Annotated in this window: 50 protein-coding genes, 2 tRNA genes and 2 pseudogenes; 21 read left to right on the top strand and 33 right to left on the bottom strand. The window is 31.6% G+C overall.

From position 1 onward, the window contains the following. Positions 1–311: 311 nt before the first annotated feature. The 8 genes and pseudogenes from B2X73_RS04465 to mce all read right to left on the bottom strand — a co-directional run bounded on the left by B2X73_RS04465 (position 312) and on the right by mce (position 4,347). A tRNA-Ile gene (locus B2X73_RS04465) sits at positions 312–385 on the bottom strand. A 179-nt stretch (positions 386–564) separates the two neighbouring features. Beyond that, positions 565–675 (bottom strand): annotated as a pseudogene (locus B2X73_RS15320) (hypothetical protein); the annotation flags it as partial. 420 nt (positions 676–1,095) lie between these two features. Then, positions 1,096–2,358 (bottom strand): type II toxin-antitoxin system HipA family toxin, encoded by a 1,263-nt coding sequence (locus B2X73_RS04460; RefSeq protein ID WP_125350088.1) that lies wholly within the window; start codon positions 2,356–2,358, stop codon positions 1,096–1,098. Between the two features lie 2 nt (positions 2,359–2,360). Next, the gene (locus B2X73_RS04455; protein WP_125350089.1) at positions 2,361–2,627 is read right to left on the bottom strand and encodes a helix-turn-helix transcriptional regulator; all 267 of its coding nucleotides are present in this window, start codon (positions 2,625–2,627) and stop codon (positions 2,361–2,363) included. An 89-nt stretch (positions 2,628–2,716) separates the two neighbouring features. Next, a complete protein-coding gene (locus B2X73_RS04450; RefSeq protein WP_185144183.1) occupies positions 2,717–3,118 on the bottom strand; it encodes a hypothetical protein in 402 nt (133 codons plus the stop codon). A 135-nt stretch (positions 3,119–3,253) separates the two neighbouring features. Beyond that, positions 3,254–3,628, bottom strand: a complete 375-nt coding sequence (locus tag B2X73_RS04445) for a hypothetical protein (RefSeq protein WP_125350090.1) — start codon at positions 3,626–3,628, stop codon at positions 3,254–3,256. Between the two features lie 170 nt (positions 3,629–3,798). Next, positions 3,799–3,872 (bottom strand) — tRNA-Ile (locus B2X73_RS04440). Between the two features lie 76 nt (positions 3,873–3,948). Continuing rightward, entirely contained in the window at positions 3,949–4,347 is a 399-nt protein-coding gene (gene mce, locus B2X73_RS04435; RefSeq protein ID WP_219034454.1) for a methylmalonyl-CoA epimerase, read from the bottom strand. Between the two features lie 78 nt (positions 4,348–4,425). Between mce and B2X73_RS04430 the strand changes: the two genes are divergently transcribed. Continuing rightward, positions 4,426–5,178 (top strand): tetratricopeptide repeat protein, encoded by a 753-nt coding sequence (locus B2X73_RS04430; RefSeq protein WP_038337013.1) that lies wholly within the window; start codon positions 4,426–4,428, stop codon positions 5,176–5,178. Between the two features lie 116 nt (positions 5,179–5,294). After that, positions 5,295–5,633, top strand: a complete 339-nt coding sequence (locus tag B2X73_RS04425; protein WP_286496389.1) for a hypothetical protein — start codon at positions 5,295–5,297, stop codon at positions 5,631–5,633. A gap of 49 nt (positions 5,634–5,682) precedes the next feature. On the opposite strand, the gene B2X73_RS04420 is transcribed toward B2X73_RS04425, so the two are convergent. From B2X73_RS04420 to B2X73_RS04400, 5 genes are all read right to left on the bottom strand, one after another. Beyond that, positions 5,683–6,063, bottom strand: coding sequence for a hypothetical protein (locus B2X73_RS04420; protein ID WP_280038239.1), 381 nt, complete (start codon positions 6,061–6,063; stop codon positions 5,683–5,685). A gap of 249 nt (positions 6,064–6,312) precedes the next feature. Then, complete coding sequence (locus tag B2X73_RS04415; RefSeq protein WP_286496390.1) at positions 6,313–7,185, bottom strand: tetratricopeptide repeat protein; 873 nt, start codon at positions 7,183–7,185, stop codon at positions 6,313–6,315. A gap of 78 nt (positions 7,186–7,263) precedes the next feature. Further along, positions 7,264–8,286, bottom strand: coding sequence for an AMP-binding protein (locus B2X73_RS04410; protein ID WP_286496391.1), 1,023 nt, complete (start codon positions 8,284–8,286; stop codon positions 7,264–7,266). A 1-nt stretch (position 8,287) separates the two neighbouring features. Next, a complete protein-coding gene (locus tag B2X73_RS04405) occupies positions 8,288–8,899 on the bottom strand; it encodes a DUF1684 domain-containing protein (RefSeq protein ID WP_221855293.1) in 612 nt (203 codons plus the stop codon). Beyond that, positions 8,896–9,936 carry an o-succinylbenzoate synthase gene (locus B2X73_RS04400; RefSeq protein ID WP_286496392.1) on the bottom strand — a complete coding sequence of 347 codons (1,041 nt, stop codon included), beginning with the start codon at positions 9,934–9,936 and terminating at the stop codon, positions 8,896–8,898. The genes B2X73_RS04405 and B2X73_RS04400 overlap by 4 nt, the downstream gene beginning before the upstream one ends. 596 nt (positions 9,937–10,532) lie before the next feature. Here B2X73_RS04400 and B2X73_RS04395 point away from each other — a divergent pair. The 6 genes from B2X73_RS04395 to B2X73_RS15315 all read left to right on the top strand — a co-directional run bounded on the left by B2X73_RS04395 (position 10,533) and on the right by B2X73_RS15315 (position 16,029). Beyond that, positions 10,533–10,985, top strand: a complete 453-nt coding sequence (locus B2X73_RS04395; RefSeq protein WP_038337008.1) for a hemerythrin domain-containing protein — start codon at positions 10,533–10,535, stop codon at positions 10,983–10,985. Between the two features lie 73 nt (positions 10,986–11,058). Next, complete coding sequence (locus tag B2X73_RS04390; protein WP_038337007.1) at positions 11,059–11,499, top strand: RrF2 family transcriptional regulator; 441 nt, start codon at positions 11,059–11,061, stop codon at positions 11,497–11,499. Positions 11,500–11,564: 65 nt separating this feature from the next. After that, entirely contained in the window at positions 11,565–12,341 is a 777-nt protein-coding gene (locus tag B2X73_RS04385; RefSeq protein WP_038337006.1) for a class I SAM-dependent methyltransferase, read from the top strand. Positions 12,342–12,398: 57 nt separating this feature from the next. Beyond that, positions 12,399–13,115 carry an iron-sulfur cluster repair di-iron protein gene (gene ric / locus B2X73_RS04380; protein ID WP_038337005.1) on the top strand — a complete coding sequence of 239 codons (717 nt, stop codon included), beginning with the start codon at positions 12,399–12,401 and terminating at the stop codon, positions 13,113–13,115. 132 nt (positions 13,116–13,247) lie between these two features. Then, the gene (locus B2X73_RS04375; RefSeq protein ID WP_291095822.1) at positions 13,248–15,656 is read left to right on the top strand and encodes a TonB-dependent receptor domain-containing protein; all 2,409 of its coding nucleotides are present in this window, start codon (positions 13,248–13,250) and stop codon (positions 15,654–15,656) included. A gap of 220 nt (positions 15,657–15,876) precedes the next feature. Beyond that, positions 15,877–16,029, top strand: a complete 153-nt coding sequence (locus tag B2X73_RS15315) for a RidA family protein (protein WP_084106958.1) — start codon at positions 15,877–15,879, stop codon at positions 16,027–16,029. An 86-nt stretch (positions 16,030–16,115) separates the two neighbouring features. On the opposite strand, the gene B2X73_RS04370 is transcribed toward B2X73_RS15315, so the two are convergent. The 7 genes from B2X73_RS04370 to B2X73_RS04340 form a co-directional block, all read right to left on the bottom strand. After that, positions 16,116–16,775: a YggS family pyridoxal phosphate-dependent enzyme gene (locus tag B2X73_RS04370; protein ID WP_114999389.1), complete on the bottom strand. Its 660-nt coding sequence runs from the start codon at positions 16,773–16,775 to the stop codon at positions 16,116–16,118. Between the two features lie 3 nt (positions 16,776–16,778). Then, a complete protein-coding gene (locus B2X73_RS04365) occupies positions 16,779–18,026 on the bottom strand; it encodes a DUF1015 domain-containing protein (protein ID WP_125350117.1) in 1,248 nt (415 codons plus the stop codon). Positions 18,027–18,059: 33 nt separating this feature from the next. Beyond that, a complete protein-coding gene (locus B2X73_RS04360; RefSeq protein WP_286496068.1) occupies positions 18,060–19,010 on the bottom strand; it encodes a D-2-hydroxyacid dehydrogenase in 951 nt (316 codons plus the stop codon). A gap of 87 nt (positions 19,011–19,097) precedes the next feature. After that, complete coding sequence (gene serC / locus B2X73_RS04355; protein WP_286496069.1) at positions 19,098–20,168, bottom strand: 3-phosphoserine/phosphohydroxythreonine transaminase; 1,071 nt, start codon at positions 20,166–20,168, stop codon at positions 19,098–19,100. Between the two features lie 162 nt (positions 20,169–20,330). Next, entirely contained in the window at positions 20,331–21,590 is a 1,260-nt protein-coding gene (locus tag B2X73_RS04350; protein ID WP_038336999.1) for an aminotransferase class I/II-fold pyridoxal phosphate-dependent enzyme, read from the bottom strand. A 93-nt stretch (positions 21,591–21,683) separates the two neighbouring features. Then, on the bottom strand, positions 21,684–22,721 hold the full coding sequence (locus tag B2X73_RS04345) for a PLP-dependent cysteine synthase family protein (protein WP_038336998.1): 1,038 nt from the start codon (positions 22,719–22,721) through the stop codon (positions 21,684–21,686). 129 nt (positions 22,722–22,850) lie between these two features. Further along, positions 22,851–24,005, bottom strand: coding sequence for a GlmU family protein (locus B2X73_RS04340; RefSeq protein ID WP_291095819.1), 1,155 nt, complete (start codon positions 24,003–24,005; stop codon positions 22,851–22,853). A 161-nt stretch (positions 24,006–24,166) separates the two neighbouring features. Between B2X73_RS04340 and aroB the strand changes: the two genes are divergently transcribed. Genes aroB through B2X73_RS04320 form a run of 4 tightly spaced genes read left to right on the top strand, consistent with a single transcriptional unit; the run spans position 24,167 to position 27,516 of the window. After that, positions 24,167–25,219: a 3-dehydroquinate synthase gene (gene aroB / locus B2X73_RS04335; protein WP_114999381.1), complete on the top strand. Its 1,053-nt coding sequence runs from the start codon at positions 24,167–24,169 to the stop codon at positions 25,217–25,219. Further along, positions 25,207–25,743 carry a peptide-methionine (R)-S-oxide reductase MsrB gene (gene msrB, locus B2X73_RS04330; RefSeq protein ID WP_125350119.1) on the top strand — a complete coding sequence of 179 codons (537 nt, stop codon included), beginning with the start codon at positions 25,207–25,209 and terminating at the stop codon, positions 25,741–25,743. The genes aroB and msrB overlap by 13 nt, the downstream gene beginning before the upstream one ends. Before the next feature lie 45 nt (positions 25,744–25,788). Next, positions 25,789–26,175 (top strand): hypothetical protein, encoded by a 387-nt coding sequence (locus B2X73_RS04325; protein WP_147279964.1) that lies wholly within the window; start codon positions 25,789–25,791, stop codon positions 26,173–26,175. A gap of 9 nt (positions 26,176–26,184) precedes the next feature. Further along, positions 26,185–27,516, top strand: coding sequence for an MATE family efflux transporter (locus tag B2X73_RS04320; protein WP_291047454.1), 1,332 nt, complete (start codon positions 26,185–26,187; stop codon positions 27,514–27,516). 128 nt (positions 27,517–27,644) lie between these two features. Here the strand turns inward: B2X73_RS04320 and B2X73_RS04315 are convergent, their stop codons facing one another. From B2X73_RS04315 to B2X73_RS04300, 4 genes are all read right to left on the bottom strand, one after another. Then, positions 27,645–28,466, bottom strand: coding sequence for a GLPGLI family protein (locus tag B2X73_RS04315; RefSeq protein ID WP_291047451.1), 822 nt, complete (start codon positions 28,464–28,466; stop codon positions 27,645–27,647). Between the two features lie 77 nt (positions 28,467–28,543). After that, a complete protein-coding gene (locus tag B2X73_RS04310; protein ID WP_291047449.1) occupies positions 28,544–29,233 on the bottom strand; it encodes an SDR family NAD(P)-dependent oxidoreductase in 690 nt (229 codons plus the stop codon). Beyond that, positions 29,202–30,191, bottom strand: a complete 990-nt coding sequence (locus B2X73_RS04305) for an ABC transporter ATP-binding protein (RefSeq protein WP_291047447.1) — start codon at positions 30,189–30,191, stop codon at positions 29,202–29,204. The genes B2X73_RS04310 and B2X73_RS04305 overlap by 32 nt, the downstream gene beginning before the upstream one ends. After that, entirely contained in the window at positions 30,188–31,192 is a 1,005-nt protein-coding gene (locus B2X73_RS04300) for a FecCD family ABC transporter permease (RefSeq protein WP_291047445.1), read from the bottom strand. The genes B2X73_RS04305 and B2X73_RS04300 overlap by 4 nt, the downstream gene beginning before the upstream one ends. Positions 31,193–31,277: 85 nt before the next feature. Here B2X73_RS04300 and B2X73_RS04295 point away from each other — a divergent pair, with 85 nt between their 5' ends. Genes B2X73_RS04295 through B2X73_RS04285 form a run of 3 tightly spaced genes read left to right on the top strand, consistent with a single transcriptional unit; the run spans position 31,278 to position 33,247 of the window. Continuing rightward, on the top strand, positions 31,278–31,640 hold the full coding sequence (locus tag B2X73_RS04295) for a hypothetical protein (protein ID WP_180906144.1): 363 nt from the start codon (positions 31,278–31,280) through the stop codon (positions 31,638–31,640). Positions 31,641–31,691: 51 nt separating this feature from the next. Then, entirely contained in the window at positions 31,692–32,666 is a 975-nt protein-coding gene (locus B2X73_RS04290; RefSeq protein WP_291095817.1) for a TQO small subunit DoxD, read from the top strand. A gap of 2 nt (positions 32,667–32,668) precedes the next feature. After that, on the top strand, positions 32,669–33,247 hold the full coding sequence (locus tag B2X73_RS04285; RefSeq protein WP_291051097.1) for a TlpA family protein disulfide reductase: 579 nt from the start codon (positions 32,669–32,671) through the stop codon (positions 33,245–33,247). A gap of 76 nt (positions 33,248–33,323) precedes the next feature. Here the strand turns inward: B2X73_RS04285 and B2X73_RS04280 are convergent, their stop codons facing one another. Genes B2X73_RS04280 through B2X73_RS04265 form a run of 4 tightly spaced genes read right to left on the bottom strand, consistent with a single transcriptional unit; the run spans position 33,324 to position 37,443 of the window. After that, positions 33,324–35,573, bottom strand: coding sequence for a multicopper oxidase domain-containing protein (locus B2X73_RS04280; protein ID WP_286496078.1), 2,250 nt, complete (start codon positions 35,571–35,573; stop codon positions 33,324–33,326). A gap of 12 nt (positions 35,574–35,585) precedes the next feature. After that, positions 35,586–36,014 carry a hypothetical protein gene (locus B2X73_RS04275; protein ID WP_371875732.1) on the bottom strand — a complete coding sequence of 143 codons (429 nt, stop codon included), beginning with the start codon at positions 36,012–36,014 and terminating at the stop codon, positions 35,586–35,588. A 21-nt stretch (positions 36,015–36,035) separates the two neighbouring features. After that, complete coding sequence (locus B2X73_RS04270) at positions 36,036–36,860, bottom strand: DUF3347 domain-containing protein (protein WP_286496079.1); 825 nt, start codon at positions 36,858–36,860, stop codon at positions 36,036–36,038. 10 nt (positions 36,861–36,870) lie between these two features. Beyond that, on the bottom strand, positions 36,871–37,443 hold the full coding sequence (locus B2X73_RS04265; protein ID WP_180906139.1) for a helix-turn-helix domain-containing protein: 573 nt from the start codon (positions 37,441–37,443) through the stop codon (positions 36,871–36,873). Positions 37,444–37,658: 215 nt separating this feature from the next. Between B2X73_RS04265 and B2X73_RS04260 the strand changes: the two genes are divergently transcribed. The 6 genes and pseudogenes from B2X73_RS04260 to B2X73_RS04235 all read left to right on the top strand — a co-directional run bounded on the left by B2X73_RS04260 (position 37,659) and on the right by B2X73_RS04235 (position 42,854). Beyond that, positions 37,659–38,285, top strand: a complete 627-nt coding sequence (locus B2X73_RS04260; protein ID WP_219034431.1) for a hypothetical protein — start codon at positions 37,659–37,661, stop codon at positions 38,283–38,285. Further along, a complete protein-coding gene (locus tag B2X73_RS04255; RefSeq protein ID WP_219034430.1) occupies positions 38,286–38,846 on the top strand; it encodes a DUF4256 domain-containing protein in 561 nt (186 codons plus the stop codon). It begins immediately after the preceding gene. Between the two features lie 267 nt (positions 38,847–39,113). Beyond that, entirely contained in the window at positions 39,114–39,983 is an 870-nt protein-coding gene (locus tag B2X73_RS04250) for a heme/hemin ABC transporter substrate-binding protein (protein WP_219034429.1), read from the top strand. A 16-nt stretch (positions 39,984–39,999) separates the two neighbouring features. Continuing rightward, positions 40,000–41,031, top strand: a complete 1,032-nt coding sequence (locus tag B2X73_RS04245; protein ID WP_286496080.1) for a FecCD family ABC transporter permease — start codon at positions 40,000–40,002, stop codon at positions 41,029–41,031. Next, a pseudogene (locus B2X73_RS04240) lies at positions 41,031–41,735 on the top strand (ATP-binding cassette domain-containing protein); the annotation flags it as partial. The gene B2X73_RS04245 and the pseudogene B2X73_RS04240, both read left to right, overlap by 1 nt. Positions 41,736–41,816: 81 nt before the next feature. Next, positions 41,817–42,854 (top strand): hemin-degrading factor, encoded by a 1,038-nt coding sequence (locus B2X73_RS04235; RefSeq protein WP_286496085.1) that lies wholly within the window; start codon positions 41,817–41,819, stop codon positions 42,852–42,854. A 599-nt stretch (positions 42,855–43,453) separates the two neighbouring features. On the opposite strand, the gene B2X73_RS04230 is transcribed toward B2X73_RS04235, so the two are convergent. From B2X73_RS04230 to B2X73_RS04210, 5 genes are all read right to left on the bottom strand, one after another. Then, on the bottom strand, positions 43,454–44,701 hold the full coding sequence (locus B2X73_RS04230) for a T9SS type A sorting domain-containing protein (protein WP_286496081.1): 1,248 nt from the start codon (positions 44,699–44,701) through the stop codon (positions 43,454–43,456). A gap of 123 nt (positions 44,702–44,824) precedes the next feature. Continuing rightward, positions 44,825–46,219 carry an HmuY family protein gene (locus B2X73_RS04225; RefSeq protein WP_291095814.1) on the bottom strand — a complete coding sequence of 465 codons (1,395 nt, stop codon included), beginning with the start codon at positions 46,217–46,219 and terminating at the stop codon, positions 44,825–44,827. A 10-nt stretch (positions 46,220–46,229) separates the two neighbouring features. Then, entirely contained in the window at positions 46,230–48,371 is a 2,142-nt protein-coding gene (locus tag B2X73_RS04220) for a TonB-dependent receptor plug domain-containing protein (RefSeq protein WP_219034425.1), read from the bottom strand. Positions 48,372–48,600: 229 nt separating this feature from the next. After that, positions 48,601–48,816 carry a helix-turn-helix domain-containing protein gene (locus tag B2X73_RS04215; RefSeq protein ID WP_286496083.1) on the bottom strand — a complete coding sequence of 72 codons (216 nt, stop codon included), beginning with the start codon at positions 48,814–48,816 and terminating at the stop codon, positions 48,601–48,603. Positions 48,817–48,839: 23 nt separating this feature from the next. Beyond that, positions 48,840–49,380: AraC family ligand binding domain-containing protein (locus B2X73_RS04210; RefSeq protein WP_291095812.1), on the bottom strand; the 541-nt coding region annotated here is incomplete at its 5' end.

The following is a 49,380-nucleotide window of genomic DNA, read 5'->3' as shown; positions in this document are numbered from 1 at the left end:
ATTTTCAAATCTAAAGGAACTCGTTTCAGAACCGCATACTTAGTCTTAGTCTTAGTCTCATTCACATCGTAAAATACATATATCTGAAACCTCAAAAACTACTAATCGGCTCATAATTCACACTTTTTTGAACCAATTAATCAAAATAATCGGCTCATCGTTAAATGAAATAAAAAAATAAATTGGGATTACCTTATTGAAGAAAATCTTTCAAGCTTACTTAAAAAACATAAAAACTTTATTTACAATAAATTATAAATAAAATTAAAAATTATAGACATAAAAAAAGCACCTTTTTAAAGGTGCTTTTGTGGTCCCACTTGGGCTCGAACCAAGGACTTGCTGATTATGAGTCAGCTACTCTAACCAACTGAGTTATAGGACCCAGAGTAAAAGATCAATTTCTTTTCTCGTGGGTGCAAATATATAAAATCTAAAACATAAAAAACAAGTTAAAAATAAAAGAATTTTGATATTTTTTACAACAAATTCAATTACAATATAATAATAGTGTAAATTTTTATATAATATTTACAATCCTTAATTTGATTAAAATGAAATAAATTATGGTTTATTAACATTATACTTTATTAAACATAATTGACCTATCGAAAAATATGTTCTCTTTCCATTCTGATAACAGCAAATCTGAATTAATGATTCTTCATTTTTATTGAGTTTATTCTTTCAATTATAAACCAACAAAATCTGTATTTGACTCATAATTATACGTTTTAAAAGTCAAATCTATTTTATAAGATTGTTGATTTTTCTTAATTAGAATTGGGCTAAGAAAAATGGTGAAAAATAGTGAATTTAAAATGTATTATTGATATTAATAAACTTTTTGCTGACGATTTACATATATTTCTGATCTAAAATCTAAAGAAAATATCGATTTATTCACTTACAATTTTGAGTTTAATCAATTATAAAAATTGACCGCTTTGAATATTTATATTTAACGACAAAATGCACCTTACAGAAGGATTTTTAGAATTAATTTATTTAAAACGGTAATTATTAAAAATCAACCAATTTAACCTAAAAATAATTGACATAACATATTGATTATTTTTAGCAGAAGTTTTTTGATTAAAACTTTAAAAACTCAGATTCAATTTTATCAATTACTTTTTCAGGAATATCTTGTTCTTTAGATAGAATTCTGAATTGATTTGTAGAGTTTATAACTTCATCAATAATTCCGTTAGCGTCTTTAATTGTAAATAATTCAGCTATTTTCATTAAATCATCTCGATTAATCTCAGTCCTTTTTCCATTAATAGACATCGCTCTTGAAATTCTTAGGTAGTTTTTTAAAGCGTCTAATGGATAAGTTAAATCATAGGCGGGAGCTAAATTCCAACGATCTTTATCAGCATCATAAATGAATGAGAAATTCTTTAAATGGTCATCGATATTGAAAAAGACAAGATTAAAAACCAGTCGTTTAAACAATTGCTGAATGTTTTTGTGCGAAAGTTTTAAATCAAAAGCAAGTTTAAAAAGATTTTCATAAGTTGAGTTTTCAGGCTTTTTAAAATCCCATCCTGTCATTCCAGATGCAGTTAAAATATGCTGTTTTTTTCCATTTTGACGATCAAATCTTGATGTTGCAAAATGTTTATCATCAATCAACTTAGAAGGCATCATTTCAATTCCTATAGAAGTTGCAATTTGATAATAGATGTACTCTATTTTTTCTTTTGAATAGCCTTGATCTTCGTCTACAGAAAGTTTAATTAAATAATGATTGTATTTGTCTGATGTTTCTAAATCACCAGGAATTAGACGTCCTGTTTTTTTATGTTCTGAAACTAAAATTTTAGGGCGTGCGCCACCCGCTGAAGTTCCAATTTTAAAGATGTTCAGTAAAGCGATATCACTTAATCCTTTTTCTTCTGTTGAAGTTTTTAAATCGAGCACTTTCTTTACTACTTCCGTTATTTCTTCTACATCAATACTCTGATTTGATTTAATTTCTTTCGCAGGTGAAAATTCTAAAGCTCCCATTCCTCTTTTCCCAACATATGTTAGTTGTTCTAAAGGAGTAATAGCATTCATTTCTTTTTGAGTTGCTTCTAACCATTCTTTAAAGACAATATTACCGAAAAAATCAGGTAAAGAATCAGCAATCATAGGAGGTAAACCACGAAATGTTTCTCCCTCAAATTCAGAAAATACTTGTACGTTAGGCGTTCTGCGGATAACGTAAGGAAATATCTTTTTGTAGTTATTACTTTCCAAAAAATCAGGATTGTATTGGAATGATGATTTTCTTTGGTTTTCGTCGTAACCTATTTTACCGATTTCAATTTCTTGAAAATTTATCGAAATGATTTGATTCTTTGCCATAGTTAATACATGGATTGATTATTTTCTAAACTTTCAATTTTATCAGAAATAAATTGATTGATCGATTTCATTTCATCAAAATACTGTAACACTTTCAAAAGAGTTTCTAGTGTAGGATTATCTCCATTTTCAAGTTTAGCAATTGTTAAGCGAGAAAGAGCTAGTTCATCAGCTAATTCTTGTTGTGTTAAATTTTCTGCTTTGCGCATTTTTTTACACCACTCACCAATTGTGTTTTTTACATCTTTTATTGTCGTGAAATCTAACATATAATGTATATTATAATAATCAAATATACTAAAATATAAACTTAATATATATTTTAGTAAACATTATTTACTAAATGGTAAACTTAATTTTATAACTCTATCATCAACTCTTTTATAAAACCATTATCTTTTTCATCAATATATTCATGAGGATTACAGATAATTTCAGTATCACCAATCTTGTATCTGCAAGGTGTATGAATATGTCCATGAATCCAATACATTGGTTGATATTCTATAATAAAATCTTCTAAATTTGAAGCATAAGCAGACGTAACAGGATCAGAAATATACTCTTTTGGAACTGATTTTATACTCGGTGCATGATGTGTAATAACAATGTTTTTCAGACCAATTGAATCTTTTAGACTTTGCTCAAGCCATGCAATAGACTTATTATGAATTTGATAAACATCAATGGTTCTCATTTTTGAATAAGACGGATCACGTTTAATATATTTGTAATCATTCATTTGACTTTGACAAATCATCCCATATTTCATTGGATCTCCAAAAATTGAAAAATCAGTCCATAATGTACATCCATGAAAACGAATCCCTTCGATATCAATAAAATCATTTTCTAAAACTGTAATATTAGTACCTAATGTAGTGTGTAATCTTCCCTAAAAAACGGAACGTTTAAAAATAAATGTATTATCAATATCATTAGTTTTCCAAGGCTTAAAATCAATTCTATTAGCAGTAGATAAATTATCAACTCCTTTTTCAAATTGAAAACTTTTAATATTAGAATTAAAATTTCTATAAAAAAAGAATGTAAAATAATATATAGATGGTATAATTAAAATAAAAGAGAATATTACTAAAGTTAAAATTACTAATGGAGAAAGATTTGGTTGAGTAAGTATTAAAGATGATATTATTAAAGGAAAATATAACAACATTAAGAAACGTTGAATATTATTTTTGGACAATATTCTTATTCTATATAAATCTTCTGCTACAGTAAAATATTTATCAATTATTCCTAAGATCATTTTAGATTAGTTTTGAATTATTTTTATAAATATACTAAAAATGCAATCAAATGAAAATTATAACTATCTTTGAATCAGATAATTTGTTGTACAAATGTTGTACTTATAGATTAAAATGAAGTCAAAAAAAAGACGCTTACACAACTGTAAACGTCTGATTTTCAATAAAGTGGTCCCACTTGGGCTCGAACCAAGGACTTGCTGATTATGAGTCAGCTACTCTAACCAACTGAGTTATAGGACCAGAGAATTAAGCAATAAAAAGGAAGCTATCACCTAATTCGTTTGCAATATTAAAGCTATTTTTTTGAACTTCAAAATTATTTTACATCTTCGCAAAGCTCTACCAATACGCCATTTGTTGTTTTAGGGTGTAAAAAAACAATACGTTTATTATCTGCTCCCAATTTTGGCGTTTCGTTAATAAAAGTAAACCCTTGATTTTTAAGACGCTCTATTTCGAGTTCGATATCATCTACTCCAAAAGCAATATGGTGAATTCCTTCGCGATTTTTTTCTAAATATTTTTCAATAGCACTATCATTTTTTTCAGAACCGACCAATTCGATCTTCGATTCGCCTACTTCAAAAAAAGAGGTTCTCACACCTTCCGACTCCACTGCTTCTTCTTTGTACGGTGCTTTTCCTAATAATTTTTCGAACAATTCATTCGATAATCCCAAATCTTTTACGGCAATCCCTAAATGTTCTATTTTCATGTGTGTTGTTTTGCGTAAAGATAAACTTTTCTAAAATTTTTTATTTAAAATTTAAAGAGTTTGTTGTAATATTGAACTATGAGTTTTTATGAAGATGGGAGTCAATATCTCCGCAAAGGTCAGTATAGAAAAGCGATTGATTATTTTACATTATCGATTAAGCGTCAAATAGAAGTGGCAAATTCATATTTCGGTCGTGGATTGAGCCAATATTATATGAAACAAAATACAGATGCAATCAAGGATTTTGATAAAGCAATTGAATTAGATGATAAAAATCCAAACTTCTATTTCTACAGAGGAATGGCAAATTTCAATCAATATAATCCAACAAAAGCAGCTGAGAATTTTGATAAAGTGATCGAGATTGATCCGGCAAGTTTTGTAGCTTATCATCAAAAAGGTTATGTATTGATGAATTTGAACAAATACGATGAGGCGATCGAATGTTTCAATAAAGCTTTAGAAATTAATCCAGATTACGAATCATGTTACCACAATCGTGCATTTTGTTACGATCAATTACAACAATTGGATAAAGCAATCGAAGATTATTCGAAAGTAATCGAAATGAAACCACATTTCTTGTCGTATTACAACAGAGGAAATACTTATTTTGTTTTGAACGATTTAGAAAATGCATTGAACGATTTTAATCAATCAATCGAGTTAAATCCAAATCATTTCTTATCATACTACAACAAAGGCGCAATCTTAGAAAAATTTGAGAAACAAGCCGAAGCTGTAGAGGAATACAAAAAAGCATTGCAGTTGAATCCTGAATTTTATTTAGCTGCCGAAAGATTAGCACAATTAGAAAATCAACAATAAAACATAGAAATCGTTTCGAATTGGAACGATTTTTTTTTTATGTCTTTTTATTTCTTATCGTAAATCAATGTTAGACCATGCGTTGTGTTGTTACTTTGCCTTAAAATTAATCTAATATGCAAGTACAAATCGCCGTTTATGGTAAAAACAAAGAAATTGTAGACACGTTAAAACGCGTGATCAACAAAAATGAAAACTGGAAAGCATTTTGTACCTGCTCACAAGAAGAATTGAAAGGATACGTATCAACAAACAACGTCCAAATAATATTATACAGTAGTGGAATTGGTGCTTCGGAGGTAGAGAAAATGGAGGAATGGATAAGCACTTATTTCCCTACGATAAAGCAAATCCATCATTATGGTGGCGGAAGTGGTTTGTTGAAGTGCGAAATTGATGGCGCTTTGGCTGGAATAAAACCTATTAGCAAAGCAAAAATCAATGTTATCCTTTAACATTTTAAGAGAAAAAAGCTTTTCAGTTGTAGATGAAAAGCTCTTTTTTTTACATATCTTTTATAATCCAATAATCTCGGGAAATCCCAACATCATTGCGATTAACTTCTATTTCGTCGCAAAAATCTAAAAATAATTCGTCCAAAGTTTTATCAATTTTTGGTGTAGAACCGAACAATTTCGTTAGAATGGGATTGGTTTCATGCTCTAATAACTTCCCTGTAAACTGCTGAATGTTATTTTCTTTAATTCCAATAAATGTACTTGGCGCAAAAACCATCACCTCATCCGCATCAATCACCAAAAATGTTTTTGATTTTTTGATTAACTGAATCGATTTCTTTTTTTCTTCATCCGTTCCAACTTCTAGACTTTCTAAAAACAACTCGACGTTATCAAAAACTTCTTCCTTATCTTGAACAAATTCCATCTTATAAATTTTAGCAAAATTAAAGTTTTTTTTCTGATTGTCCACTTTTATTCATGTTTCCTATTTTCATTTCAATAGAAAAGTCTTCATCTATTTATGCAAAACTGAAATAAACTCAACTTGACATTATTGTCATTCTAAACCTGTCGAAGAATCTCAGATTATTCTAAACTACTTCAGTCATCTTCAACTCGATTCAAGATCACAACAAAAATATTTCCTTGAGAAAAATGTAGTTGAGTAAAAAAACTAATCTTCTTTCAATAGAATTTCGACTTCTAAATATTCGTGGTAATTTTTGACAAAATCATGGTCAAAATCAATGTCTTCTAAGCGCATTTGAATCCCTTTTTTATCAACATCAATATAATCTAAAATCGTTTGAACATTATAAATTTCAAGATTATGAAACGTCGGATACAACGTAATTTGCTTCAAGGTAAGTGCCATAATAAAGCAATTGATTCCATTAAAATTAACCCCGATATCAGCGAAATTCTTATAAAAAGCAATCAAATTTGTTTTGAGCTGAAGATTATAATTAAAACTTCTCAATTTGAAGTTTTTCAAGACCAATCGATTTGTCGTTTTCAAGACAATTTCTTCAGTAATCTGAAGGTTTTTACTCAATAATTCTAAAAGTTGTTTATCCTCAACCAATTGATACAAAATATTCAAATATCGTTTAGCTTCTTCAAAATCAAACAATTCTAAACTCACTAAAATCGATAAGAAAAGAAAACGTTGATTGGTAGGATACACAATTTCAATTTCTTTCAAATACTTTTGCGCTTCATCAAATTTCAATTTATGAATATAATATTCGGCAATGTAGAAATTCGCAGCATACAAGTAATAATCTTCCTTTTTTGCTTCTAAAAGATACAAAATCGATTCTTCGTTGAAGTTTAAATTGCGCTGAACAACTCCTTTCAGAAAAAGTGCTTTTTTATCTTTTGGATATTCGTGTAGCAACTGATTTAATAAATCTTGTGCCTTAATTAATTGCTGAATTGGATTGTGAATAAACGAAAAACTTTTCCAAATAGGATATTGATTCTCATCCATTTCATCATCAAAAATCAAGAAAAAAATATCATTAAAAAGTTTATTGTAATCCACAGTATAAGTTTTTTAGTAGTGCTAAAATTAAGCTATTTTTAGGTAAAATACACGAACAAAATAAAAAATAGGTCGGTTCTAAAACTGTTGTCTTTTTACTTTTCCACTTTCAGTTCGAGAAAATGTAGGAATGAAAATAATTTCTTTTGGAACTTGATATTTGGTTAAATCTGCCAAAGAAAAATCCAAGCTCCTCTGCTCTCCTTCCACAACTAAAATTAATTTCTGACCTAATAATTCATCCGTTTTTGAAGTGATATAAAAATCAGAATCAATGAACGGTTTCAGCTTATTTTCTATTTGTTCTGGAAATAATTTTATTCCACCCGAATTAATCACATTATCCGCTCTACCAATCCAGTTAAATTTTCGTGTATCAATCAATTCAACCACATCATTCGTTACAACTTGCAATCCATCATAAGGCGTATCAATCACCAAACAACCTCGCTCATCTTGTGAAATCGTTACCTCATCAAACGCTTCAAAAACTTGTTCTGCATTAGGATATTTTTGATTCGCAACTTGTTTAAACGCAATATGTGTAATCGTCTCCGTCATTGCATATGTTTCGTAGACTTCGTTCTCAAAAGCAAACAATTCTTGTTTCACTTTCTCCGAAAGAGGCGCTCCTCCGATAATTAACTTTTGACATCTTGAAACAAAATCTAACGAATTTTCAACTTGCATAGGCGTTAACGCAACAAAATCAATAGAGGTAAAATTTTGTGAAATTCCACTATTAATTTCATTCAAAGAAATATGAGAAGTTGGTTGCATACAAATCAATTTCAATCCGATTTCTACTGCACGAACCAACATCAATTTTCCAGCAATATAAGTAACAGGCATCACCAATAAAGCCGAATTTCCTTTCTCTAAATGCAAATATTTTCCCGTCATATTCGCACTTTTTCGCATATTTTTTTTGGTTAAAATAATCTCTTTCGGAGTTCCAGTAGACCCCGAAGTATGCGCAATCATCACCTCAGAATCAGAAAACCATTCAACCAAAAAATCTTTTACGGATTGTTCAAATTCGTTGGTAACTTCAATAGCGTTGACATCAAAATTAGGTTGAGAAAAATCTAAATACAACATTCTATTTATGATAACTTACACCTGCATTAATTTCGATATCCAACACATTATTCGCTGGCGGAATGGGACAATTGTAATGTTTGCTATATGCACAATATGGATTATACACTTGATTAAAATCCAACGTAATTTCATTGGCTGTTGTACCTAAATCCTTTGTACTCAAATCCAAATAACGTCCACCTCCATAAGACGTCACGCCGTTTGTTTCGTCCATAAAAGGTAAAAACAAACTGTCTGCATATTTCTCCATAATTGGTGAAGATTGATAAACCGTCAGCGTTTGTTCAACATTATCCAACATGAACGTTACCGTTCCGTATTCTTTGTAATTTTTGATTTTTTTCGCAGAAGTAGGAAACGGAATCACCTTTCCATCTTTGATTGGCGTAAATTTCGCTTTCACTATATATTTTTCGCTGATCGGAAAAAATGTAATGCCTTTGAAATTCGTTTTTTCTTCGTCTACCAATGGCGTCGTTTTAAGATCAGTATAAAAAGTCGCCAATTCGGTTTGATATTTTTGAATTGCAACTAAATCAATTGTTTTTTTTGTCGTTTGACAACTCATTAAAACGATTGTTGCAAAAAATGCGATAATTACTTTATTCATGCTAATTTGTTTCGAAATAAATATTCTCCTCTTAATTCTAATCGACTTGGGAAATTGTTTGTAAACAAACCTCCTGTGCCCAATCCTTGTGGCATTTCTGGATATAAAATCGCTGTCCATTGTGCAATAGCATTTAAGCCTATATTACTTTCCAATGCTGATGTTATCCAAAACGGAATTTCGTATGTATCTGCTGCATTAATCCATTCCAACGAACCTCTAATTCCCCCAACCAAACTTGGTTTTAGAATAATATATTGCGGTTTGATTTTTTCTAACAATTCGAATTTATCCTCTTGATGAACAATTCCAATTAATTCTTCGTCCAACGCAATTGGTGTCGGTGTTGTAGCACACAATTCCGTCATCAAATCGATTTGTCCAGCTTTGATAGGTTGTTCAATCGAATGTATTTTTAAATCAGCCAATTGTTGCAAGACCACTTTTGCTTCTTCAAACGTAAAACCTCCATTCGCATCTACTCTTAATTCTAATTGATCCGCAGAAAAATCTTGTCTTAATTGTTGAATAATCTTATGCTCATTTTCCCAATCAACACCGATTTTCAACTTGATACAGTTGAAACCAATCGCTAATTTTTCTTTGATTTGTTCGCGCATAAAATCAATCGAACCCATCCAAATTAAACCATTAGTTTGAATACCTTTATCACCTGTCGAAAAAGCTGATTCATACAAATCAGGATTCAATTTATCTGTATAATTTTCGTTGTAACGATTCGCAAACATACTCTGAAAAGCCTGCTCTACTCCAAACTGAATCGAAGGCCATTCGCGCAATTCACGCCACAATTCATCAACTCCTAAGTCAATATTGTCACAAACCCATTGCAATTTTTCTTCATAATCAGGGCGGTCATCAAAACTCAACCCTTTAAACAATCCACATTCACCAACATATTCTTTTCCATCTTCTTCTAATGTAAAAAGATACGTCAATTTCTCTGTCAAAACGCCGCGCGAAGTACCGCTTGGATTTTTGAATTTCAAAAAATAAGGTTCAAAACTTGCTTTCATACTTCAAATTTAAACAATGCTTTTTAGAAAAATATTGATTTAAATTAATTTTTCATTAAATCGAAACTCAATCGTTCACAATTTATCAATTAAACTATTTTTTTTTAATCTCATTTTTATTTTATTACTTTATTTCTCAAAGTGATTTCAATAAATAGTTAGTTATGAATACAAAAATGCACCTTAAATAATCTTTAATTTTTGGAATAATTGGTCTAATAATAACAATTCCACTAATTGCTATGCAATTTACAAATGAAGTCAACTGGAGTTTATTTGATTTTATTATTGCATTTATTTTACTTTCGGTTATTGGATTAACGATAAACTACATTCTACAACTGACTAACCGTTTACAAAATAAAATCTTTTTCTGCATAATGGTTTTACTCATTGGTTTATTAATATGGACTGAATTAGCTGTCGGAGTTTTCGGTAGTCCAATAGCAGGAAATTAGAATGATTTTTTTATTGAATACTTTTCCATATATGTCAACCTAAAAAAGATCTGAAATACGTCTAAATTTTAAAATAGAATACTAAAAAGAATTTTAGTGAAAAATTGTCATAACTTTAATTCACAAAAACAGTTAATTATGAAAAGAAGTGAACACATTGTCGTTTTATCAAAGGATCATCATTTTGGATTGCTTTGTAGTTGGAAAATTGAACAAGGTTTCTTTAAAAATATTGCATTAGAACGAATTGCATCTTATGTTGAATATTTTTGGAACAATCATCTTTCTGAGCACTTTAAACATGAAGAAACGATTATTTTTCCCTATTCAAACGAAACATACAACCAACAAATTAAAACCGAACATCAAGAATTAAAGGTTTTAGCACAAAAGATTGCTCAACATCCAGAGAAATCAATAGTAGAAAAATTTGCTCATTTATTAAAAAATCATATTCGATTCGAGGAACGTGAATGGTTTCCTTACTTACAAGAAAATCTTGATGAAAGTGATTTGAAACAAATAGGTAAAAGATTAGAAAACTCGCACACAAAACCATTTGATAATTTTGAAGACGAATTTTGGAAATAATTAGAATTAATAAAACACCTTTTACTCTTTTATTAAAGAAATGATGTATATTTGTAGTGTAAAAGAATTGTAAATGTTATCAAAAACTTGTGAATACGCCGTTAGAGCAGTAATTTATATCGCACAGCAAACCAAAGACGGAAATCGAGTTGGAATAAAAGATGTAGCGAAAGGAATTGATTCTCCTGAATATTTTATTGCAAAAATTTTGCAAGAAATGGTTCGAAAAAATCTTTTACAGTCTACAAAAGGACCAAATGGTGGTTTTCATCTCGATGAAAAATATATGAAAAATTCGTTGGCTGTAATTGTTAGACATTTTGATGGAGATAAAATTTTTAGTGGTTGTGCACTTGGACTAAAACGATGTTCAGAAAAAAATCCTTGTCCTTTGCATCAGCAATTCAAAGAAATACGAAATACTTTAAAGCATTTATTAGAAACAACTACTATCAACCAATTGGTTGAGAAATTAGATTCGCAAGAAGTATTTCTAAAATTAAATTTAGAATAAAATTTACCTTAATAAAAGATAAAAAGGTCTTTTTTATTTCAATTGAAAATAAAAAACTTACTCAAATGAAAAATGATACAATTGATAAAATGTCTGGACATTGGCTCCTTGCTAAAATAGGAAAAAAAGTACTAAGACCTGGAGGAAAAAAGTTGACAAATGAAATGGTTGAATTGTTAGATATCAATACAAATGATGCGATTGTAGAATTTGCTCCTGGGCTTGGTTATACCACTTCTATTGTACTTGACAAACAGCCAACATCATACATTGGAATTGATTTAGACGAAAAAATTATCGAGAATTTAAATCAAAAATTTGATAATCAAAAAGCTGTTTTTCAATTAGGAAATGCTGCTGACACAAGACTTGATGACTGTTCTCAAACTAAAATTTTTGGAGAAGCTATGCTAACGATGCATGCCAATCATCGTAAAAGTGAAATCATAAAAGAAGCTCATCGTGTTCTAAAAAAAGATGGATACTATGCAATTCATGAATTAGCATTAAAACCGAATAATATTTCAGATGAAATCAAAAAGAACATTCAAAAAGAGCTTGCAATTACGATGAATGTTAATGCAAGACCATTAACAGTTGAAGAATGGAAAATTCTTGTAAAAGAAGAAGGTTTCGAAATTATTGAAATTAAAACAGCTGAAATGCGCCTGCTTGAACCTTCAAGATTAATTGATGATGAAGGATTTTCAGGGTTTTTAACTATCATAAAAAATATTGCAACTCAAACAGAAGTGAGAGAAAGAGTAATAAAAATGAAGAAAGTTTTCAAAAAATACGAAGAACATTTGTGTGCTTTTGTCATGATTGCAAAGAAAAAATAATAATGCTAAAAGGCTCAAAAAAAATTTAATTTAATAAAAGATAAAAAGTATTCTATTATGGACATAAAAACAGATTTAATCGGAGAAATGGTCTCAGAAGATTTTAGAACTGCGGCGATTTTCAAAAAACATGGCATTGATTTTTGTTGCCGTGGTGGAAGAACCATCGAAGAAGCCTGTGAAAATAAAACTACAGATGTAAACAAAGTGTATAATGATTTGGAAAATTTACCTTCTCAAACCGAAGCTTCAATTGATTTTAAATCGTGGCCATTGGATTTGCTAAGTGAATATGTTGAAAAAATACATCATGCTTATGTGGAAGAAAAAATACCTGTTTTACTCGCTTTCTTAGACAAATTATGCAAAGTTCATGGTGAAAGACATCCAGTACTTTATGAAATAAACGCTTTATTTAATCAAACAGCTCAAGATTTGAGTGCTCATTTAAAAAAAGAAGAATTAATTCTTTTTCCATTTATCAAAAAAATGACTCATGCAAAGAAAAGAGGAATAGAATTAGAAGTTCCTCATTTTGGTACAGTTGAAAATCCAGTTCACATGATGGAACATGAACATACCGCAGAAGGTGATCGTTTTGCAAGGATTGCAGAACTTACCAATCATTACACTCCACCAGCAGATGCGTGTAACACTTATCGCGTGACCTATGCAATGTTAGAAGAATTCGAGAATGATTTGCATACTCATATTCACATCGAAAACAACATTCTATTTCCAAAATCTATTCAATTAGAAAAAGAACTTAAATAAGTTTATTCACTCCCAATAATCCCCTTATTGGGAGTTTTTGATTCTTTAATTCATTATTATTTAAGATATTTTCACTTATAGTTTTGTAACTTTTTGATGATTGATGCGTCTTATTTGTAAACAACCCTATAAATGAAAAAATATTTTCTTCCAATTATTTGTATTGCATCTGTTCATACTTTTGCTCAACAAGAAATAAAAGGAACTTTTCAATATACCAATCAAGCTCCAATAGCGTTAGCAGATGTAATCATTTTTCAAGGCGAAAAAATTATAGATGAAATTTCTACTGACAAAAATGGGCACTTTACGGTTATTTTAGAAGAAGGAACTTATACGTATAGAATTGAAGTAGCTGGAATTTTACTTCATTCATCCTCTCTCACGATTATGAATCATACGGATTTAGGAATTATTTTAGTTCCTAAAACTGAAAATGTAACCTTAACGGAAGCTGTTGTTACAGGTCAAAAAAAATTAGTTGAAAAGAAAGTAGACCGATTAATTTTCAATGTCGATCAAGCAGAAGGTGCAAAAGGTGGAAATGCCTTAGATGCATTGAAACTTGCGCCACGTATCGAGGTGGAAGAAGCGACAGATGCTATTTCGATTATAGGAAAAGGTTCAGTAAGCGTCATGATTAATGACCGATTAATGCAAATGAGCAGTGAACAATTGTCAAATTATCTAAAAACCATTCGAACAGAAGATATTGAAAAAATTGAAGTCATTACAAATCCTCCAGCCAAATACGATGCGACAGGAAACAGTGGAATCATCAATATTGTATTGAAAAATGCAAAACAAGAAAGTTTGAATGGTTCTATTTCGACTTCATACAACCAGCAAAAATACGGTGGATTCAATTTGAACGGGAATATCAATTACCGCAAAGGAAAATGGACATTAACCTCTAATATTTATAGTGGTAAAGGAAATTGGTATGGTAAAAGTAAAAACACAACTTTATATCCAGATCAAAAATGGACTTCGGACGGAATTAATAAAAATGAGAACAATTATTATGGTGGTCGAATTGGTATTGATTATCAAATCAATGACAACTTAATTACAGGTTTCAATTTAGATATTTCAGATGGTAAAGGAGAAAGTAAAGGAAATTCAGTCATTGATATTTTCGATTTAGTGAACAACAAAACAAATCGTTATATGACGACGAATTGGGATGGTGGAAAATGGAATTGGAATTATCTGGGATTAAATTACCATATCATCAAAAAATTCAAAACGGAAGGTAAAAAGTTAACATTCGATTTTGACTATTCGAATAACGGAAACGATAGCAATAACAAAAATATCAGTAACGAATTTGATCCTAATTGGGCAGAAATCCCTGGTAAATACGAAAATAATTACAGCTTAAATGACGGCTCTTCAAACCGATTCAATGCAAGTATCGATATGGAGCATCCTGTTAATTCGTGGAAAATGAATTATGGAACGCGTTTACGTTGGGCAACAGATGAAGCGGAAAATCAACGATTTTTAAAACTTAATCCGAATGATAATTTCCATGAAGATACCGATTTTGCAAGCAAATACAATTACAAAGAGAATGTCTACGCATTGTATTATTCGGTAGAAAAACAATTGAGTGAAAAGCTGACAGGAAAAGTTGGGTTACGCTATGAGCATGCACAAGTGAAAAGCATTATGGAAGATCCGAAAAATAATTACGAAAAAACTTATGACGGCTTATATCCTACCGCTTATTTGATGTATCAATCATCGGAAAATCATTCGTTTACATTAAACTATAGTCGTCGTGTAGATCGTCCATTTATTTGGTATTTAAATCCAAGAAGAACGAAACAAAATGAGTATAATTATTCAGAAGGAAATCCAAATTTGACGCCTTCTAATTCGAATAATTTCGAGTTAGAGCATGCGTATAAAGATTTATTGGTAACAAGTTTGTATTACCGCAATGCGAATGATCTTTTTGAACAAGTAAGCATCATGGATCCTGATACCAAGATTACACTTTCTAAGCCTTATAATATTGGAAAAACATATAGTATTGGTTTAAGTGAAAACATCAACGTAAAACCTTATAAATGGTGGAAAGTAAATGCTTCGGCAGATGTTTTCTATCGTAAAACAACCAGTAAAATTCCTGAAATGAATTATACATTAGACGGAATGAATGGGGAATTTAGAATTACAAATAATTTAGATTTAAATAAAAAGAAAACACTTTTTGCTAATTACACTTATTCATATTATACAAAAAGTACAGATGGATTAGACAAATTTGGAGATTTTATGCGTCATAACATTGGTATGAGAGCAATGGTATTTAAAAAGAAATTACAACTTTCGGCAAATATCTCTAACCTTTTCGAAAATAAAAATGGAACTTACACAAGTACGTCTAACAACGTAACAAATATGGGAGTTAATCAAGCTTTCAGAATGTATCGTATTGGAATTAGTTACAATTTCGGAAAACAATTTAATATAGAACGCTCAAAATCTAACCAAGAACAAAGCGGCGGAGGCGGTGGAGGAAATGGTTAAAATTTATTCCTGAATGAATAGAACCTGAACAAATCTGTTCAGGTTTTATTTTTTTTATAATGATTATTGATCCAATTCTATCAATAGTTTTTTTAATTTGGATATACTTGTAATATATCTTGATATAAAGATATATTTAAAACCAATAAGAAAATTATTCAAACAGAAAATATACCAATTGCAAATGGACACTACTCACAATGTAAAATAATGGAATTCTATTTCTGGTCAATTACCAATAGATTGCGAAACCAAAAAAATTCTGTTAACAATTTTAGAGCAAACTAACTTAGTTTTTAAAAATATCGAAACGATATTACATGAAGCTAATAGCGATAAAAACCATGTATTTCTGGTGGAAATCTCAATTTAAACACTTTACCTTTTTAGAAATTGTTGTATAAATAATAAACCCCTAAAACATAAATTTCAGGGGTTTTGTATTGCAATACTATTCTGTTAAATCGAATAATTACGATGTCCAAAGATCGAACTCCCAATGCGAACCATTGTACTGCCTTCTTCTATCGCGATTTGATAATCTCCTGACATTCCCATTGATAAAATAGAAATGTTTTGATAAATAGATTTCAATGAATCAAAGTTAGATTTTAAAGAACGGAATTCTTCACGAATTTGACTTTCATCTTCCGTAAACGTTGCCATTCCCATCAATCCAACTACGCGAACATTTGGTAAATGCTGAATTTCTTCTTGCATTATCTGTTGAATTTCTTCTTCATCCAAGCCAAATTTTGTTTCTTCATCTGCTATAAATTGTTGCAACAACACATCAATTACGCGATTATTTTTTTGGGCTTGTTTGTGAATTTCTTTCAACAATTTTAAACTATCAACTCCATGTATCAAATGCACAAAAGGCGCCATATACTTCACTTTATTGGTTTGCACATGACCAATCATATGCCAACGTATATCCTTTGGAAGAACTTCGTATTTATCGCACATTTCTTGAATCTTGTTTTCACCAAAATCTCGCATTCCAGCCGCATAAGCTTCTTGCAAATCCTCCACAGGTTTTGTCTTAGAAACCGCTACCAATGTCACATGAGCAGGAATTGTAGCTTCGATTGTTTTTAAATTTTCTTGAATACTCATTTTTTATTCTTTCAAATCAAATACAGCAAAACCGCTTAATGGTTTTGGTTCGATATATGTACTTTTTGGTGGCATTTTAAGCCCTAAATCCGCAATCAATTGCAAATCCTTCACATCCACTGGATAAAAAGCAAAAGCTGCAATATAATCGTGATGATCAACTTTATTTTTAAGCGCTTCTACTCCTTCTCTATTGCGCGTACCACATTCGTAATGAATGCGTTTATCCTTTTTAGAATCTTGAATATTTAGAATTGGTTTCATCACATTTTCTTCGAAAATATAAGTATCCAATTCGCTTAAACCTTCGGTTGTCAATAAATTATTTTTGACATATAAACTATAATATTGACCATCTAAATACATCACAATATGATGTTTTTTGGTTGGCACAACTAATTCATCACCTTTCGGAATAATTTCAAAATCAGCTTCTAAAGCAGTTAAAAACGCTTCTGGAGTTAAGCCGTTTAAATCTTTAATTAATCGATTATAATCATTGATAATCAAATCTTCATTCGAAACTAAAAGTGCTAACGTATAATTAAAAGCTTCATCACCATAGACTTCATCTTTCGAATTTTCAACCGCAAATTTTGTGTATCGCTCCGAACTTTCCATACGATGATGTCCATCTGCAATATACAATTCGTCTAATTTTTCGATTGAATCTTTTAATTGTTTTAAATTTAAACGATTATCAACTCTCCACAACAAATGTTGCGTTCCGTTTTCTTCTTCTATTTTCAGAATCGGCTTGCGTTTCATTTCCGTATCAATCAACAAATCTACACGTTGAGCAGGTTTATAGGTCAACAAAACAGGTTCCGCATGGAAATGAGATTCTTTCAAATAATCAGCAAATAATTCCACACGACGCTCCAAAGTTTCTTCGTGCTTTTTTATTTTATTTTGACGATAATCATCAATATTCACCAAGCCTAAAAGTCCTTTTGTTTCGCGTCCATCAGGCTGTATGACTTGATAAATATAAAAAGACGACTTGTCTTGCGTTAATATTTTTTTCGAAATAAAATCCTCAAAATTCTCACGAACTTTTCTGAATTTCTCTTTCGGATCTTGAATCGTTTCGTCCCAAGTTGGCAAAATAATATGCAAAAAAGAGTTTTCTCTGTTATTGATATAATAATCCAATTCTTCTTTCGAATATTGATTAACGGCAAGCGTCACAAATTCTTGAGAAGTTTCTTCTGTAGGTCGAATTCCTTTGAATGGTTTAAATTGAGGCATTTTGAATAGTTTTAGATAGAATGAAACTCAAAATTATTTTCCGTAAATCTCAACGATTTGCGAAGCTAATTCAGTTCCAATTCTGTCCTGCGCTTCATTCGTAGAACCTGCAATATGAGGAGATAATGACAAAGATTCGTTCATCAACAAGCCCATTTCTGGTGTTGGCTCATTCTCAAAAACATCTAAGGCTGCTCCAGCAACTTTTCCGTCTTCAATTGCATCAACCAAAGCACGCTCGTCAACTACTCCACCACGAGCCGTATTAATTACAATCACGCCATCTTTCATTTTTGCAAATTCTTTTTCACCCAAAATATATCCATCTTGTGCTGGAACATGCAGCGAAATGAAATCTGCTTTTGTAATGACTTCATCAAAATCAACAGAAGTGATGGTAAACGTTAATTTTTGACCATCAAAAAATTCTAATTCAATGTCACGTGTTGCTGGGAATTTATCATACACTAAAATATTCATTCCTAAACCAATCGCTTCACGAATCACTTCTACACCGATACGGCCAAAACCGATTACACCCATTGTTTTTCCTCTCAATTCGATTGCTTTTGCGTAAGCTTTTTTCAATCCATTGAAGTTAGAATCTCCTTCTAAAGGCATATTACGATTGGCTTGGTGTAAATTACGAACGATAGAAAACAAATGGGCAATTACAAATTCTGCTACAGATTGAGAAGAAGATGCTGGCGTATTAATCACCTGAATTCCTTTTTCGCGTGCATAAGCAACATCGATATTGTCCATACCAACTCCTCCACGACCGATAATTTTAAGATTTGTCGCATCAATCAAAGGTTGACGAACTTTAGTCGCAGAACGCACTAAAAGTACTTCAACTCCATTTTCGTTGATATAATTTTCTAATTGTTCTTGTGCTACTTGAGCAGTTATTACTTCGAAACCTTTTGCTTCTAAAGCTTCTATTCCTGCCTTAGAAATTCCATCGTTTGCTAATATTTTCATGTTATTATTATAGAATTAAGATGTGAGATTTTAGATGTTAGATAATATATTTCTCAATACTAATATCTAGCATCTAATGTCTGCTGATTAACCAAATTTTTGTTCAAATTGTTTCATTACTTCTACCAAAACTTGAACAGATTCTAATGGTAAAGCATTGTACATAGACGCACGGTATCCACCAACATCACGGTGACCAGCCAAAGAAACAACTCCAGCTTCTTTTAACATTGCATCAAAATCAGCTTTGAAATCTTCGTTATTTAAGACAAAAGTGGCATTCATTTGAGAACGATCTTCTGTTGCAGCAGTTCCTGTAAATAATCCGTTACGATCAATTTCAGCATACATTGCATCTGCTTTTGCAGTATTAATTTTTGCAATCGCTTCTACTCCACCTTGCTCTTTTAACCATTGTAAATTTAACATGACACCGTAAATTGCAATTACTGGCCACGTATTAAACGATGATTCTTTTTTGATATGTGTTTCGTAGTTTAAATAATCGGGAATATTACGTCCCGTTTTACCTAATAAATCTTTTTGAACGATTGCAACAGCAGAACCTGCAGGTCCCATATTTTTTTGGGCTCCAGCATAGATTACACCAAATTTAGAAACATCAATTGTGCGAGATAAAATATCCGAAGACATATCACAAACTATTGGAACTGGAGAATTTGGAAACTCTTTCATTTGTGTTCCAAAAATGGTATTATTTGATGTGCAGTGGAAATAATCAACATCTGAAGGAACAGTATATTCTTTTGGAATATAACTATAATTTTGATCTTTTGAAGAAGCAATAACTTCGATTTCTCCGAAACGCTTCGCTTCTTTGATAGCATTTTCTGCCCATTTTCCTGTTTGTGTATAAGCTGCTTTTCCGCCTTCTTTCAATAAATTGTAAGCTACAGTAGGAAATTGCAATGAAGCTCCACCTTGCATAAAAACTACGTCATGTGTTTCTGGAACATTCATCAATTCTTTTACCAACGCTCTTGCTGTATCAATTACTTCTACCGCATCTTTGCGACGGTGAGAAATTTCTAAGATTGATGTTCCTGAATTGTTGAAATCTAAACAAGCTTGAGCCATTTTGTCGAAAACAACTTGTGGTAAAATGCATGGTCCTGCACTAAAATTGTGAATTTTCATAATTAAAATTGTTGTGTGTTTGTGTGTCTAATTTGTAAACAAATATAGTAAATCAAATATGGAAAAAAGTGAATAATTACTTAACTTTTGAACAGAATACAAACAAAAAACCCTAAACTAATTCAGTTTAGGGTTTTTCTATTATTTGATTGAATATTTATTTTAGTATTGAACAAAATCAACATTCAATTCTTCTGCTTTGCGTTTGTAATATCCGTCAGCTAATTTATCTTTAATCTCAGCAAATGAGTTTAACGTATATTCGATGTGTTCGTCTTCGTGAGCAGCAGTTGGAATAATACGGAAAATAATCATTCCTTTTGGAATAACTGGATAAACTACTACAGAAACGAAAATACCATATTCTTCGCGCATTTCTTTTGCCAATACAGTCGCTTCGATAGGAGAACCATTCAATACGATTGGCGTAACACATGTGTTAGAACCTCCAATATCAAACCCTCTTTCTTGTAAACCTTTCTGAATTTTTTCTACATTGTGCCATAACTTGTCTTTAAGCTCAGGTTGAGAACGTAATAATTCAAGACGTTTTAAACCTCCGATTACCATTGGCATTGTCAATGATTTTGCAAAGATTTGAGAACGTAAGTTATATTTTAAAATACGGATAATATCTTTATTTCCAGCGATAAAAGCTCCAAAACCAGCCATAGATTTTGCGAAAGTAGAGAAATAGATATCAATTGCATCTTGACAACCTTGCTCTTCTCCAGCTCCAGCTCCAGTTTTACCTAAAGTACCAAAACCATGTGCATCATCAACTAATAAACGGAATTTGTATTCGTCTTTGTAAGCAGCAATTTCTTTTAAAATACCTTGCTTACCTGTCATTCCGAAAACACCTTCTGTAATCACTAAAATTCCTCCTCCTTGTTTGTCGGCTAATTTACGTGCACGAATAATTGTTTTTTCGAAACTTTCGATGTTATTGTGTTGATAAATAAAACGTTTACCAAAGTGTAAACGAACACCATCCACGATACAAGCATGACATTCAGCATCATAAACGATTACATCATTTTTAGACACTAAAGCATCAATTGTAGATACCATTCCTTGGTATCCAAAATTCATTAAATAAGCAGACTCTTTTTGAACAAAATCAGCCAATTCTTGCTCTAATTGTGCGTGAAAATCTGTTTGTCCAGACATTGCGCGAGCTCCCATTGGATAAGCCATACCATATTCAGCTGCCGCATCAGCATCAGCTTTACGAACTTCTGGATGGTTAGCTAAACCTAAATAGTTATTGATTGACCAAGTAATTACTTTTTTACCTTGGAATTCCATTACGGGTCCAATTTCTCCTTTTAACTGTGGAAAAACATAATAACCTTCACCATAATCAGCGAATTGACCTAATGGTCCAGGGTTCTGTTTTAAACGTTCAAAAATGTCCATTTTATTATAGTTTAATTTTTTATTAATTGAAAAAAAGTAGAAAGTGAACGAACACTACCTACTTTAAATATTTAATTTTTACAAATATACGTATTATTTAATTCTTTCGACTGTTGCTCGAGCTTCTAAACCATTGAGTCTGCTATTTGTAAAGCCTTGCTCTGCCATCCAATCATCACTAAAAACTTTTGTCATATAGCGCGAACCATGGTCTGGATACAAAATTACAACTAAAGAATTTTCGTCAAATTCTCCAGCTTCAGCCAATTGTTTATATGCTTGTGTTGCAGCACCAGAAGTATATCCTGCCATAATTCCTTCTTTCAAAGCAATTTCTCTTGTACGATAAGCAGCTTCTTCGTCTGTCACTTTGATAAAAGAATCAACCATTTCAAAATCTAAAGCTCCAGGAACTAAATTTTTTCCCATTCCTTCGATTCTGTAAGGATAGATATCATTCTGATCAATTTTTCCAGTTTCGTGATAACCTTTCAATATTGATCCATAAGCATCAACTCCGATGATTTTCACATCTGGGTTTTGCTCTTTTATATAACGTGCACTACCTGTCAAAGTTCCTCCTGTACCTGTACAACCGATTAGGTGAGTAATTTTACCCTCTGTTTGATTCCAGATTTCAGGACCTGTTGTTAAATAGTGAGCTTCTGTATTCCCTTGATTAAAATATTGATTAATATAAAGAGAATTTGGCGTTTCCGCAGCAATACGTTTTGCTACTTCGTAATATGATCTTGGATCATCAGCAGGTACATTCGCAGGGCACAAAAATACTTTTGCTCCCATCGCTTTCAAGAATGAAATCTTTTCTGCCTTTGTTTTATCCGATACCGCTAAGATACATTTGTACCCTTTTACGATAGCCACCATAGCTACAGCAAATCCAGTGTTACCTGAAGTTGTTTCTACAATCGTAGCACCAGGTTTTAATAGACCATTTTTTTCAGCCTCTTCTATAATATGTAAAGCTATTCTGTCTTTTGTTGAATGTCCAGGATTGTAACATTCTAACTTTGCATAAACTTCGCCTGGAATGTCTTGGTTAATTCTGTTTAACTGAACTAATGGAGTATCTCCAATTAACTCTAAAACGTTTTTATATTTACCAGTCATTTCACAAATATTCTTTTCTAACAAAAAGCAAAATTAAGGATTTTTTAATTAATTGTTAAAAGATTAACACGTAAAATTAATCATATTACAATTTTAAACTTAAATTCTTATGATTTACTCCTTATTAAATTAGTTATTATTTAAATTAAAAATATGTTCTAAAATTCTTTTATCAGCAAGTGTAAAAGCAATTTTTCTTCTTTCCATCATTTTTTCTGCAGCTTCACAAGCTTTATCAAAATTAAAAACAGGAGCGTCTGATTGTCCACCCCAACTATAATGTTTAATCATATTTGGTGGAAAACCTGATTGAAAAACGTTCGCACAAATTCCAACAACTGTACCAGTATTAAATTGTGTATTGATTGCAGATTTAGCATAATCGCCCATTATTAAACCACAAAATTGCAAACCTGTTTTTACAAATCTTTTTTGGTTATAACTCCATAACTTTACTTCTGCATAATTATTTTTCAAGTTTGAGTTATTTGTATCCGCGCCTAAATTGCACCATTCTCCAATTACAGAATTCCCTAAAAACCCATCATGTCCTTTATTTGAATATGCTATTAGGATTGAATTATTTAATTCACCACCAACTTTACAAAAAGGACCAATCGTACAACCAGCATATATTTTTGCACCCATATTTATTTTTGCATGCTCGCATAAAGCTAATCCGCCACGAATCATAGAACCTTCCATAATTTCGGCATCTTTTCCAATATAAATTGGACCTTCTGATGCATTCAAAATAGAAAATTCAACTTTCGCACCTTCTTCAATAAATATTTTTTCAGGAGCTAAAACTTGGTTGGTTGTAGATATTGATTGAGAAGTTCTTCCTTTTGTCACCAAATCAAAATCAAATTCAATTGCCTGGAAATTGTAAGTAAACAGATCCCAAGAATGTTGTAGATGAATTACTTCATCTTCAAATTGAATAATATCTGATGTGATTTTTGGAGTTTCTTCAGTTGATTTAACTGCTACAAGTTGATTGTCAAAAATTAGGGTTTGGTTTGGTTTTAAATTCTTTATCGCTTCAATTAATTTTTCATTCGGAAAAAAAGTTGGGTTGATAAATGTATTTTCTGTTTGAAGTTTAGCAGGAAATTTTTCTTGCAAATAAGGTTTCGTTTGATAAGAAACCTCTGTATTTAGTATTTTTTCCCAACGTTCTGCAAAACTCAATATCCCCATTCTTAGGGCAGCTACAGGTCTTGTAAATGTTAGGGGCAAAAAATCTTCCCATTCTTCGCCATCAAAAAGAACTATGTTCATTGATCTATGAATTTGTGCAAATTTAAAAATAATTATTTTATAAGTCGATAATATCAATATAGATTCTATCGACAGCCCTCCTAAAATAAATCATTCAAAATATTTGGTTGATGTAAAAAGGTCGTCGTAATTTTAGGCACATTTTAAAAACATTTTTCATTTTGAAATCAGCTCCGATTCATTTTGGTTCAATCGCATATATATTAGACGATTACCTTGCAAATAACACTTTTTCTTCTATCTTCTTTTTGGTAGATGAGAACACTCATGTGCATTGTTTACCGCTATTATTAGCCGATTTGGACAATATTTCTGCTTACGAAATCCTTGAAATTGACTCTGGAGAAGAAAATAAAAACATCGATACTGTAACTAATCTTTGGTTAGCATTAAGCGAGTTGGGTGCAGATCGTCATTCATTAGTTATTAATGTTGGTGGTGGAGTTTTAACCGATATGGGAGGTTTTATGGCTTCTACTTTCAAGCGTGGAATCAAATTCATCAACATTCCAACTACGTTATTATCGCAAGTTGATGCTTCTGCTGGTGGAAAAAATGGAATTGATTTGGAAGGAATGAAAAACATGATTGGGACATTTACACAGCCAGAAATGGTGTTAGTTGATCCTAAATTTTTGTTGACATTAGAGCAACGTCAAGTAAAATCTGGCTTAGCCGAAATGTTAAAACATGGTTTAATCAAGAACCGTGATCATTGGGATAATTTGGTGCAATTACCTTCGCACGATGCCGAATCTTTAGCTCCTTTTATCATGGATTCTATTCATATCAAAGAAAATGTGGTTGATAATGATCCATATGAAAAAGGTGAACGCAAAATTTTAAATTTTGGTCATACAATAGGTCATGCTATAGAAAGTGAATCTTTAGAAACTGATTTTCCGCTTTTACATGGAGAAGCAATTGTAATCGGAATGATTATTGAGACATTCCTTAGTTATGATCAAGAATTAATTTCTAAAGCTGATGTGGAAGAGGTTTGCGAAAGTTTTTCGTCAATGTATGCATTAAATACAATTGATATGAAAATTTTTCCGAACTTAATGGAATGGATGAAACACGACAAAAAAAATCAAAACAATTCAATCAACTTTAGTTTGATCAACAAGATTGGAAATTGTCGTTATGATGTAGTTTGTACTGAAGAAGAAATCAGACAAGCTTTTGAAAAATATAATCAATGGATTGCCTAAAAAAATATACTTCTTTTTTTGTTGTTGGATTAATAATGAGCCTTATGGCTGCTTGTACATCTCAACACAAGAAAGAAGATGCTAAAGTAGAACAACCTTCAAACACTGTTACGATGAACGAAAAACCTCAATTCAATATCAATAAGTCAAACGAAGAATGGAAAAAAGAACTTTCTTCTGAAGAATATTATGTTTTAAGAGAAGCTGGAACAGAACGTCCTTTTACAGGAAAATTCAACATGCATTTCGAAAACGGAATTTATACATGTAATGCGTGTGGAGAAGAATTGTTTTCTTCTTCTTCTAAGTTTGATGGACATTGTGGTTGGCCAAGTTTTGACAAAGAAATAAAAGAAGGGAAAATTGTAGAACGTGTAGACACTTCGCACGGAATGAAGAGAACAGAAATTCTTTGCGGAAATTGTGGAAGCCATTTAGGACACGTTTTTGATGACGGACCTACAGAAACTGGTTTACGTTATTGTGTGAATTCGCTTTCGTTAGATTTCAAACCTGTAAAATAAAATCAAAAAGCTGTTTCGACAGCTTTTTTAATGCAAAAATACTTTATGAAAATACTTCGTATAATTATCGTTCTTATCTTATTGTTATTAATTTATAACGGTGTTTACAATTACAATTTAATGGTGAATATAAGAACAACCGATCGCCCGATTAATCCATTACGCTACATCTTTTTCGGTTTTTATTTCTTCTTAATTCTATTGAATTTGATTGAATATATTCGAGGAAAATTTACTTACGGATCATTCAAAAAAGTAATCTATTATTTGATTTTCGCTGGATATTTAGCGTGTATTTTCATGTTCAAATACAACGATTATCATATTCCAGGCTTACCACTTTTGGGTTATTTCACATTGGTCGGAACTACCTTATTTATGTTGAGTCAAATCATCAAAAACAAACCACCATACAAACGCGTAAAAAAATAATTTTTCGTAATGAGTTTGGTTTTGGATAGAATTACCTTCAAACAAATTAATCAATTAGCGATTCCTACTATTTTTTCGGGGATTGCCGAATCTCTTATTACCTTAACCGATATTGCGATGGTGGGTAATGTAAAAGAATATTCGGTCGAAGCACTTGCTGCGACTGGTTTAGTTGGTTCTTTTCTTTCAGGAATTATCTGGATTGTTGCCCAAACCAAAACCTCTATTTCGTCTTTGGTTTCGCAAAGTTTTGGAGCAAATAAATTGGAAAGTCTCAAAACTTTAGTTCCGCAAGCGTTGTATTTCAATCTATTTTTGAGTTTACTTATCTTTATACCAACGTATTTTTTTGCACAAAATCTATTCGAACTATACAATGCAAAAGATTTGGTTCTTCAATTTTCGGTCGATTATTACAAAATCAGAGCATTTGGTTTTCCATTAACACTTATTTCGCTCACTCTTTTTGGAGCATTTAGAGGAATGCAAAACACCGTTTGGGCAATGAAATGTAGTTTAACAGCTGCTTTTGTTCATGTGTTTTTAGACTATATTTTAATTTTTGGAGTAAATGGAATAATTCCTGCTTATCATATCAAAGGCGCTGCCTATGCAAGTCTTATTGCACAATTGATAATGGTAATTATGGCGTTTTACTACTATTTCACGAAAACTTCATTTGGGTTAAATCCAGGAAAAACCATTCATCCACTTTTTAAGAAATATGTCAACTTAAGTTTCAATTTTATTTTACGAACAGCTTCGTTGAATGTTGCATTTTTTCTTGCCAATTCTTACGCCACCGATTATGGAAAAGATTATATCGCCGCGCAAAGTATTTTGATGAATATTTGGTTATTCTTTTCATTTTTTATTGATGGTTATGCAGGTGCAGGAAATGCTATGGCAGGACGATTACAAGGCGAACGAAATTATCCTAAACTTTGGATTTTAAGCAAAGATATTTCCAAATATTCTGTTTTAATTGCGTGTATTTTAATTACTATTTGTTTCATTTTTTACAATCAAATTGGGCAAATTTTCAATCAAGACCCGAATGTTTTGACTATTTTCAACTCTGTATTTTGGATGGTTTTATTAATGCAACCAATCAACACATTGGCTTATATTTTTGATGGTTTTTTCAAAGGAATGGGCGATGCAAAACTCTTGCGAAACAACTTAATTGTCGCAACATTTCTTGGTTTTCTACCAACCATTTATCTTGCAGATTACTTTGGTTTAAGTATTTATGGAATTTGGATTGCATTTGGCATTTGGATGTTTTTACGCAGTTTTCCGTTGATATATATTTTTAGAAAACGAGTTTTGAATCAATAAAAAAAGTCGCACAAGAGCGACTTTTACAATTTATCTAAATTCTATTTTTCTTAAGGTGTAGAAATAGAAGCTTGTTGAATTTTTCCGTTGAAATAAATTTTAGAAAAACGAGTTCTATCAAGCTAAAATTATTTAATATTAAACTGTAAATCTCTCTCGATAGAGTTATTAAGTTTCTTTAATTCTTCTTTCTTTTTAAGTTTTTTTTCTTGATCAATCTTTGCATTTTCTCCCGTTTTTGCAGTGATAACTTCTGGATTTTCTTTATAATCTTTGATATATTTTACAAATTCAGATTTTTGCGAATTAATCTTATTAAAATCCTTATAAATCGGATATTCAACATCATCTTCGTTTTCTTTTATACTAATTGGCTCAAAATGAAAGTAACCTTTAGAATCTTTTATATCCAAAATTAAACCTGGTAATCCATGAAATTTGTAAGGCCCATAAGACACAGGAATATCTTCTGTATACCAAGCTTCCCAAGTTCTATCAAATAAATTTGTTGTAGCTTTTTTTACTTTATAATTATTGATTTTCTTTTCTTCATTTAATAATTTCCATGAAATTTCTGGTACATTGTCTTCAAAACTATAATTTAGACGATTAACCGAAGATTTGATATAATAAAGATTAGAATCATTTCTAAAATATAATCTCAAATCATTATTTGGAGACGTTTTCATCTGCAAAAGATCATTTATACTAATCTTATTTTTAATTAAATCTGCAATATTTCCATCTGTTGTATCAGCAATAAACAAATCATTAGATAAAAATGTATAGCCCAACTTATTTGTATGGAGAATCATTTCATCAACTTTTATATCTGACTTATTTAAAGAATCTGGAATAAAATTGAAATTATATTTGACTAAATAATTAGAAGGTTTTTTGCAGCTAAAAACCGTAGCTATTAAAGCTATCATCGCGATTAAATATCTCATAAAATGTTAATTTATTACAAGATATAAAAAAAGTCGCACAAGAGCGACTTTTACAATTTATCTAAAGTCTATTTTTCTTAAGGTGTAGAAATAGAAGCTTGTTGAATTTTTCCGTTGAAATATTTCCAACCATTCAATCCAAAATCTACCAAATATTCGGCCATTTCATCTGGTTGTAAAGGCGCAATATATCCCGGAAACGCTTCTTCTAACATTTCTGTTTGTACCGCTCCCAAAGCTACTGCATTTATTCTTGGTCCAAGTTCATTCAACTCCTCTGCTAACAATTCAGTCAAATTAACCGTTGCAGATTTTGAAGACGAATAAACAGACAAACCAGGAAATTTCACTGAACCTTGTACAGCTCCCATTGTCGAAATATTAACTACATGAGAAGATGTATCAAATTTTGGCATCAAAACTTGTATCAAGCGATAAGGTGCCATAAAATTAATCTGCCAAGAAGTTAACAAATCCTCTTGTTGAATTTCTATAAATGGTTTGTTGATACAAACTCCTGCATTATTGTACAAAACATCTACTTTATTCCAAGATTCCACAGCTTTCAAAACTTCTGAAATCTCATCAAAATTAGACAAATCAACATCGATAAACTGATATTGATTTTCTTTTGCAAACGCCGTTAATTCCTTCAATTTATCTACATTTCGAGAGACTGTCAACACTCGGTTTCCTAATTCCAAATGTTGTTTTGTCAATTCAAAACCAATTCCTCTACTCGCTCCCGTTACAATTATATTTTTCATAGTGTTGTACAAAATTTACAATTTCTTCTATCGTTTCAAACTTTATTCCTTCAAAGATGATGTTATTTTCTGTGATTTCAATATGATTTTCCGCATTATTTTCAACAGAAATTCCATTCCGAATTAAGGCATTTTTTACCCAAAAAGCCAATTCCGAATTTCCTTTTACACCAATCGTTTTAGAAAATGATTTTTGTGTCGAAAAGCGATTATTTTTTTCATCATATATCAGGTTTTGATTGGATAACTTCTGAATAATTTGATGTTCAAAAGCCATTTGTTCTGGAATATTTTCGAAAAGATTTCCATTTTCAATCCACCAAATTTTATCCGCTTTCTCTAAAGCAAAATCAACTTCGTGTGTGATCATTAGAAATGATTTATTCGTTTTCGATTTTAATTCATTCAGTAAATTGAAAATTCGATATTGATTCGCTAAATCTAAATTAGAAGTCGGTTCATCCAAAATCACCAATTTCGCATCTTGACACAATGCACGCGCAATCATCACCAATTGCAATTGACCTTCACTAATTTCATTTGCAAATTGATTTGCTAAATTTGTAATTCCGACCAATTCTAATACCTCATCAATTAAGTTTTGTTCTTCCTCAGAAATCTTTTTCAAAACCTTGTGATAAGGCAAACGTCCCATCGCAACCAATTCCGAAACTTTAATCTTTGGAACAATTGACAAACGTGGTAAAACAACCGCAATTTGCTGTGCTATTTCTTGAGAAGATAATTTTTTGATTGAATTATTTTCTAAATAAATTTCTCCATTCAACGTTTTCTGAAAGCCTAAAATTGAATTAATCAACGTTGATTTTCCTGCACCATTTTTTCCTAAAACAGCAACTAATTCATTCGAATTTATAGTCGCATTTATAGCTAAAACAATTTCTTTAGAACCATATCCAACTGAAACATTTTCTAATTTCAAAATGGTATTTTTCATCGAACTTCGTTTTTATTATTCAACAAAATACTAATGACAATTGGCGCACCAAACAACGCTGTAATAATATTAATCGGTAAAGTTCCAAACGGAAAAACTTCTGTCAAAATCGAAAATAACAGCATAAAAAATATACCCGATACGAAAATCCATCGGTACAAAATTTTCATATCACCTGTTCGTAATAATGTTCTGCAAATATGTGGAACTGCCAATCCTATAAAGCTAATTGGTCCTGCAAAAGCCGTAGCTGACGCCGTTAATAATGCTGTCGAAACTAAAATCGTAAAACGTAATTTTTTGATATTAATTCCTAATGATTGTGCATATTTTTCGCCCAATAACAAGGCTGTAATTCCACGTAAAGCAAATAATGAAATGATGATTCCACTCAAAACAAATAAACCAAAAACGCTTAATTGTTCCCAAGACAATCCGCTTAATGAGCCAAATCCCCAAACTAAATACGCTTTTATTTTATCGGAAGGAGCAAAATATTGCATCATGCCTATTAATGCGCCTGCTAAACCTGCAATCATAAATCCTATAATCACCAAAGATGCCGATGATTTGACACGAAATGATAATGAAATAACCAAAAACAACGCAACAATTGCGCCCAAAAATGAAGCTATAATTGTAATCCAAGGATTATTAAGAAATTCTTCTAAACCAATCATCGAAAAAAGAAAAATCACAATCGCAACGCCTAAACTTGCCATCGAAGTTATTCCCAAAACAGAAGGTTCTGCCAACGGATTTTTGAATAATTCTTGCATTAAAAAACCTGAAATTGGCAACGAAATTCCGACCAATAAAGCAGTTAATGATTTTGGTAAACGAAAATTAAGAACAAGATTATGCAACATTTCGTCTGAGTGACCAGAAAACACATTAAAAATTTCGATGAAAGAAATCGAGACTTTTCCAACACTTAAACTCAAAACAAAAAGTAAAAGTGTTAGAATTATTAAAACAAAAAATAGTGGTTTTTCTTTCATCAAGACAAAGATAGAAATTCTAATAATTTCTTAAAGTTTAATTGTGAATTGGTTTTTATTGAAAATTAATGATTAGTTTCGTTCCATGAATTTTAGAAGTTTCGTTTTAATCATCTCTTCAATTTTTGTGCTACTTACACCATGTAGCATTAAAGCTTCTATTCATACGATTTTGGACGTAGAAAATGTTCATCAAACGAAAACTTCTCAAGTCAAAATTAATCAAAATCATTCGAATTCATGTTCGGTTGTCAAGTTTGAAACGATTAAAAAATCGACAAAAAATCTTGATGTTCCGAATTTTGATTTACCAGATTCATCTATTCATTTCATTGGGTTAGCACGTTCTTCATTAATCGAAGAAGATATTGATTCGAATGAAATTCAATCACCAAAAATACCTTTTTATCTGTTGTATAAGCAATTGAAGTATTCGTTGATGTCTTAATTTTCCTTAATTAATTTAGACAACAATATTCAATCACTTATATAAAAATTCATGCAAAATAAATCTGTTTTATCAATGGGTAATGCTGTATTGGCGTTACGTTTAGTCATTGGTTGGACGTACTTTTCTGCCTTTTGGAGGCGTTTAATTTTAGAAAATAAACTCGATCCAGAAGCTGCGGGTTATATTGGCGAAAAATTCAATCATTTTTTACCAAATGCCCTTTTCATCAAACCACTTATTCAATATTTAGTCGAAAATCCTGAAGCGTTGCTTTGGAATATGTGGATTTTCACCATTGTAGAAGGCGTTGTAGGCTTACTCTTAATGCTTGGTTACAAAACACGAATCATGAGTATAGCCGTTTTCTTTTTGGCAATAGGAATTTTACTTGGTTCCGGCTGGATTGGTACAACTTGTCTGGATGAATGGCAAATTGGTGTTTTAGGATTAGCTGGAGGTTTTACGCTATTTCAGGCTGGTTCAGGAAAAATTTCGTTGGATTATTTTTTCAATAAAAATCAATTTATTCAACAAGAAAATAATTGGAATTCAATTTCAATCAAACAGTATAGACCTTATTTTGTAGGTTTTAGTTTTTTTATTTTATTCGTTACTTTGTTTACAAATCAGGTTTTTCATGGTGGAGTTTACGGGACTTTACACAATAAATCTGTCAAACCAAAAGTGGAAATATCTAATTTGAAACAATATCAAAACAAGGTTTCATTTGATGTAATGCGAATAGAAGGCGCTGATGTTTATGGCTCTTTTTTAATCCAAATTGATTTTCATAATCATCAAAATGAAATAATTGAAAGTTTGGATATGCAAGAGTTATCTAATTTGGACAAACAACAAATTTCGAATTATTATGTATCAAAAGTTACACCGCACAAACACAGTTTGGTGTTACCTTTGGGAGCGAAAGCAAATCTGAATTTTGATATTTCAGACAAAATTCACAAAGTAGTTTTAACCGATATAAGCGGATTACAATGGGAACAAACAATAACAAATTTATAGCAATGTTAAAAAGAAATTATTCAACAATTATCATAGGTGCGCTGGCTTTGGTCTTACTTTTTGTGCCAGAAGCTAAAGCAATGATGCAACAAGGTTTAATGAAATTAGGCTTATTTGAACCGAAATTAGAAAAAATTGAACCAACAACTCAACCAAAATCTGAAGCAAATTATACGTTCGAAATGGTGTATGCTGACGGAAAAGCAATCAACATGGAGGATTTAAAAGGTAAAGTTGTTTTCATGAATTTTTGGGCAACTTGGTGTCCGCCTTGTATCGCGGAAATGCCATCAATTCAAAAACTTTATGATAAAGTAAAAGATGATAACGAAATCGTTATTTTGACGGTTGAAGTAGAAGGAAAACGTGATAAAGTAGCAAAATTTATGGAACGTAAAAATTTATCGTTGCCTGTAGTTTATCCAAATTCATCTATTCCTACTGAGTTTTTTAATGGTTCGTTACCAACAACAGTTATTTTAGACAAGAAAGGAAATATTGCACATACAACAATGGGAATGGCGGATTATTCTGGACAAGATATTGTTGATTTCTTAAATGAACTGAAAGCGATGGATTAATCATTCAACATCATCTAAAAACAAAAAGCTTCAAGAAAATTCTCGAAGCTTTTTATGTTTTATACTATTTATATTTCTAATAAACTAACCTCAATCCTACACCGAATCCCATATCGCTATCGTAATGAGTTCTGATGTGCATATTTCTGTTCAAGATATAGCTCAACTCGCCCATATATTCTTTATCTGTATTCCACATAAAACCAGCGCGAACTCGTTTTGAAATTGGAATATCCTCTCTCATCAGTTGCAAACGAACTTTTCCTGTATGATAAATTTCGGTCTGAAAATCAATTAACATTGGTAATTTATACACAAAACCAGCACTGAATAATCCTTTGTTTCTATCTGTTTTTTGACCAAAAATATTCTTTTCTACAATTCCGTGGTCTGTTAACATTTTGTGTTGATTCCAATCAAAACCTACAAAAACTTGAAACCATTGATTTCGATCAATAAAACGTCCCAAATGTGTTTCTACTTCATAACCGTGTTCTGGTTTGTAACCAATTCCCCACTCCGAAGTAAAAGCCCAACGTGCATCTTGCACCATCAACATACCATCTAAACCATTTGTAGCGAAATCATTTTCTACCATAACATGCTTCATGTTACTTTCCATTTGCAACATTTTATAGGCATGTTTTTTATTTGGTAAATTAGGATTTTGATAATCTCCAACCTCAAAAACACGGTTCATTCCGCCCATCATGTGATACAAAATATGACAATGGAAAAACCAATCACCTTCTGTATTTGCCTCAAATTCGATGACATTTGTTTCCATTGGCATAATATCCAACACGTTTTTCAACGGAGAATATTCACCATTTTTATTAATGACACGAAAATCGAAACCATGTAAATGCATCGGGTGACGCATCATCGAGTTGTTGTACAAGGTAATACGCAGAATTTCACCTTTTTTCACTAGAATTTTATCCGATTCCGAAAACACTTTGTTATCCATACTCCACACATAACGATTCATATTTCCTGTTAATTCGAAACGCATTTCTTTTATTGGAGCATCTTTCGGAAGTGTTGTGTTTTCAGGCGCTTTCAGCATTCCATAATTTAAAGTGGTAATGTTTGAGGATGTATTTCCATGCGAAGAATGATCCATTTCAACCATTTCTGAATGATTTTCAACAGAATCTTTCTTTGATTTTTTAGATTTCTTTTTCGCTTCGCCAGAAATTTCAGGATACATCACAGTGTTCATGTCCATTTGCTGTAAGCTCATTTTCATTCCCATATCGTTCATTGTTCCGTTCATATTCATCATGTCGTTCATCATCTTCATTCCTTCAAAATACTTCAATTTCTGAAGTGGTTCCATCAATTGTTTCTTTCCTTCACCAATGAACAACGAAGCCGAACCCGTTCTATCCTCAGAAGTTGCCTGAAATTCATACGACAAACCACCTTCAGGAACCGTCACCACCACATCATAGGTTTCGGAAACGCCAATAATCAAACGATCAACCTCTAAAGGTTCTACGTCATTTCCATCATTTGCTACAACCGTAATTTTGCCACCTGCATAACGCAACCAAAAATAAGTGGATGCACCACCGTTCGAAATTCGTAAACGTACTTTATCACCAGCTTTGAATTGTTTCAGTTGACTTTCATTCTGCGCATTTATCAAGAATTTTTCGTAATAAACATCGCTTACATCCATTGCCAGCATACGTTTCCATTCGCTGGTAATTTTTGTTTTGAAATGACCTTCACGAATTGCTTCAGCATAACTTTGCGTAGAACCTTTTTTGATTCCCGCCCAATCGTTTGCATTGTGCAACATTCGCTGAATATTTTCAGGTTTCAAATCAGTCCATTCGCTCAACATCACAGGAATTGTAGGTAAATCATCAATTCCTTTTCGGAAAGTTGGATCGTTTTCGCGTTTCTTCAAAATCATCGAACCGTACATCCCGATTTGTTCTTGATACCCCGAATGACTGTGGTACCAATGCGTTCCGTTCTGAATAATCGGAAATGAATACGTGTACGTTTCACCAGGTTTGATTCCCATCTGCGTCAACATCGGAACTCCATCTTCCTTATTCGGCAACCACACGCCGTGCCAATGCAACGAAGTATCTTCATTCAATTTATTATGTACTCGAATTACCGCTGTATCGCCTTCCGTAAACTCTAAAGTAGGCATCGGAATTTGACCATTTACTGAGATTGCTCTTTTCTCTTTTCCAGAAAAATTAACAATAGTATCACGTACATATAAATCATATTCTACACGTTTTTGAGCCTGTAAAGCAATCGTCGAAGGAACTAAAAGTAAAAAAAGTAATTTCCTCATGTGAATGATTTATTATAACTGACTAAACTTCTTATAATTCTCCTCGTTTTCGAAATAATCAACATTTCCTTGCTGATCTTTCAAAACGATATACGCATTTGCTTTATCAATCTCTTTTCCTGTAAAAGGATCTTTTGCTTTACGCGCAGTTTCATCATTCGGAATTCTTTCTACACACATCTTACAACATCCATAATAGGTTTTTCCATCATAAGGAACTTCGAACTGATCTTTGCCCATATATGCATTGTTCACCATACAAACTTGCTTATTCGGAACCTTATCTCCAACATTGTAAGCCGTTGTTTGCGAAGGTTGCATCATATCTGACATCTGTTCTTCATGAACAGTAACTGTTGGTTCTTCTGTTTTATTTTGACAAGATATTAATGCAAAAACACTTAATATTGAAACACCTAAAACTATCTTTAAATTCTTCATTTTCATTCTATTTTTTAATTATTATTTCAATGTTTCAACTGTGCTTCCGCATGTCAACATCATATTTCCGTAGAAAGGATTTTTAATATCTGATTCTTTACTCAACCAATTCGAACCGCCGTTAAACATTGGACAATTTTGATAATAAACTGTATATCCAAGATTTGTTTTTTGAGCTAATTTGTACATTCGCGCTGATAATTTTGCAAAAGTTGTACGTTGTTTTTCAATATTTTTTTCTTGCGATAATTGCTTCGAAGTTGTTTCTAAATCATTCAAAACTTCCATCCAAACCATATGCAATTCATGCGAAAGTTTACCCATTTCTACAGTAGAAATTGATTTAGTAAATGCTGTAATTTGTTTCGAAATTTCACTTTCATTTGCTTTTACAAAAGCATCTTTCAACGAAAAGTAAGTATCAAAAACTTGTGACAATTGATTTTTTTGTTGAGAAGCTTCAGTTTGATTATGAGTAGAATGATCCATTTCTTGATGGTTCATCAACATTTTTTTATCCCGAGAATATTGACAATCTTTTTCCAATTTTGCATAAGCTTCATCAGGCGCCATATACTCTGAGTTATCAAAACCTGCTAGCGCAATATTTTTCAAGATTTCGTTCGAATTTGTTTTTGCTTTATTATATGAAATCGAAGCTGTTTGAGTCGTTGTGTCAAAATCTACTTTCGAAATTCGAGGTTGATTTCCTGCTTTTTCAATTAATTCTTTTGCATTTGCACAACTTCCTTTCACTTGAAATTGTTTGGTTTCTTGATTTTTAAATTGTGCATTTGCAGCAAAAGCAAGAAAACTTCCGATGATTAAAAAACTATACTTTTTCATGATTTTTAATTTAGATTTTATCAATTGGTCGACGCGTATGTTTGCTCAATTGTTTAAAAACAGAAGGCGTTAAACCAGTTACTTTTTTGAATTGTGCACTAAGATGTGCTACACTCGAATAATTCAATTGAAATGCTATTTCACTCAACGATAATTCATCATAAATCATTAATTCTTTGACTTTTTCTATCTTTTGTTGAATAAAATATTTCTCAATTGTTTGCCCTTCCATTTCCGAAAAAAGATTCGAAATATATTTATAATCTAACTTCGTTTGTTCGCTCAAATAATCAGATAAATTGACTTTCAGTTCGTTATTTTCTTGATGAACCAATTGAATAATCAATGTTTTGATTTGTTCAATCAACTTACTGCGTTTATCATCGATTAATTCAAAACCAACTTCTTCCAATTCATTTCGAACCAATTCTAATTGATCAGCATCAATCGGATTTTTCAATTCAACTTCTCCCAATTCGATATGATTTGTTTCGATGTTATTCATCTTCAAAATTCGTCCAACCACTACTTTACAGCGATGACAAACCATATTTTTTATAAATAATTTACTTGTATTTTCCATAATATATTCTTCGAAATTGAGCGATTTAATCCACTTAAATTTACAAAATCTTATGTTACAAATTTCGTACAACTTCATTTCAAAAGATTATACAATTTGGAAGATGATATATATAATTTTCAGATTAATCATTTTTCATTAACCTATTCTTGATAAATGAATTACCAAAATCATCTGTTTTTTGAATATATTTGATAATAATAAAATCACTTAAAATGAAAGCTACCAAAACTCTAACATTTATTCTTACAATAAGTTTATGTTCTATTTTTTCATGTTCAAAAAAAGAAGAAATTACAAATACGAATAAACAAGTCAAAAATGAAACAGATCATAATTCTGATTCATTTAATATAGAAAACATTCCAGTTTCTAATGTAAACTTCAGTGAATTTGGAGAATTTCCACATATTGGAATTCCTGAAAATGTGAAATTTACTAACTCTCCATTAGAAAATGAAACTGGTGAAATCTATTTCCCTATTGGTAAGAAAAATGATTTTGTCAAATTAACTGGTAAAACTTTTAAAGCATTTTTAAGCAAAAAAGATAATGATACAAAAGATTGGTCTGTTGAAGAAATTACTCAAAACTTTGATGATAATATAAAAAAACTTGGTGGTGTTTTAATTTTTAATGGAAAGTTGACAAATGAACAAACTGACTATCTTAACAATAATGATAAAACTTTAGGCGAAGAAGGTTCTATTGATTATTGGAACGAACCTGTAAGAGTTTATGCCATTAGAAGTGCGAAAGGAGATAATATTTACGTTCAATTATCTCTTAATTCGGCTAGTGGTGCCATTCAAATATTACAAGAAAAATCAAAAAATAAATAAATGCCTCAAAAAGAACTAACTCCGTCAGAACAAAATAACTGCATTCAAATTTTGAAAGAGCGTTTTGAGAAAAATATGCACAGACATCAAGATTTGGATTGGCTAAAAATTGAAGAGAAAATCATTAATCAACCTGAAAAAATTTGGTCTTTGCATCAAATGGAAATCACTGGTGGTGAACCTGATGTTATTTTTTATGAGGATAAAACAGACGAGTATTATATTGTAGATTGTTCGGCAGAAAGTCCGAAAGAGCGTAGAAGTTTGGCGTATGATTACGAAGGACAGACGTCTCGCAAAGAACATCAACCAAAAAATAATGCGATAGATGTTGCAAAAAGCATGAAAATTGAATTATTGACCGAAGAAGAATATCGTTTCTTGCAAGCTGTAGAAATTGTCGATCAAAAAACCTCAAGTTGGTTAAAAACACCTGAAAAAATTAGAGAATTAGGCGGTGCTATATTTGGCGATTATCGTTACGGAACTGTTTTTATTTATCACAACGGCGCACAATCTTATTATGCAGCTCGTTGTTTTAGAGGAATTTTAAAAGTTTAGGTACTTTAATAATTATTGTTTACGCTCCACTTATCACCTTTCAAGAGAGGAAATATTCATTTATTTAAAACAAATCATCGCCATGTTGAACTCGTTTCAACATCACATTCTTTTTTTTGTTAGCAACAAACCTTCAAATAAAATCATTATCAATTAATCAGTTATCTATAATCACAATATTTATTTTAAATTATTCTAAATAAATATTGCCTAACTAAATCTTTTTCCTAATATTTGTATTTTAATTTAGACTTAATACAAATAATAATGAAAAAACTATTTATTTCTACTGCAATCTTAGCGCTATTAGCAAGCTGCACGAATAAAGAAGCAAAAAATGAATCGACTGAAGAAGTAAAAACAGAGAATACTATTTCGAAAGAAAAAATTGTTTCTTTAAATGGAGCGATTACTGAAATTTTAGCTGATTTAGGAGAAGAAAATAACCTTGTTGGTGTTGATGTAACAAGTACTTACCCTACTTCTGTAAAGGAAAAAGCGACAGATTTGGGACATACTCGTTCTTTGTCAATCGAGGCTTTATTGGCTTTGAAACCAACAAAAGTATATGCAACGGATAAAGACTTGAATCCAGAACAAATTGCACAACTAAAAAATGCTGGAATTCAGACTGAAATTGTAAAACAAGATTATTCAGTTGAAGGAACGAAAGAGTTAGTAAAAACGGTTGCAACTTCTCTAAATAAACAAGATTTTGATGCTATTACTACTAAAATTGATACAGATTTAAAAGCTGTAAAACCTTTGGCTACAAAACCAAAAGTATTGTTCATTTACGCTCGTGGAGCAGGAAATTTGATGGTTGCTGGAACAAACACACCAATGGAAAAAATTATTGGAATTGCTGGTGGACAAAATGCCATTACAGAATTTGAAGATTTCAAACCATTAACACCAGAAGCAGTTGTAAAATCAAATCCTGATTATATTTTGATGTTTGACAAAGGCTTAGAAAGTATTGGTGGCGTTGACGGCGTATTAAAATTAGAAGGTGTAGCTTCTACAAATGCAGGAAAAAACAAAAAAATCATCGCGATGGATGGTCAATTGGTTTCTGGATTTGGACCACGTGTCGGGCAAGCAGCAGCGCAATTAAATCAATTACTTCAAAAATAAAAAAGTCTAAAACAATATGTATCCGCAAATCAGAATACATCTTTCTTTGTTAAGTTTAAGCATCTTTGGTCTTGCAATTCTTGCATTATTCTTGGGTGTTTATCAATTTAACGAATCCATCCTATCCATCATCAATAAAGCGATTACCAATAGAACTGCTATCAACGACAGCGATTATTATGTGCTTTTCGATTTACGATTACCACGTATTATTATGTCTATTTTGGTAGGTGCTGGTTTGGCAGTTGCAGGAACTTGTCTACAAGGTATTTTCAAAAATCCATTGGCATCTCCAGACTTGATTGGGATTACATCAGGAAGTATTTTATTTGCTGCAATTACGATTGTTTTGGGAGGATATATCAAAGATTTTGTTCCAGAAATTATCCATTACTCATTGCTTAGTTTGATGGCATTTGTCGGCGCTATGTGTTCCACAGTTTTTGTGTATAAAATTTCTTCGCATCATCAAAAAACAAATATCACCATTTTGTTATTGGCTGGTGTTGCAATTTCTGCGCTTTGCGGTTCTGCAACAGGACTTTTAACATATCTATCTACAGAAGAAGAATTACGCAATCTAACATTTTGGACATTAGGTAGCATTGCAAGTGCTAACTGGGACAAAATCTTAATTTTAGGAATTGTTATTAGCATCAGTTTTTACTTTTTAATTGGAAAAGGAAAAATATTAAACGCGATGATGTTGGGCGAAAAAGATGCTGAACATTTGGGAATTAATGTCGAGAAAACAAAAAAACAAATCATCGTTTTTTCAGCTTTATTGGTTGGTACAATTGTTTCTTTTACAGGAACAATCGGATTTGTAGGGTTAATCGTTCCCTATATTTTACGATTAGTCTTCAAATCAAATTATGTGATAATTCTTCCATTATCTGCATTCTTAGGCGCGATATTAGTCATTGTTGCAGATACAATTAGTCGAACATTAGTTGCTCCATCCGAAATTCCAATCGGAATTTTAACTTCATTAATGGGAGCGCCAGTTTTTATTTCAATTTTAATGAATTATAAAAAATCATTGTAATGTTAGCGGTAGAAAATATTAATTATCAACACAAATCATTCAAGATCTTAGATACGATTTCGTTTGATGCAAAAGTAGGAAAAATGATTGCAATCGTTGGACCAAACGGTGCTGGAAAATCGTCTTTATTGAGCTATATCGCGAATGAAATTGAACCAAATGCTAACCTAATTCGACTAAAAGACATTGCCTTAAAAAATTGGAAAAAAGAAGATTTACCGCAACATAAAGCTAAATTTTCGCAACATCAACCAACTGATATTCCACTAACAGTGAAGGAAGTTGCGCTGATGGGACGTTATCCATATTTCCAAAATTCACCTCAACAACAAGACATCGATGCTGTTGATTATTGGATGACCAAAACCGATATCAATCATTTAAAAGACAGGGATTACATTCATCTTTCTGGTGGCGAAAAACAGCGTGTACATTTGGCGCGCGTTTTTGTGCAATTGGAGAATGAAGTCAATCAAAAACTACTATTATTAGACGAACCTTTGAATAATTTGGACGTTTCTCATCAATTTAATTTGTTAGAAATTCTGAATGATTTTAAACAAAAAGGAAACTTAGTAATTTTGGTGATGCACGACCTTAATTTGGCTTCTCAGTTTGCTGATGAAGTGATCTTGATGAACAAAGGAAAAATTGTTTATCAAGATAGTCCAGAAAAGGTTTTCCGACCAGAAATCATTTCCAAAATTTATAGATTTCCTTGTACCATTTGTAAAAATCCAATCGACCAAAAACCACTTATTTTATTCGGTAAAAAAACAATTACAATGAACACACTTACAGATTTAAAACAACAATGGAAAGATTTGAAAGCAAATCAACCTAAAATTAGAATACGTAACGCAGCGAAAGAACTTGGCGTTAGCGAAATGGAACTTTTAGCAACACAATTAGGCGATAATGTTACAAAATTAAAACCTGAATTTGCTGCGATTTTACAAGAAATAGAATCACTTGGAAAAGTGATGGCTTTGACGCGCAACAACGAATGTGTACACGAACGCAAAGGTATTTACCTAAATCCTGATTTTTCTTCACCTCACGCACAACTTTTTGTTGGGGAAGATATTGATATGCGAATTTTCTTGAATCATTGGAAAACCGCTTTTGCAGTTGTAGAAAAATCTGAACATGGAGAACGCAAAAGTTTACAATTTTTCGGAAAAGATGGTGAAGCAATTCACAAAATATATTTGGTTCCGCAAAGCAATGTAGAAGCATTTGATGCATTGGTTGAGAAATACAAAGACGAAGAACAACAAGCAATTCCTGCAACAGAAATCATCGAAAATAATGTTACAGAAAAATCTGATAACGAGATTGATGTTGAAGGTTTTCAACAAGCTTGGGTTGAGTTGAAAGACACGCACAATTTCTTTACAATGTTACGCAAATTCGGAGTTACACGTACACAAGCGTTGCGTTTGGCTCCGACAGATTATCATGCAAAACAAATTTCAAATGAAGCAATTGTTCAATTCTTAGAAAAATCTGCCGAATTGCAAACACCAATCATGGTTTTCACAGGAAACAAAGGAAATATTCAGATTCATACAGGTGAAATTAAACGTACGATGTGGCACGAAAACTGGTTCAATATTTTGGATCCAGATTTTAATATGCACTTGGATATGTCAAAAATTGCCTCGACTTGGATTGTTAGAAAACCTACTGAAGACGGTATCGTAACAGCGATTGAGGTATTTAACGATAAAGGAGAAATTATTGTTCAATTCTTTGGGAAAAGAAAACCAGGTATTCCTGAATTGGAGCAATGGCGCGAAATTGTTGCTGAATTGAATTAAGAAGAATCTAACCAAATCTTATATTTCACACTAAATTTTACCCGATTAATAGAAAATGTTAATCGGGTTTTTTATTATTTTCCTTTTTCTATATAGATATGCTTTGTATAAATAGTAGCGTATCTATCATAAGATATCCACAAAGTAAAAAGTAAAGGTTGATTTTATAATTATCAATGTACAAACAATTAAAAACAGACTTGTTTATAATAAACCAAGGACTCGGGTAAGATAAAACAACTGTGTTTATAATAAACCGAGGACTCGGGTAAGGATAAACAGACCTGTTTGTAATAAACCGAGGACTCAGGTAAGGTAAAACAACTATGTTTATAATAAACCGAGGACTCAGGTAAAGTAAAACAACTATGTTTATAATAAACCGAGGACTCAGGTAAGGTAAAACAACTATGTTTATAATAAACCGAGGACTCAGGTAAAGTAAAACAACTATGTTTGTAATAAACCGAGGACTCGGGTAAGGATAAACAGACTTACTTTGGAAGAATGCCTACGAAGTTATATACATCCAACTCTAATAAAAAAGGTCGTCTTTCCAGACGACCTCACACAAAGAGACAAATAAAGTACTCAAAACTTTATTTCAAAACTATTTTTTTCGTTTCAACTTTATCGGCAGATTGTATTTTTACGATGTAAATTCCAGCCGAAAGTTTACTTAATTGTATTGTTTTATTTGTAAATGATGAAGTTGGTTGATAGCTTTCCTGATGCACCAATTGTCCATTTATCGCATAAATTTGAATATTTAATGGAGACGATTTCGCTTCTTGCGAATTGTACACCAAACCAATTGTTTTCGGTTGAGAAGCGGTATAAATATCAAACTTCGTTTTGGCTAATTCTGTTGTTCCTAAATTAGCTGTTACATTTTCGTAATCGAATGTTATTTTTCCTGTAGAAGATCCTTCAAACGTTTTGAAAACCAATTTATAAATCTGATTTGTAGATGTATTTTTGATAAAATGATTCGTAGGATTCACTACATAAGACCAACCCGATAAGGTTTTCCAATTATATCCAACTGCATTAATATCTGCTACATAAGCCATATCATCAGTAGGATTTCCAGATTCTGTTTTCGCCACTTTGATCAAATCACTTTGCAAAACTCCCGTTACCGTATACATCACAACATCACCCTCATTCGTTGTAAGTGGTGTAACATATTTTGTAAATTTCAAATCCCATTTACTTTGGTCTGGCTCTGGTGTAACTGCTTTATCAGTCAATAAACTATAATAATTGAACAAATTTGTTGGATTGGTTTTATGCGCAAGATTTACTTTTGTATCAGCCGACCAAGTTCCATTTGTCAATTTAGAATACGTAAAATTATATTCGCCTAAAGGAGCTGCAAAATTATCTATTTTCAATTTCACATATTCTCCTGTTGCATATTTCAATACAAAAATGATTGAACCATTTACGTAATGATTTGCAATACTATAATTACCCCAACCATATGTCGCAGAACCATTATTGAAAGCGCCTTTTTGCCAATCTGTGTCCGAATTGTACAAAGCTGTCCACGTAGATAAATTAGCAACATCAATACTATTCCATTTTGAGACATCATTCGACGCTTCGTAAACTTCTATCCCTGCGCCATCGTTTACTCTAATTCCTGTAGACATATTCGATTTTCGATAAAATGATATCTCCCAATCGTTTCTATTTACAGAATTCGTCGATTGGTCTGCCAATCCGTAATAAACATCATTTGTATAACCAGCACCCATAGTAACTTCGCCTTTTATGGTTTGAGCATTTATTACAACAGATGTTAGAATGATTGATGCTAAAAGTGTAAATTTGTTTTTCATGATATAATAATTTTTTAATTGTTAATCAGAATTAGAACAGTCAATCCGAGAGATTACACTCTGACCCGTATGACTCGGATTGACGCATTCTAACCACTAATAATGAGTATGTTTATGATAAATTTATTTGATAAGTTTATATTCAAATTTTGGATAACCTCTCACACCAGAAGCATTCAGAAAAGCTAACATTTTAATTTTGTAATAATTATTTTCTGCATCTTTGATGATATAAAATCGATCCGAAAATAATTTTTGAGGTGCAGTAACTTGTCGCCAAGAATCACCAATTGCACGCTGATCGTCTAAAAATTTTGTTTCATCAATCATCGTTTCATTAAATTTTTCGTAGGTAATTTCATTGGTTACATCTACACGATAGGCTTTTGCACCCGCTTTCAAATTATTGACCACATAATCCGAATATCCATACGAACCATTTCCTGTAATAAGATTAGTAAAAACTGTAAAGTTTAAATCCCATTCTAATTTTGAAGGTTCAACATTTACAAGATCATTCGTCGTAAAACTGAAGTGAACAAAATTGTACGTTGTCGTTTTTGCAATTACTTTTTCTTTGTAAGTCGTATCATCCAAATCTGCATATTGCATCACATATTGCTCGTCTTTTTTGATGAATTTCACTTTTTTCCAACCGCGCGAATTTCCAGCAACAGCTGCCGAACCAACCGCAGGCGTTGAAGTTCCCACTTCGTAACCCAAATTCAGTAAATAAACTGGATTATCCGACTCTTTAATTTCCCCAATCGCTGTTTTCAAAATATCTCCAGCAGGATCGTCAACATATTCTTTGTTCGAATCTGTAAATGTACCTACCGCAACTTCGTTGATTAATTTCCCAACCGATGCTTTTGTTACTTTCGACAAATCGGTTTCGTCCAACGCTTTTACCGCCATATAAATAGAAGTATTTAACATCACGCGGAAATTTGTTCCATTATAAAACCCTAAATCCCAAGAATCTCTTTTTACCTTTGTTTGCGTTCCTTTACTTAAGTCTACATAAACTTGATATTGCTCATTTGGTCCGCCAATTTCCACATCCATTGTTCCTCCAATCGAATTTTCGAAAGAGATTTTTGTTGACGAATATCCTTGAATAATCGCTGATGGATAATCAATTTTTGTAATTTCAAACTGAATCGTTTTATCAGAACGATCAAATGGATAAATCAAATTCTTAAACGTAAAACTTGTTGACGTTTCACCTTTTTTGATTGGTATAATAATTTCTTGATTTGTAACTGCAACAGAAGTTGAATAATCAACATTATAAGTAGCTTTATCTTCGGTTATTTTAATATGAATTTGTCCATCTTGTTCTGCAACTTTAGAATAAATTAGATTTATTGTTTTCTCATTATCAATCTTACTAAAATCGATGCTTGCATCCTTAAAAGCAACAACAAAATCTTGTCCAATTGGATTGTTTTCATAATTACATGACCACAAAAAAGAAAGACTAAACAATAGGATATATATAAATATTTTTTTCATGATTTTTTGATTAATTAATTCCTAAATTGAAGGTAAGTTTAGCAAAATACGAACGTCCATATCCATACAAAATACTTGTAGAACCTTGGCTATGCGCACCATCATTTCCAGATGAACTGTTCAAATACTTTACATCAAAAAGATTTCTTGCACCAATTGTTAAACTAAGTTTTTTGTTCCAAAAACTTTGTCTTATTGACGCATCTATCCAGTTAAAAGCTTCTTGTTTACCTTTTACTAAAATTTGTTCACTTGTATTTGACGGATTATTTTTCAAGACAAATTGCTCTTGAGCTCCATTGTATTTATAGAAAAGTGAGAAAATTGTATTGGTTTTTGGCAAAGTGTACGAAACATTTGCATTGATTTGCGTTGAATAGAAATATTTATTTTTAACTGAATTTACAGCAACTGCTTCATCAATATCTTGCTTGATGCCTGTCAACGTAAAACCAACTCCTCCCGAAAATTGATGGACTTTGAATTGATTCAAATACGTAATACCTTGTACATCGTAATTATCAATATTACGATATTGATATTTCAATGGAGATTCTTCGACAACAATCAAATCAATCTTATCTTTCAGATTAATTTTCCACAACGATACTTTTTGCTCTAATGAATTATTTTCTCCGATATACCAATTCTTTTTTAAGTGAACAAAAGCAGAAACTCCTTTTTCTGGATTCAGATTTTCGTTTCCTTGCACATTATGATTGACGTCTACGAAATACGAATACATTTCCTCATAATTTGGCAAACGTGGTGAAGTACCAACAATCGCGCGCAATTCCCATTGTTTTCCAAATAGATATTTCGCACTCAAACTCATCACATACTGCTTATCAAATTGCTCCGAAAACATCACGCGAGCGCCTGGACGAAACGAAAGTTTATCATTTAGATTAATTTCAGAAGAAGCAAAAAAATCATACGTTCCTAATTTTCTTTCTATAGGTTTTTGGAAAAATTCTCCTGCCGAAGTTGAAGCAAAACCTTTTGTTTGATCGATTTCATAACCAAATTGAAAATCGAAATAATCATTTTTATTGATAAAATTGCTGAACATCCCTTTCGAATAATACACTTTTCGACTTTCATATTCGAATTTGTTTACATCATGTTCAACACCTTCAAGAATTTCATAATTATACGATTTCAATTTTCTTTTTTGTTCTTGATACGAAAACGAAACATCATAATTAATTGCTTTTCTAAATCGTCCTGAAGCATTTAAGTGATTGTAAATACGATCTGTTGTGTACACTCTATCTTTTCCAAAATAATCTACCGTCGCAGTTGGCGCATTCGGTGCAAGAGTTGGATTGGGATCGTAATACTTAGTTTCTTCGTTGAAATATTCGAATTTATAAAACAAACGATAATTGTCTTTTTTATATTGAACAAATGCCTTTGCTGCATTTTGTTCTTTTGGCAACCATTCGTATCCTCTCAATCCGTCATTATTAGGATAATTCTTTCCTTTTTTATCATCAAAAAATCCTTGAAAATCATTACGTGAAAAACTTAAATTAGCGTAGATTTTGTCTGAAAATTTATGCCCGATTTTCAAGGATTGTATATGTCTTCCTTTATTTTTCCAATTGTATTCATCTCCAATTGTTTCCTCTTGCAAAGTCGCAGAAATATCAAATTTATTCTTCCCTCCTTTTTTAGTAATAATATTGATTACTCCCGCAATAGAATTTGCTCCATATTCCACTCCCATCGCACCTTCTACGATTTCTATTTGTTGAATATCATCTAAGTTAATCTGCGTTAAATCGGTATTATTCCCTAAACCTTCGTCGTTAACTAATGGAATATTGTCCACCAAAATTTTGAAATATTGTGCATCCAAACCAAACATTTGCACCGTCGATTTTCCTGTAGAAGAACTCGGAATAATATTCATATTCAATGTTTGATTTAAAACATCTGCCAATGTGTTTCCTGCTTGTCTCTCGATCATTTCTTGCGAAATCACTTTTACTTCGTAAATAGATTTCTTGACCGATTGCGCATTATATTGCCCAGAAATCACGGTTTGTTCCAAATTAATCGTCGAATCTTTTGGAAACGAATTAATTTCTTGAGCCTGTAGAATTAGTGTTGTAAGTAAGCTTAGTAGAAAAAAGCGCCTCTTCATTTGTCCTTAATTTTATTATTTAGAATTAGTCTAATAATTAATAAGACAAATGTAAACGAATTTTTTAATTTATTTTTATTTATTCTAAATTAATTTATTGAATAGTGATAAAAATCGAGCTTCGTCTTCTAATTCTGATAAAAGAATGAGATGTTAAAACATTATTAATCAATTTAATTGTTAAAGAATTAAATTAAGGAAAGTAAAAATTGAACGAAATTAAAACGAATTATTTTCGTTTAGGTTTTGTTTTCGTAACAGCAAAATAAGACGCTGTAAAAGCAGACAAACTTTTGTAACCGACTTTATAAGCGATTTCGCTCAATGTAAAATTATTGGTATCTATTAATTCAATACTTCTTAGAATTCGGACAAGTTGCATATATTTTTGAAGTGTAATTCCTGTTTCTTGTTTGAAAATTCGTTGCAAATTTCGAGCAGACATATTCGCTTTATCTGCTAATTCATTTAGATTAAAATTTGTGTATAATGAGAATGAATATATTCACTTACAGGAATTAAACGTCTATCAACAAGAACTGGCAATTCTAGATTATGGTTTTCATCGCAAAAATGAGGCAAACTATACAACATCGAATTTAAGAAAATCTTTTGCTCCTCCTCTTCAACCAAAAATTTATTCCATTTTGAAGCGTATAACATCATTTCCTTTAGAATCGGCGGTGCAACAAAAACATGGATATCGTTGTAAAAATCTTCCTTAAAAACTTCTTTAAATAAAATCAACATTGGATTGACCGTTTTCGCCTCGGAAGTTGTACGATGTAGCTTATTTGCAGGAATCCAAATCACTTGATTTTGAGGAACTAAATAAATCTTTTGTTCGATATAAAAATATTGGTAACCTTCTTCAACATAATTCAATTGGAAATAGTCATGCGAATGAACCTCATCTGCATTTTTACGATTTTTCTCGTACCAAACGTATGTATTGGTTGTCATATGATCCGAATATTCTCCAATAATTTGTTGTCGTACTTCATGACTT

This window comes from Empedobacter sp. UBA7252, from assembly GCF_002472765.1.
In the GTDB taxonomy this organism is placed as follows: domain Bacteria; phylum Bacteroidota; class Bacteroidia; order Flavobacteriales; family Weeksellaceae; genus Empedobacter; species Empedobacter falsenii_B.
Note: the sequence above shows the minus strand (reverse complement) of the source record. Positions and strands in the feature narration are given on the sequence as shown.

Bases quoted from the DNA above. Each gene is read 5' to 3' on its own strand.
- mce (WP_219034454.1), bottom strand. From the start codon at position 4,347: ATGAAAATAGAACATTTAGGGATTGCCGTAAAAGATTTGGGATTATCG.
- B2X73_RS04225 (WP_291095814.1), bottom strand. From the start codon at position 46,219: ATGAAAAAAATATTTATATATATCCTATTGTTTAGTCTTTCTTTTTTG.
- B2X73_RS04290 (WP_291095817.1), top strand. From the start codon at position 31,692: ATGCAAAATAAATCTGTTTTATCAATGGGTAATGCTGTATTGGCGTTA.
- B2X73_RS04250 (WP_219034429.1), top strand. From the start codon at position 39,114: ATGAAAAAACTATTTATTTCTACTGCAATCTTAGCGCTATTAGCAAGC.
- B2X73_RS04295 (WP_180906144.1), top strand. From the start codon at position 31,278: ATGAATTTTAGAAGTTTCGTTTTAATCATCTCTTCAATTTTTGTGCTA.
- B2X73_RS04285 (WP_291051097.1), top strand. From the start codon at position 32,669: ATGTTAAAAAGAAATTATTCAACAATTATCATAGGTGCGCTGGCTTTG.
- B2X73_RS04300 (WP_291047445.1), bottom strand. From the start codon at position 31,192: ATGAAAGAAAAACCACTATTTTTTGTTTTAATAATTCTAACACTTTTA.
- B2X73_RS04400 (WP_286496392.1), bottom strand. From the start codon at position 9,936: ATGAAAGCAAGTTTTGAACCTTATTTTTTGAAATTCAAAAATCCAAGC.
- B2X73_RS04375 (WP_291095822.1), top strand. From the start codon at position 13,248: ATGAAAAAATATTTTCTTCCAATTATTTGTATTGCATCTGTTCATACT.
- B2X73_RS04320 (WP_291047454.1), top strand. From the start codon at position 26,185: ATGAGTTTGGTTTTGGATAGAATTACCTTCAAACAAATTAATCAATTA.
- B2X73_RS04345 (WP_038336998.1), bottom strand. From the start codon at position 22,721: ATGACTGGTAAATATAAAAACGTTTTAGAGTTAATTGGAGATACTCCA.
- B2X73_RS04340 (WP_291095819.1), bottom strand. From the start codon at position 24,005: ATGAACATAGTTCTTTTTGATGGCGAAGAATGGGAAGATTTTTTGCCC.
- B2X73_RS04215 (WP_286496083.1), bottom strand. From the start codon at position 48,816: ATGTCTGCTCGAAATTTGCAACGAATTTTCAAACAAGAAACAGGAATT.
- B2X73_RS04245 (WP_286496080.1), top strand. From the start codon at position 40,000: ATGTATCCGCAAATCAGAATACATCTTTCTTTGTTAAGTTTAAGCATC.
- B2X73_RS04360 (WP_286496068.1), bottom strand. From the start codon at position 19,010: ATGAAAATATTAGCAAACGATGGAATTTCTAAGGCAGGAATAGAAGCT.
- B2X73_RS04385 (WP_038337006.1), top strand. From the start codon at position 11,565: ATGAAAAATGATACAATTGATAAAATGTCTGGACATTGGCTCCTTGCT.
- B2X73_RS04420 (WP_280038239.1), bottom strand. From the start codon at position 6,063: ATGGAATTTGTTCAAGATAAGGAAGAAGTTTTTGATAACGTCGAGTTG.
- B2X73_RS04280 (WP_286496078.1), bottom strand. From the start codon at position 35,573: ATGAGGAAATTACTTTTTTTACTTTTAGTTCCTTCGACGATTGCTTTA.
- B2X73_RS04455 (WP_125350089.1), bottom strand. From the start codon at position 2,627: ATGTTAGATTTCACGACAATAAAAGATGTAAAAAACACAATTGGTGAG.
- B2X73_RS04235 (WP_286496085.1), top strand. From the start codon at position 41,817: ATGAACACACTTACAGATTTAAAACAACAATGGAAAGATTTGAAAGCA.
- B2X73_RS04450 (WP_185144183.1), bottom strand. From the start codon at position 3,118: ATGATTTGTCAAAGTCAAATGAATGATTACAAATATATTAAACGTGAT.
- B2X73_RS04265 (WP_180906139.1), bottom strand. From the start codon at position 37,443: ATGGAAAATACAAGTAAATTATTTATAAAAAATATGGTTTGTCATCGC.
- ric (WP_038337005.1), top strand. From the start codon at position 12,399: ATGGACATAAAAACAGATTTAATCGGAGAAATGGTCTCAGAAGATTTT.
- B2X73_RS04405 (WP_221855293.1), bottom strand. From the start codon at position 8,899: ATGAATAAAGTAATTATCGCATTTTTTGCAACAATCGTTTTAATGAGT.
- B2X73_RS04275 (WP_371875732.1), bottom strand. From the start codon at position 36,014: ATGAAGAATTTAAAGATAGTTTTAGGTGTTTCAATATTAAGTGTTTTT.
- B2X73_RS04230 (WP_286496081.1), bottom strand. From the start codon at position 44,701: ATGAAAAACAAATTTACACTTTTAGCATCAATCATTCTAACATCTGTT.
- serC (WP_286496069.1), bottom strand. From the start codon at position 20,168: ATGAAAATTCACAATTTTAGTGCAGGACCATGCATTTTACCACAAGTT.
- B2X73_RS04425 (WP_286496389.1), top strand. From the start codon at position 5,295: ATGCAAGTACAAATCGCCGTTTATGGTAAAAACAAAGAAATTGTAGAC.
- msrB (WP_125350119.1), top strand. From the start codon at position 25,207: ATGGATTGCCTAAAAAAATATACTTCTTTTTTTGTTGTTGGATTAATA.
- B2X73_RS04410 (WP_286496391.1), bottom strand. From the start codon at position 8,286: ATGTTGTATTTAGATTTTTCTCAACCTAATTTTGATGTCAACGCTATT.
- B2X73_RS04365 (WP_125350117.1), bottom strand. From the start codon at position 18,026: ATGCCTCAATTTAAACCATTCAAAGGAATTCGACCTACAGAAGAAACT.
- B2X73_RS04390 (WP_038337007.1), top strand. From the start codon at position 11,059: ATGTTATCAAAAACTTGTGAATACGCCGTTAGAGCAGTAATTTATATC.
- B2X73_RS04350 (WP_038336999.1), bottom strand. From the start codon at position 21,590: ATGGACATTTTTGAACGTTTAAAACAGAACCCTGGACCATTAGGTCAA.
- B2X73_RS04370 (WP_114999389.1), bottom strand. From the start codon at position 16,775: ATGAGTATTCAAGAAAATTTAAAAACAATCGAAGCTACAATTCCTGCT.
- B2X73_RS04395 (WP_038337008.1), top strand. From the start codon at position 10,533: ATGAAAAGAAGTGAACACATTGTCGTTTTATCAAAGGATCATCATTTT.
- B2X73_RS04305 (WP_291047447.1), bottom strand. From the start codon at position 30,191: ATGAAAAATACCATTTTGAAATTAGAAAATGTTTCAGTTGGATATGGT.
- B2X73_RS04255 (WP_219034430.1), top strand. From the start codon at position 38,286: ATGCCTCAAAAAGAACTAACTCCGTCAGAACAAAATAACTGCATTCAA.
- B2X73_RS04315 (WP_291047451.1), bottom strand. From the start codon at position 28,466: ATGAGATATTTAATCGCGATGATAGCTTTAATAGCTACGGTTTTTAGC.
- B2X73_RS04270 (WP_286496079.1), bottom strand. From the start codon at position 36,860: ATGAAAAAGTATAGTTTTTTAATCATCGGAAGTTTTCTTGCTTTTGCT.
- B2X73_RS04460 (WP_125350088.1), bottom strand. From the start codon at position 2,358: ATGGCAAAGAATCAAATCATTTCGATAAATTTTCAAGAAATTGAAATC.
- B2X73_RS04220 (WP_219034425.1), bottom strand. From the start codon at position 48,371: ATGAAGAGGCGCTTTTTTCTACTAAGCTTACTTACAACACTAATTCTA.
- B2X73_RS04310 (WP_291047449.1), bottom strand. From the start codon at position 29,233: ATGAAAAATATAATTGTAACGGGAGCGAGTAGAGGAATTGGTTTTGAA.
- B2X73_RS04325 (WP_147279964.1), top strand. From the start codon at position 25,789: ATGAAAATACTTCGTATAATTATCGTTCTTATCTTATTGTTATTAATT.
- B2X73_RS04430 (WP_038337013.1), top strand. From the start codon at position 4,426: ATGAGTTTTTATGAAGATGGGAGTCAATATCTCCGCAAAGGTCAGTAT.
- B2X73_RS04260 (WP_219034431.1), top strand. From the start codon at position 37,659: ATGAAAGCTACCAAAACTCTAACATTTATTCTTACAATAAGTTTATGT.
- B2X73_RS04445 (WP_125350090.1), bottom strand. From the start codon at position 3,628: ATGATCTTAGGAATAATTGATAAATATTTTACTGTAGCAGAAGATTTA.